Origin of the sequence: Streptomyces naganishii JCM 4654, assembly GCF_014650575.1 — a bacterium.
GTDB classification, from domain to species: Bacteria; Actinomycetota; Actinomycetes; order Streptomycetales; family Streptomycetaceae; genus Streptomyces; species Streptomyces naganishii.
Map to the genome: position 1 here is coordinate 1 of NZ_BMVF01000008.1, position 56583 is coordinate 56583.

Consider the following 56583-nt stretch of genomic DNA (forward strand, 5'->3'; position numbering starts at 1 on the left):
CGCTTCCACCGGAGGGCGGCTGCGGGCCGGGCGCCCCACTGTCCCGCTTCCACCGGAGGGTGGGTGCGGGTCCGGGCGCCCCGTCGGCGTTTCGCCTCGGGGGGAGGGTGGGTGCGGGTGCTAGTCGGCCAAGTGCCGTTCCACCGTTTCCACCTTTGCGGTCAGGGCGTCTGTGACTCCTGGGCGGATGTCCGCCTTCAGGACCAGGGAGACTCGGGGAGCCCTGGCCTCCACTGCCGCCACTGCTTGTTTGATCACCTGCATCACCTCGTCCCAGTCGCCCTCGATCGAGGTGAACATCGCGTCGGTGCGGTTGGGCAGGCCGGAGGCCCGGACCACTCGGACGGCGTCGGCCACGTACTCCCCCACGTCCTCGCCGACGCCCAGGGGGGTCACGGAGAAAGCGACGATCACGCGTTCACGACCCCCTCGCGGCGGGCGCGGGAGGCGATCACCGCGTCCTCGGCCTCGCGCTTGAGCTTGCGCTCGGCGAAGAAGCCGCCGGTGGGCAGGACCGACAGGACGAAGTAGAGGGCGGCGGTCCTGAGCGACCACTTGGCGCGGTTCCAGGCGTCGGCCCAGAAGATGACGTACAGGACGAACAGGACGCCGTGGATCGAGCCCATCACGGGTACCGCGTTGAAGTCCGTGGTCCGCTTCAGGACCGAGCAGATCAGCAGGAGGATGAAGGACACCGCCTCGGGGGCGGAGACCAGGCGGAGGCGGCGGAGGGCGGTGGCGGTCTTGATGTCCACGGGTCACCTTCGGTCGGGACGGAGGGGATGGGCGCCGGCGGTTTGTGAATGCGGGCACAAAGTTCCGGTCCATTGTGGCAAATCCTCCGGGCGGTCCGCCCCAGGGGTGTGTGCGGCGTCCCTGCGCCGCTACCTTTCGCTGCGTGGCGATGTTCCGACTTCAGGGAAGCAAGGTGCTCGCCGTCGACATGACCGGGGATGCCGTGAAGGCGAAGAACGGCTCGATGGTCGCGTACGACGGGCAGATGGCCTTCAAGAAGCTGACGGGTGGCGGTGAGGGGCTGCGGGGGATGGTGACGCGGCGGCTCACCGGTGAGCAGATGACGGTGATGGAGGTGCGGGGGCAGGGGACCTGCTGGTTCGCCGACCGGGCCGCCGAGATCAATCTGGTGCGGTTGCAGGGCGAGAAGCTGTTCGTCGAGTCGAGCAACCTGCTGGCGACGGACGCGGGGCTGCGGACGGGCACGACGTTCACGGGGCTGCGGGGGGCCTCGCAGGGCAACGGGCTGTTCACCACGACCGTGGAGGGGCACGGGCAGGCGGCGATCATGTCGGACGGGCCGGCCGTGGTGCTGCGGGTCAGCGCGCAGTACCCGCTGATCGTCGATCCGGGCGCGTACATCGCACACCAGGGGAACCTGCGGCAGACCTTCCAGTCCGGTGTGACCTTCCGCACCTTTCTCGGCGAGGGCGGCGGGGAGGCCTTCCAGATCCGGTTCGAGGGGGACGGGCTCGTGTACGTGCAGCCGAGCGAGCGGAACACCATCGCGGGGGACGTGTGATGGCCTTCCGGGAGATCAACTCGAAGATGGTCGAGGCGACCGTCGTGCCGGGGCAGCGGCTGTTCAGTCAGCGCGGGGCCATGCTCGCGTACAAGGGCGAGGTGTCCTTCACCCCCAGCCTTCAAGGGGGTCAGGGCGGGCTGATGTCCATGATCGGACGGCGGGTCGCCGGGGAGGCCACCCCGCTGATGACGGTGGAGGGCAGCGGGACCGTGTTCTTCGGGCACGGCGGCCACCACGTGCACGTGATCGGCCTGACGGGCGACACCCTGTACGTGGAGGCGGACCGGCTGCTGGCCTTCGAGGGGACGCTGCGGCAGGGGACGATGTTCATGGGTTCGCAGGGCGGGGTCATGGGCATGGTGCGCGGCCAGGTCACGGGCCAGGGGCTGTTCACGACCACGCTCCAGGGCCACGGGTCCGTGGCGGTGATGGCGCACGGCGGGGTCTTCGAGGTGCCGATCACCCCGCAGCGGCCCGTCCACGTGGATCCGCAGGCCTACGTCGCCCATCACGGTGACGTGCGCAACCGGCTGTCCGCCGCCCTGGGGTGGCGCGACATGGTGGGGCGCGGTTCCGGGGAGGCCTTCCAGCTGGAGCTCAGCGGCAGTGGCGTGGTCTACGTGCAGGCGTCGGAGGAGAAGCTGTGAACGCGTGGGGACCGCCCGGTGCCGGGCCCGTGGTCTACGACCCGATGACGCTGCCGGCGGACGACAACGTCAACAACTACACCTTCTGCGTGGAGCTGAAGGGGAGCCAGTGGTTCCTCCAGAAGGGGAAGATGATCGCCTACTACGGGGCGATCGAGTTCAACGGCGTCGGGCACGGACGGCTGGACCGTCTGGTGCGTACGTCGTTCCATTCGCCTCTGCACGCGAGCGACTGGGTCGTGGCGGAGGGCTCGGGCAAGATGCTGCTCGCCGACCGGGCCTTCGATGTCAATTCCTACGACCTGGACGACGGCAATCTGACCATTCGCTCGGGCAACCTGCTCGCTTTTCAGCCAAGTCTCGCGCTCAAGCAGTCGATCGTGCCGGGGTTCCTGACCCTCATCGGAACCGGAAAGTTCGTGGCCGCGTCAAACGGGCCGGTGGTGTTCATGGAACCCCCGGTCCGGGTGGACCCGCAGGCGCTCGTCGGATGGGCCGACTGCCCCTCCCCGTGCCATCACTACGACCACGGGTACCTGACAGGCGTAATGGGCGGTCTACGTGCGATGACGGGCCTCGGCGGGGCCTCCGGGGAGGAGCACCAGTTCGAGTTCGTGGGAGCCGGCACGGTGCTGCTTCAGTCGAGCGAATCCCTGATGGCCGAGCAGGCCATGGGGGTGGTCCCGCAGGAGCCCGGCGTGCCCGGCGGAGCGGGGGTGTCCGGAAGCCATGGACAGCAAGCCGGCGCACCGCGCCTTCCCGGACAGCTGGGAGACCTCCAGCGTCGCTTCGGGCTGTGAGCGGTAGTCTGCGGAGTGTGACGGCTCGAACGCGTGCGCACCGTCACAGCACCCCTCACTAGTTCGCCTTTCAACTTCTTAGGTAGACTTCATTCATGGAGACCGAGACGGCCACGCGCTGGCTGACCGATGCGGAGCAGTGCGCCTGGCGCACCCACCTGGAGGTCAACAGGCTGTTGACGTACCAGCTCGAGAAGGACTTGCAGCCGTTCGGCCTGACGATGAACGACTACGAGATCCTCGTGAACCTCTCCGAGTCGGAGGACGTACGGATGCGGATGAGCGACCTCGCGTCCGCCACCCTCCAGTCCAAGAGCCGCCTCTCGCACCAGATCACCCGCATGGAGAACGCGAACCTGGTGCGCCGTGAGAACTGCGAGTCCGACCGCAGAGGGCTCTACGCGGTCCTCACCGAGCACGGGATGGAGACCATGCAGAAGGTCGCGCCGCACCATGTGGCGTCCGTGCGGAGGCACTTCATCGACCTGCTGGCGCCCGAGGCGCTGACCGAGCTCGACAAGGCCCTCAAGCCCGTCGCCGAGCATCTGCGGGCACAGCGGGGACGCTCCTGAGCGCGTGCGGGAACGGCGGAAGGCGGGGCCCTGGACGGGATCCCGCCTTCCGCCGTTCACCGCCTGTTCTCAGGCCTCGGTGAGGCCCGCCACCAGTTCGTCCGCCGCGCGGTACGGGTCCAGCTCGCCCGCCACGATGCGTTCGGCCAGCGCGCTGAGGCGGCGGTCGCCGTGCAGGTCGCCGATGCGCTCGCGCAGCGCGGTCACCGCGATCGTCTCCACCTCGCGGGCCGCCCGCGCCCGCCGGCGCTCCGCGAGCACGCCCCGCTCCTCCATCCACGCCCGGTGCTTCTCCAGGGCCTCCACGACCTCGTCGACGCCCTCGGCGCGGGCCGCCACCGTCTTGACGATGGGCGGGCGCCAGTCGCCGGGGCCGCGGGCCTCGCCGAGGCCCAGCATGTGGTTCAGCTCGCGGGCCGTGGCGTCGGCGCCGTCGCGGTCGGCCTTGTTGACCACGTAGACGTCGCCGATCTCCAGGATGCCCGCCTTGGCCGCCTGGATGCCGTCGCCCATGCCCGGGGCGAGCAGGACGACGGAGGTGTCCGCCTGCGAGGCGATCTCCACCTCGGACTGGCCGACGCCCACGGTCTCCACCAGGATCACGTCGCAGCCCGCCGCGTCCAGCACGCGGATGGCCTGCGGGGCCGCCCAGGCGAGTCCGCCGAGGTGGCCGCGGGTCGCCATGGAGCGGATGTAGACGCCCGGGTCGGAGGCGTGCTCCGACATGCGCACCCGGTCGCCCAGCAGGGCGCCCCCGGAGAAGGGCGAGGACGGGTCGACGGCCAGGACGCCGACCCGCCTGCCCTGTTTGCGGTACGCCGTCACCAGGGCCGACGTGGACGTCGACTTGCCCACGCCCGGGGAGCCGGTGAGGCCGACGACGTAGGCGTTGCCCGTCAGCGGGGCCAGGGTCTCCATGACCTCCCGCAACTGCGGGGACGCCCCCTCCACCAAGGAGATCAGCCGGGCCACGGCCCGCGGCCGGCCTTCCCTGGCCTGGGCCACCAGAGAGGAGACGTCCTGCATCACAGCTCCGTTCACGTGATCCGCGTACGCGGTCGGCGTACGAAAGGGGTCGGTGGGGTGCTACCCGGCGCTCAGGCCTTGGGCACCCGGACGATCAGGGCGTCGCCCTGGCCGCCGCCACCGCACAGCGCGGCCGCGCCGACCCCGCCGCCCCGGCGCTTGAGCTCCAGGGCCAGGTGCAGCACCAGACGGGCGCCGGACATCCCGATCGGGTGACCGAGAGCGATCGCGCCGCCGTTCACGTTCACCTTTTCCGTGGATACGCCGAGGTCCTTCATTGACTGCACGGCGACGGCGGCGAACGCCTCGTTGATCTCGATGAGGTCCAGGTCGGAAACCTCCAGGCCCTCCTTCTTCAGAGCGTGCTGGATGGCGTTGGACGGCTGGGACTGCAGGGAGTTGTCCGGCCCCGCCACGTTGCCGTGGGCGCCGATCTCGGCGATCCAGTCCAGGCCCAGCTCCTCGGCCTTGGCCTTGCTCATCACGACCACGGCGGCGGCGCCGTCGGAGATCTGCGAGGCCGAGCCGGCGGTGATCGTGCCGTCCTTGGCGAAGGCCGGGCGCAGCTTGCCCAGGGACTCGGCGGTGGTGTCGCCGCGGATGCCCTCGTCCTTGCTGAACAGCACCGGGTCGCCCTTGCGCTGCGGGATCTCCACCGGGGTGATCTCGGCCTCGAAGATGCCGTTCTTCTGGGCGGCGGCCGCCCGCTGGTGGGAGAGCGCGGCGATCTCGTCCTGCTCCGGACGGGCGATGCCCAGACGGGTGTTGTGCTTCTCGGTGGACTCGCCCATGGCGATGCCCTCGAAGGAGTCGGTCAGGCCGTCGTACGCCATCGCGTCGAGCATCTCGATCGCGCCGTACTTGAAGCCCTCGCGGGACTTGGGGAGCAGGTGGGGCGCGTTGGTCATCGACTCCTGGCCGCCGGCGACGACCACGTCGAACTCGCCGGCGCGGATCAGCTGGTCGGCCAGCGCGATCGCGTCCAGGCCGGACAGGCACACCTTGTTGATGGTCAGCGCCGGGACGCTCATCGGGATGCCGGCCTTGACCGCGGCCTGACGGGCCGGGATCTGCCCCGCCCCGGCCTGCAGCACCTGCCCCATGATCACGTACTGCACCTGGTCGCCCCCGATCCCCGCACGGTCGAGGGCGGCCTTGATCGCGAAGCCGCCGAGGTCGGCTCCCGAGAAGGACTTCAGCGAGCCCAGCAGCCGCCCCATGGGCGTGCGCGCGCCCGCGACGATCACCGAGGTGTTCGTACCGGAATTTCCAGAAGACATGAGCTGCGATCCCCTTACCGGCCTGCCCAGGCCGAGGAGTGAACGAGGGTTTACTTCGAATGTACTGATGGCACTCGGTGCCGTCATCGGGCCGTCGGTGTGATCGCGCGCACGTTGCGTAACCACCCGCGGAGCGCTGCACTGAATCCATGCTGACGCGAATCGACCACATCGGGATCGCCTGCCACGACCTCGACGCGACCGTCGAGTTCTACCGGGCCACGTACGGCTTCGAGGTGTTCCACACCGAGGTCAACGAGGAGCAGGGCGTGCGCGAGGCCATGCTCAAGATCAACGAGACGTCCGACGGAGGTGCCTCCTACCTGCAGCTTCTCGAGCCGACCCGCGAGGACTCCACCGTCGCCAAGTGGCTCGCCAAGAACGGCGAGGGCGTCCACCACATCGCTTTCGGTACGGCGGATGTGGACGCCGACGCCGCGGACATCCGCGACAGGGGCGTACGCGTTCTGTACGAGGAGCCGCGACGCGGCTCCATGGGGTCACGGATCACCTTCCTGCACCCCAAGGATTGTCACGGCGTCCTGACAGAACTGGTCACTTCAGCGCCTGTTGAGTCGGCTGAGCACTGACCCTCGTACATAAGGGCCGGTAGGGTTGGGAGCGGTCGTCCCCGAAGCGGGGGCGGCCGGGTCCTGCCGTCCTTCGGCCGGACCGTGCCGGGGTCCGGGTTTCGGGGGACGAGCGTCGGGGCAGCAGCCCATGCTCCGCCGTTGATCTGACACCATTCCCCGGGGGCCCCGTTCGGCGGATGGACGGAGCTCGTTTGGACAGGCTTGCGACCAGGGGACGGATGGGACCGCGCAGTGCGGGGCTACGAACGCCAGGAGCGAGAGCCGGCGGCTGACGTCGACCACCTCTCTCGGTTCGAGGCCGAGATGGATCGGCTGAAGACCGAGCGGGAGAAGGCGATCCAGCACGCCGAGGACCTCGGCTACCAGGTCGAGGTGCTGCGCGCCAAGCTTCACGAGGCGCGCCGCACCATCATGTCCCGGCCCGCCTACGACAGCGCGGACATCGGCTACCAGGCCGAGCAGCTGCTGCGCAACGCGCAGATGCAGGCCGACCAGATCCGCGCCGACGCCGAGCGCGAGCTGAGCCAGGCCCGGGCGCAGACCCAGCGGATCCTCCAGGAGCACGCCGAGCAGGCCGCGCGCCTGCAGTCCGAGCTGCACCAGGAGGCGGTGACCCGGCGCCAGCAGCTCGACCAGGAGCTCGCCGAGCGCCGCCAGACCGTCGAGTCCCACGTCAACGAGAACGTGGCCTGGGCCGAGCAGCTGCGCGCCCGCACCGAGCAGCAGGCGCGCCGGCTGCTCGAGGAGTCCCGCGCAGAGGCCGAGCAGGCCATGGCCGCCGCCCGCGCGGAGGCCGAGCGGGTGGCCGCCGAGACACGCCAGCGCCTCCAGAGCGAGGCCGAGTCGGCCCGCGCCGAGGCCGAGCAGATCCTGCGCCGCGCCCGCACGGACGCCGAGCGCCTGCTGAACGCGGCCTCCACGCAGGCCCAGGAGGCCACCGACCACGCCGAGCAGCTGCGCTCCTCCACCGCCACCGAGTCCGACGCCGCCCGCCGCCAGGCCACCGAGCTGAGCCGGGCCGCCGAACAGCGCATGGCCGAGGCGGAGGAGGCGCTGCGCAAGGCGCAGACCGAGGCCGAGAAGCTGGTCACCGAGGCCAAGGAGGCCGCGGCCAAGGCCCTGTCGAGCGCGGAGGCGGCCAACGAAACGCGCACCCGCACCGCCAAGGAGCAGGTCGCCCGTCTGGTCGAGGAGGCCACCAAGGAGGCCGAGACCACCAAGTCCGAGGCCGAGCAGGTGGTCGCGGACGCCCGCGCCGAAGCCGAGAAGATCGTCGCCGAGGCCGCCGAGAAGGCCCGTACGATCACGGCCGAGGAGAGCGCCACCCAGCTGTCCAAGGCGGCCAAGACCGCCGAGGACGTGCTGAACAAGGCCGCCGAGGACGCCAAGAACACCACCAAGGCCGCGGCCGAGGAGGCCGAGCGGATCCGCCGGGAGGCCGAGGCCGAGGCGGACCGGCTGCGCGCCGAGGCGCACGACATCGCCGCCCAGCTCAAGGGCGCCGCCAAGGACGACACCAAGGAGTACCGCGCCAAGACGGTCGAGCTGCAGGAGGAGGCGCGCCGGCTGCGCGGCGAGGCCGAGCAGCTGCGCGCCGACGCGGTCGCCGAGGGCGAGCGGATCCGCGCCGAGGCCCGGCGCGAGGCCGTGGTGCAGATCGAGGAGGCGGCGAAGACCGCCGAGGAGCTGCTGTCCAAGGCCAAGGCCGACGCCGACGAGCTGCGCTCGACCGCGCAGGGCGACAGCGAGAAGGTCCGCACCGAGGCCATCGAGCGGGCCACCTCCCTGCGCCGGCAGGCCGAGGAGACCCTGGAGCGCACCCGCAAGGAGGCCGAGCGGCACCGCGCCGAGGCGGAGGAGCGGGCCGAGTCGGTCCGCGCCGACGCCGAGCGGGCCGCGCGCGAGCTGCGCGAGGAGACCGAGCGCGCCGTCGAGGCCCGGCGGGCCGAGGCCGCCGAGGAGCTCACCCGGCTGCACACCGATGCCGAGCAGCGCCTGGCCGCTGCCGAGCAGGCGCTGTCCGAGGCCCGTGAGGAGGCCGCGCGGATCCGCCGCGAGGCCGCCGAGGAGGCCGAGCGGCTGCGCGCCGAGGCCGCCGAGCGCATCCGTACGCTCCAGCAGCAGGCCGAGGCCGAGGCGGAGCGGCTGCGCGACGAGGCCGCGGCCGACGCGTCCGCCTCCCGCGCCGAGGGCGAGGCCCTCGCCGTGCGGCTGCGGTCCGAGGCCGCGGCCGAGGCCGAGCGGCTCAAGGCGGAGGCCCAGGACACCGCGGACCGGGTGCGCGCGGAGGCGCAGGCCGCCGCCGAGCGGCTGGGCGCCGAGGCGTCCGAGACGCTGGCCGCCGCCCAGGAGGAGGCCGCCCGGCGCCGCCGCGAGGCCGAGGAACTCCTCGGCGCCGCGCGCGCCGAGGCCGACCAGGAGCGCGAGCGGGCCCGCGAGCAGAGCGAGGAGCTGCTGGCCTCGGCGCGCAAGCGCGTCGAGGAGGCGCAGACCGAGGCGACCCGGCTGGTCGAGGAGGCCGACCGGCGCGCCACCGAGATGGTCTCGGCCGCCGAACAGCACGCCCAGCAGGTACGCGACTCCGTCGCCGGGCTGCACGAGCAGGCGCAGGAGGAGATCACCGGGCTGCGCTCGGCCGCCGAGCACGCGGCGGAGCGCACCCGCCGGGAGGCCGGCGAGGAGGCGGACCGGGTCCGCGCCGACGCCTACGCCGAGCGGGAGCGGGCCGGCGAGGACGCCGCCCGGCTGCGGCGCGAGGCCCACGAGGAGGCCGAGGCCGCGAAGTCGCTGGCGGACCGCACGGTCTCCGAGGCGATCGCGGAGGCCGAGCGGATCCGCGCGGACGTCGCCGAGCACGCCCAGCGGGTGCGCACCGAGGCCTCCGACGCGATCGCGCAGGCCGACCAGGACGCCACCCGCACCCGCGCCGAGGCCCGCGAGGACGCCAACCGCATCCGCTCGGACGCGGCGACCCAGGCGGACACGCTCATCAGCGAGGCGCGTGCGGAGGCCGAGCGGCTCCAGACGGAGACGATCAACGAGGCCGACCGGCTGCGCGCCGACTCCGTCGCGAAGGCGGAGAAGCTCATCTCGGACGCCACCGGCGACGCGGAGCGGCTGCGCGCCGAGGCCGCCGAGACGGTCGGTTCCGCGCAGGCGCACGCCGAGCGGATGCGCGCCGAGTCCGAGCGGCTGCGCGGCGACGCCGAGGCGGAGGCCGAGCGCACGCTGGCCGCCGCCCGCGAGGAGGCCGAGCGGACGCTGGACGAGGCCCGCAAGGAGGCCAACAAGCGGCGCTCGGAGGCGGCCGAGCAGGTCGACACCCTCATCACCGAGACCACGGCCGAGGCCGACAAGCTGCTCACCGAGGCGCAGCAGAGCGCGGTGAAGACCAAGGCGGACGCGGAGTCGCAGGCCGACGCGATGGTGGGCGCGGCCCGCAAGGAGGCCGACCGGATCCTGTCCGAGGCGACCATCGAGGGCAACGCCTCGGTGGAGAAGGCCCGTACGGACGCGGACGAGCTGCTCGTCGGCGCCCGCCGGGACGCCACGCAGATCCGCGAGCGCGCCGAGGAGCTGCGCGAGCGGCTGACCGCCGAGATCGAGGAACTGCACGAGCGGGCGCGGCGCGAGGCCGCGGAGACGATGAGGTCCACCGGCGACCGCTGCGACGCGCTGATCAAGGCCGCCGAGGAGCAGCTGGCGAAGGCCCAGGCCAAGGCGAAGGAGATCGTCTCGGAGGCCAACTCCGAGGCGGGCAAGGTGCGTATCGCCGCGGTGAAGAAGGCCGAGGGGCTGCTGAAGGAGGCCGAGCAGAAGAAGGCCACGCTCGTGAAGGAGGCCGAGGAGCTGAAGGCCGAGGCGATCCGCGAGGCGCGGGCCACGGTCGAGGAGGGCAAGCGCGAGCTGGAGATCCTGGTGCGCCGGCGCGAGGACATCAACGCCGAGATCTCCCGGGTCCAGGACGTCCTGGAGGCGCTGGAGTCCTTCGAGGCCCCGGCGTCCGGGAAGGACGGCGGCGTCAAGGCGGGCGCGACGGTGGGCGCACCCCGGTCGGGTGGCAAGTCGTCAGACGGCTAGGGTGAGGGGCGGATTCCGGTCTTTCGGAGGGCTTTGCCCGGCTCTTTGGCAAGCTCTCCGATGGTCAGCCACTCAAAAGAGGTGTCATTCTCCAGATCAAACACGTATCCGCTCGATGACACACCGCTTCGGCCCCTAGGATTCCACCTATCACCTCACCGGTCTCATTCGACAGGAACCCCATGAGCGACACTTCCCCCTACGGCTTCGAGCTTGTGCGGCGTGGGTACGACCGCGCTCAGGTGGACGAACGTATCTCCAAGCTCGTCTCCGACCGTGACAGCGCTCTTTCCCGCATCACCGCCCTGGAGAAGCGCATCGAGGAGCTCCACCTCGAGACGCAGAACGCCCAGGCCCAGGTCACCGACGCCGAGCCGTCGTACGCGGGTCTCGGCGCGCGCGTCGAGAAGATCCTGCGTCTCGCCGAGGAAGAGGCGAAGGATCTGCGTGAGGAGGCCCGGCGCGCGGCCGAGCAGCACCGCGAGCTCGCCGAGTCGGCGGCCCAGCAGGTGCGCAACGACGCGGAGTCGTTCGCCGCGGAGCGCAAGTCCAAGGCCGAGGACGAGGGCGTCCGGATCGTCGAGAAGGCCAAGGGCGAGGCGGCCCAGCTGCGCTCCGAGGCCCAGAAGGACGCGCAGTCCAAGCGCGAGGAGGCGGACGCCCTCTTCGAGGAGACCCGCGCCAAGGCCGCGCAGGCCGCCGCCGACTTCGAGACCAACCTCGCCAAGCGCCGCGAGCAGTCCGAGCGCGACCTGGCGTCCCGTCAGGCCAAGGCCGAGAAGCGGCTCGCGGAGATCGAGCACCGCGCCGAGCAGCTGCGCCTGGAGGCCGAGAAGCTGCGCACCGACGCCGAGCGCCGCGCCCGCCAGACGGTGGAGACCGCCCAGCGCCAGGCCGAGGACATCGTGGCCGACGCCAACGCCAAGGCGGACCGCATCCGTTCGGAGTCCGAGCGCGAGCTGGCGGCCCTGACCAACCGCCGCGACTCGATCAACGCCCAGCTCACCAACGTGCGCGAGATGCTGGCGACCCTCACCGGTGCCGCGGTGGCCGCCGCGGGCACGCCGGCCGAGGACGAGCCGATCTCCCGCGGGGTCCCGGCCCAGCAGACCCGGTAGTCACCGGACGCACGGCACGTATCGCACGTATCGCACGCGCCGCCGCACGGTCCGCCGAGCGGTTCCGGTTCGGCGTGAAGCCCCTGTCACCCGTGTGACAGGGGCTTCCGTCTTTTACCTTCTTTTGGGCGGAACCGTCAGCGCCCGGTTATCCTCCTAACCCTTACGGGGGCGTGTGCCCTGACGTGAACCTTTCGATGGGTGCGGAGCATGATCGAGGCAGTCGGCCTGACCAAGCGCTACGGCGACAAGACCGCTGTGTACAACCTCTCCTTCCAGGTGCGGCCCGGAGCCGTCACCGGCTTCCTCGGGCCGAACGGCTCGGGCAAGTCGACGACCATGCGGATGATCCTCGGCCTGGACAACCCCACCGCGGGGACGGTGACGATCGGCGGCTATCCGTACCGCAGGCTGCCGAACGCCCCCCGCCAGGTCGGCGCGTTGCTCGACGCGAAGGCCGTGCACGGCGGCCGCTCCGCCCGCAACCATCTGCTCTGCCTGGCCCAGCTCTCCGGCATCCCGGCCCGCCGGGTCGACGAGGTGCTCGGCGTCGTCGGTCTCCAGGGCGTGGCGAAGAAGCGGTCCAAGGGCTTCTCGCTCGGCATGGGCCAGCGGCTCGGCATCGCCGCCGCGCTGCTGGGCGACCCGCAGGTGCTGCTGTTCGACGAGCCGGTGAACGGTCTTGACCCCGAGGGCATCCTCTGGGTGCGCAATCTGATGAAGGCGCTGGCCGCCGAGGGGCGGACCGTGTTCGTCTCCAGTCATCTGATGAGCGAGATGGCACTGACCGCGGACCACCTGATCGTCATCGGGCGCGGGCAGCTGCTCGCCGACATGAGCGTGACGGACTTCATCTCCGCGAACTCGGCCGACTTCGCCCGGGTCCGCACCCCGGACGCCGAGCCCCAGCTGCGCGAGAAGCTCACCGCCGCGCTGACCGAGGCGGGCGGGCACGTGCTGCCCGAGCAGGACGGCGCGCTGCGGGTGACCGGCCTGCCGCTGCCCCGCATCAGCGACCTCGCGCACGAGGCGGACGTACGGCTGTGGGAGCTGTCCCCGCACCAGGCCTCGCTGGAGGAGGCGTACATGCGGATGACGCAGGGCGCCGTCGACTACCGCTCCACCACCGACCAGAAGGCGGGGCTGATGCAGCCCCTGCCGCCCGGCGCGCAGCCGCCGGTGCCGGTGCCCGGCCAGGGCCAGCCCGGCTGGTACGCGCCTCCGCCGCCGCAGCAGGGCGGTCAGCCGTTCGCGCCGCCGCAGGGGCCGCCGCAGGGCGCGCCCGGGCAGCCGGCCGCGGGTCCGTACGGCGCTCCGGGCGCCGGCGCCCCGAATCCGTACGGCGCTCCGGCCGCGGGCGGCCCCGGTGCGGGCGGCCCGAACCCGTACGCCCAGGCCGCTCCCCCGAGCGCGCCCGCCGAGCCCACCTCCGCCGCCGAGCCCACCTCCGCCGCCGACTCCACCAAGCCCGAGGACGCCCGATGAGCACGCCCCAGTCCCCCATGCCGCAGGCAGCGCCGACCTGGCAGGCGGCACCCGGTTCCGCGTTCCCCTCGTACACCTCGCCGATCCCGGTCGTGCGCACGCACCTCGGGCACGCGCTCGCCTCGGAGTGGACGAAGATCAAGTCGGTGCGCTCCACGATGTGGACGCTCGGGGTCTTCGTCCTGCTCGTGATCGGGATCGGGCTGCTGACCGGAGCCGTGGTCGTCAACTCCTCCGCGGACCTGTCCGGCAACGAGAACCCGCTCGCGCTGGGCTTCTTCGGGCTGCTGCTCGGCAGCATCTGCGTCATGACGCTCGGCGTGCTGACGACCGCCTCGGAGTACGGCACCGGCATGATCCGCACCACGATGACCGCGTGCCCGAGCCGGGGGCGGGTGCTCGCGGCGAAGGCGATCGTCTTCTTCCTCGTCGCCTTCACGGTGTCCCTGGTGTCCACGGCCCTGGTCGCCCTGGCGCAGACCGCCATGCTGGACGGCACGCACGCGCGGCAGCCCACCGGTGCGGAGTGGTTCAAGGCGACGGTCGGCGTCAGCCTCTACATGGCGCTGCTCGGCCTGCTCTCGCTCGTCATCGGCTCGGTGCTGCGGCACTCGGCGGGCGCCATCACCATCATGATCGGCGTCGTGCTCGCGCCCCTGGTCATCGCGCTGTTCATGTTCGCGCGGTCGCTGGAGAAGGTGCGCCAGGCCCTGTTCGAGTACTCCATCCCGAACCAGCTGAGCGTGTTCTACTCCAACTCCCTTTCTCAGTCCGGCCCTTCGGGCTGGGACCCGCTGTGGATCATCCTGGGCACGACGGCCGTCGCCTTCGCCGGCGCCTGGGCGCTGCTGCAGAAGCGGGACGTATGAGCCCCACGGCCCCGACGGGGGCCCAGCCGGCCTAGAACTTCGGCGCGTTACGGGACCGCTGCACCCGCGTGGTGCGGCGGTCCTTCGCGTTCCAGCAGGCCTTGTGCCAGTGCCTGCGGTCGTCCACGCCCGCGTGCTCGGGCCAGGCCACCACGTGCGGGACGCCGGAGGGGATCATCTGGTCGCAGCCCGGGCAGCGGTAGGTCTTTCCCTGCGCGCTCGCCCCCGCGACATGGCGCACGCTCCAGTCCTCGCCCCGCCAGCTCTCCGTGGCCTGCAGGCCGCCGTAGCGGCCCGCGGGGTCGTCCTCGGCGCTCCGGCCGGACGAGCCGGAACCCTTGGGGCGGTTGCGACGCGGGGACACGGGACACCTCACGGAGCTGTTCGGGGAGCAGGGACCGCGTCCAGCGTACGCGGCGCGGGGCGGGGTAGGCGCAAGGAACCGATTACCGACCAACCCCCACAAGTCCCCCTGCCCCACGAGGCATTCCGCAGACAATCCGGAAATCTCTCCGCCAGGCCGTGTCTTCGGCACGTGTCGGCCGGTTATGCCGGGTGGGGGAGCTCCGTGTCGGAGCCAAGGAAGCAGGAAAAGGCAATGCGCGTTGGAAGTTTCGTGCTGGCGGCCCAGTTCCCGGGGCAGGGCCAAGGGGAAACTCTGCACCGGGCGGTCCGTACGGCGGAGGTGGCCGAGGAGGCCGGCCTGGACGCGGTCTGGCTCGCCGAGCACCACTTCGTACCGTACGGGACGTGCCCTTCGGCGATCACCCTGGCGGCGCTGCTGCTCGGCCGCACCCGCTGGCTGCGGGTGGGCACCGCGGTCAGCGTGCTGCCCACCGTCCATCCGGTGGCGCTCGGCGAGCAGGCAGCGCTGCTCCACGTGACCAGCGGGGGGCGCTTCTCGCTGGGCGTGGGGCGCGGCGGCCCGTGGGTGGACCTCGAGGTCTTCGCAACCGGCCTCGAGGCGTACGAGAAGGGGTTCCCGGAATCACTCGACCTGCTGGTGCGCTGGCTGCGCGAGCCGGCGGTCTCCGCCTCGGGGGAACGATTCACCTTCCGTGAGGTCCCCGTGGTGCCCCGCCCCTGCGAGGCGCTGACGGACGCCCCCGGCCCGGAGGTCGTCGTCGCGTGCACCTCACCCGCCAGTGTCCGGCTGGCCGCCGAGCGCGGGCTGCCGATGCTGTTGGGGATGCACGTCGGGGACGAGGAGAAGGCCGAGATGGTCGCCCTGTGGCGGCGCTGCGCGCGGGCCGCGGGGCGCCCGCCCGAGGAGATCCGGGGCGCCGGCCATGTTTCGGCGGGCGTCTGCCAGATCGCCGACCGGCGCACGGACGCGGTGGAGACGCTGGTGAAGTCGATGCCGGGCTGGCTGAAACAGGGGCTGGACGCCCATGTCACGGTGGACGGCCGGGCCCGCTCGATGCGCGATCCGCTGGCCTACACCGAGCTGCTGTGCGGGCTGCACCCGGTGGGCACGCCACGGCTGTGCGCCGACCGGCTCGCGGCGACCTCCGAGCGGACCGGGATCACCCGCTTCGCCCTGCTCGTCGAGGGCTCGGGCGACCTCGCGGCGACGGAGGAGAACGTGCGGCGGCTGGGCGCCGAGGTCCTGCCCCACCTGGGGTGAGGGTCGCGTCGCGGGATGGCTTGCCGCCCCAGCACTGAACACCTCCCGCGGGCGGAGCGGCAAGCGGGCGAAAGACCGACTCAGCAGTCCCTGAGCTCCGGGGACTGGTTGAGCAGCTGGCCGCGCACCGAGGTGAAGCGGGTCAGCGACTCGTCGGCCGAGGCGTCCAGCGGGAACACCGCCACCCGGTGGCAGTTCTGGAAGGCCAGGCGCACACCGAAGTGCCGCTGCAGCGCACCGCGTATGGCGTCACTCGCGAGCGCACGCAGGAGCTGACCGCGTGCCTGCTCGTCCGGCGGGGGCGTCTGGTTGTCGGCGAAGTTGCCGCCGTCCACCTTCAGCTGGGCCACCAGGGAGCTGATCATCTCCCATGCGTAGGGCAGGGAGGTCCGGACGCAGTCGACGAAGTCTGCTTCGTCGACCTCGCCTCGCTCGGCCTGTTCCAGTAGGGCCGGTGAGACGTCGAGCGACATGGGTTCTCCTCTCGCACCCCCGAACAGCAGGGGTTGCCGGACAGATAAGGGAGGTTCGCGATATCGAACACGGTGCGTACACATAGCGCGACCTCCCGGTCACTACCGTAAGCATCAGAACGAGGGGCCACCAGGCGAATGCACGTAGAGGCAGGGCGGGTTGGGCACACAATCGGCCACAAGTGAACACGGGTGATCCAGGGAAAAAAGGGGCGCCCGCGAAGGGGCGTTCCGTGGTCCGCGGGGGCGGCCGGTCCGGGCGAATCGCGCGCGGTGCGGTGCGTCGAGTAGCGTTGCCGACCATGCGTCTCGTCATCGCCCGGTGCTCCGTCGACTACGCCGGCCGGCTCACCGCCCATCTGCCGTCAGCGCCCCGTCTGATCCTGGTCAAGGCGGACGGCAGCGTCTCGATCCACGCGGACGACCGGGCCTACAAGCCCCTGAACTGGATGTCGCCGCCGTGCACCCTCAAGGAGGGCACGGACGAGGACGAGGGCGTCTGGACGGTCGTCAACAAGGCGGGCGAGAAGCTCATCATCACGATGGAGGAGATCCTCCACGACTCCTCGCACGAACTCGGCGTGGACCCGGGGCTGATCAAGGACGGTGTGGAGGCGCACCTCCAGGAGCTGCTCGCCGACCGCATCGAGACGCTCGGCGAGGGCTACACGCTCATCCGGCGCGAGTACATGACGGCCATCGGGCCGGTGGACATCCTGTGCCGGGACGCGGACGGCGGTACGGTCGCGGTCGAGATCAAGCGACGCGGTGAGATCGACGGCGTCGAGCAACTCACGCGCTACCTGGAGCTGTTGAACCGCGACCCGCATCTCGCCCCGGTACGCGGCATCTTCGCGGCCCAGGAAATCAAGCCCCAGGCACGGGTCCTGGCCACCGACCGCGGAATCGGCTGCCAGGTCCTGGACTACGACGCCCTACGAGGCATCGAGGACGACAAACTCCGCCTGTTCTGACCACGGGCGACGGAACATCCGACACGGGCGCACACACCCCCGACGGACGCCCAACCGCCGCCGGACGGCCGGGTGCCGGACGGACAGCGACCGCCGCCGCACGACGGACCGGGCTGGCCGCCGTCCACCGCCGGGCGGGCGGGATGCTGCCGGGCGGGCGGCCGGCCCGGACGGGCGGGCGTCACCCAGCGGACGGGCGTCGCCCGGACGGGCTGGTGGCCCGGCTGCCGTGCGCGCCGGATGGCGAGTGCCGCAGACAGACAACGACCGCTGCCGACCGGCGAACGGCCCGGCCGCCGTCCACCGCCGTGCGGCCGGATGCCGCCAGCCAGGCAGCCGGCCCGGACGGGCGGGCGTCGCCCAGCGGGCGGACGCCGCCGGACGGGCTGGTGGCCCGGCTGCCGTGCGCGCCGGATGGCGAGTGCCGCAGACAGACAACGACCGCTGCCGAACGGCGAACGGCCCGGCCGCCGTCCACCGCCGTGCGGCCGGATGCCGCCAGCCGCCGGCCCGGACGGGCGGGCGGGCGTCGCCCAGTGGGCGGACGCCGCCGGACGGGCGGGTGGCCCGGCTGCCGTGCGCGCCGGATGGCGAGTGCCGCAGACAGACAACGACCGCCGCCGAACGGCCCGGGCGGGCAGCCGCTGCCGCGCGGGCGGCCGCCGTACGGCCGGGCCGCCGCCGGGCGGGCGGCCGGCCCGGGTGTCGGCCGGGGGCACCCCGGTTACATCACCGTGTTGCCCGAGCTGCTCGGGGAGCCCGTGCCGGCGGTTTTCGCCGGGGTGCTTGCCGGGCCGCCGGAGGCGGTGGGGGCGGCGGAAGCGCTGCGGCTGGCCGAGTTGGAGACCGAGGGGCTGGTCGTCGACTGGCTCGCGGACGGGCTGGCCGAGGAGGGCGGCGGCGCGGGGGTCGACGGAGGCGCCGGCTTCGACGGCGAGTCGGACGGCTTGGACGAGGGTGACGGCTTGGACGTCGGTGGCTTGGAGGGCTCCGGGGTCGTGCCGGTGCCTCCGCCCGTGCCCCTGGTCCCGGTCGGGTGGTCCGACGGGCGGGCCGTCGCGGCGGGCGGGGCCGAGTCGCCCGAGGTGCCCTTCGGGCCCGGGTTGGTGGGGCGGCTGGTGGCCTTTCCGGTGTCGCTCTTGGGGGCGTCGCTCTGCTTCGGGGTGTCGGCGCCGAGACTGCCGTCGTCGGGGCCCTGGCTGGCGGAGGGGTTGACGCCGACGTTGTCGGAGGGGTTGTTGGCGTCGTTGTGGGAGGTGGCGCCCAGCGTCACCACGGTGCCGAGGACCGCGGCGAGCAGCGCGCCCGCGCCGGCCGCCACCACGTTGCGCCGGGCGAGCCCCTTGAGGCCGACCCGGGGCTTGGACGGAGCCGCGGAGGAGTAGGAGGCGTACGGCGTCGCTGCCGGGCCCGCGGTGCCGGACATCTGGTAGGTGACCAGCGCGGAGGCGTCGGCGGGCGGCTGGAGCGCGGGGAAGGCGGTGGGCGTGCCACCGGGCGGCGAGGCCGACTCCTCGGTGCGGGCGTCGGGCACCTCGTCCCCGGCGATGGCGGCGAGGCCCGGCACCGTGCCGGAGCGGTCGGCGACGAGGGCGAGGGCGCGGCGCCCGGCGACGGTGCCGCGCTTGTCGGCGAGGGCGCCGCGCAGCCCGATGGAGGCCTCCAGCTCGGCGCGGGCCCGGTCCAGCAGCCCCCCGCAGAGCGCGAGGATGCCCAACTCGTGGTGGAAGTACGCCTGTTCGGTGACCTCCCCGGCGAGCCGGGAGGCCTCGGCGCCGGAGCGCAGGGCGCGTTCCCAGGCGCTCCAGTGCAGGCCGGCGGCGAAGGCGGGCGCGGCGGTGCGGGCGAGCTGCACCGCGGTGCTCTCCTCGTCTTCGCCGGCCGGTGAGGTGGCCGGCACCAGCACGGCCAGCGCGGCGAGCACGGCGTCGGCCTCCGCGCACACCCGCTCGGGCGTGACGGAGGGGTGCCCGGCCCACCAGGCGTAGTGCTGGGCGGCGGTCCGGGCCAGGGTCACGGCGTCCTCGCCGTACCCTGCGGCCTCCAGCTGGGTGAGCACGCCGGAGGCGAGCCGGTAGCGGGAGCCGACCGGGGAGACCAGGCCGCAGCCCGCCAGCTCGCCGAGGGCGGCGTCGGCGTGGGTGTCGCCGATCAGCGCGGGCAGGTGGGCCTGGTGGGGCACCTCGCCGCCGAGCGCCACGGCGAACCGCAGGGTGGCGCGCGCGGAGGCGGACAGCCGCTTGGCGAGCAGCGGGGCGGGCGCGGCGGCCTCGCCGAGGGAGGGCAGGGGTACGTCGTCGCCCTCGCCGCCTTCGGCGACGGCGTCCGCGGGGGGCGCGTCCTCGAAGACGCCGTACTCGTCGACGGCGTTGGTGGCGGCCCTGAGCTGGTCGTGCTGGCGCAGCAGGGCGCCGGCCTGGATGAAGCGCAGGGGCAGGCCCTCGGACTCGAACCAGAGGTCGCCGGCCCAGTTGGCCTCCTCCTCGGTGAGCACCCGGCCCACTCCGCGCTCGATGAGTTCCACTCCCCCGGCCCGGTCGAGCCCGCCGAGGACGACCTCCTCGACGGCGGACTCGGCGGACGGGGCGGGCACGTCCGGGGTGGCGGAGAGGAGGAAGGCGCACTCGGGGGTGGCCTCGAGGAGTTCGTCGAGGGCGCTGCCGCCGAACTCGACGTCGTCGAGGACGACGACCGCGCCGATGTCGCGGACGTACTCGAGCAGTTCGGCGCGGTCGGGCCGGTGCAGGGGCGCGCTGTGGACGGCGTGGAAGAGGTCGTACAGCACGTCGGTGGCGGTGCGGCGGAAGCCGGTGAGGCGGACCACGCCGTCGGGGGCGAGGTCGGAGCAGTCCTCGGCGACGAGGTCGAGGAGGCTGGTGCGGCCGGAGCCGCCGGGGCCGGTCAGCCGTACCGAGCGGCCGCGCGCGAGCAGCCGTACCAGTTGCTCGCGTTCGTCCTGGCGCTCCAGGAGCGGCTCGGCGGACGGCGCCGGGCCCGGCGGTACGGGCGGACGGGCGGCGCGGTCGTGCTCGGCGCGCTCGGCCTCGGTGTACTTGCGGGGCGGCTCGGGGCGCTCTCCGGGCGGGCAGGCCTCTATCTCGCTGCCGTCCACGGGGTTGACGGTGAGAAGGAAGTCGCCCGCGACGAGCTGCACGGTGCGGGCGAGCGCGGGTGCGTGCTGTCCGAAGTCGGCCGAGAGGGATTCCCTGGGCGGCCGGCGGCCCGGCGCGTGGCCGTCGCCGTCAGGGCCCATGCCCTCGGGTTCCCGGGTGTTCGGGTCCATAGGTTCCAAGCCCCCCAAAAGCGTCGTGTGCTGACACCGGCCAGCCCCTCCCGGCCTTGCCGCACTCCGCGCTGTCGCTTCTGGTCCGGGCCCGCGTGAGGGTTGCATGGCAGCGGGCGACCGAACCCTAAACCTTCGCACAGTATCTACGACAGCCCGGGGTGCCGCGCCGTCCGAGACGTCACAGTCTCATGAGGATTGCACGCGTCGTACGTTTCGACGACACCCGCCCGGGTCCCCCGCGTCGCCCGTTTCACACCTGTACGGAACGACCGGTTCCGGCGGCTGGGCCACCGGCCGTGAGGGACGGTCAGACGCGGGGCAGGGAGTCGACCCCGATGCCGCCCTCGATGGCGAGGATGCGGTGCAGCCGGGTGGCCACCAGCAGGCGCTGCAGCTGCGCCGGCACCCCGCGCAGCACCAGCCGCCGGCCGCAGCGGCCGGCGCGCCGGTGTGCGCCCATGATGACGCCGAGTCCGGTGGCGTCCCAGGAGTCGAGCGCGGACAGGTCAAGGACGAGGTCTCCGGCACCGCCGTCGACGGCCGAGTGCAGGACCGTACGGGCGTCCGCCGCGCTGCGGACGTCGAGGCGGCCCCCGACGACCAGCTCGGCGTGGTCGCCCCTGATGTACATATGCGCTCCCCGTGACTGCGGTGGCGTGCTCCATGACGGTGGCTGTGCAACGTCTGACTGCTTCTGTGGCGGTCCGGTTGCTGCTTGTAAGCGAACCGATACCGAATTCACCCAACCGGGTGACGTCGGTGGTGGGCTGTGGGGTTTCAGTGCTTGTAGAAGCCCTGCCCGCTCTTGCGCCCGATGTCACCGGCGTCAACCATCCGGCGCATCAGCTCCGGCGGGGCGAACTTCTCGTCCTGGGTCTCGGTGTAGATGTTGCCGGTGGCGTGCAGCAGGATGTCGACGCCGGTGAGGTCGGCGGTGGCGAGCGGGCCCATGGCGTGCCCGAAGCCCAGCTTGCAGGCGAGGTCGATGTCCTCGGCGCTGGCGACGCCCGACTCGTAGAGCTTGGTGGCCTCGACGACGAGCGCCGAGATGAGACGGGTCGTCACGAATCCGGCGACGTCCCGGTTGACGACGATGCACGTCTTGCCGACGGACTCGGCGAACTCCCGCGCGGTGGCGAGGGCTTCGTCGCTGGTCTTGTAGCCGCGTACGAGCTCGACGAGTTGCATCATCGGCACCGGCGAGAAGAAGTGGACGCCGACGACCCGCTCGGGGCGCTCGGTGACGGCAGCGATCTTGGTGATCGGGATGGCGGAGGTGTTGGAGGCGAGCACGGCGTCCTCGCGCACCAGCTTGTCGAGGGTGCGGAAGATGTCGTGCTTGACGTCGAGCTTCTCGAAGACGGCCTCGACGACGACGTCCGCGTCGGCGGCCGCGTCCAGGTCGGTGGTGGGGGTGATGCGGGCGAGGGCGGCCTCGGCGTCCTGCGCCGCCAGCTTGCCCTTGCTCACGAACTTGTCGTACGACGCCTTGATTCCGTCCGTGCCACGCCTCAGTGCCTCGTCGGTGACGTCCCGCAGGACGACGTCCCAGCCCGCCTGCGCGGAGACCTGGGCGATGCCGGACCCCATGAGACCGGCTCCGATGACGGCGAGCTTCCGTGCCACTCCGACTCCCCTTTGAACGAATGCTGACGACTGCTGACGAGTACTGCCGATCGCGGACGAGTGCTGAACGGTTGCCGTGCGGTGGTCCTGCGGGTGCGCGACTGCCGCGCGGCCGCGCCGGCGACGGTGATGTGAGCGCTTACACACTGCTTACGTTCGGCTCTGGAGCGGACACTAGCGCCCGCGCGGGGCTGTGTGACCAGTAAGTAATGCGCGTCACGTCTCAGATGACGGACATCACACCCGCAGGCGTCACGCCGCGCCCCGGACGGCGTAGTTGAGCACCTTTTCGCTCAACAGGTCCTCGATGTCGTCGAGCAGGTCCAGTACCTCTCGGGACACTTCGCGCGGATTGCGCCCCTTGCCCATCTCCCGCCCGATGACGGCCATGACGGTGCTGTGCGCCCAGCCGATCTGACCTGCCATCAGATGCGGCAGCGGATCCCCGTCCGCCGCACTGGTCTCCTCGCGCAGCGCCGCCTCCAGGCTGGACTGCGCCTCCTGGCCGATCGCCCACAGCCGGGAGCGCAGCGCGGGCGCCTGCTCGACGACCCGCATGAAAGCCGCGTGCCCGGAGAACAGCCCGATCCGCGGCGAGACCGCCTCGACCTCGCCGCGCAGCTCGCGCAGCACCGCGCGGGCCGCCGACTCGCCCTCGTCGCGGCCGCGCACCCAGCGGGCGAGCCGGTCGACGACGCCGCTGGAGCGGTCGAGGAAGAGGTCCTCCTTGGCCGGGAAGTAGTTGTAGACCGTGTTCACGGACACGTCGGCCGCCTCGGCGACCTCGGCGACCGTCACGGCGTCGAAGCCGCGCTCGACGAACAGCCCGGTGGCCACGTCCGAGATGTACTGCCGGGTCCGCCGCTTCTTCCGCTCCCTGAGTCCCTCCGCCATGGCCGAATCCTAGCTTCCCTGACGTCGCTGAAAACTTGGGGTCATTGCGAATTTGGTGAGTCTCTGTTTTTGTTGGCGCCATGGCAGCAGTCATCAGCGCGGCCGGACTGGCCCGCACCTTCCAGACCAAACGCGGCCCGGTGGCGGCGGTGCGCGGCATCGACCTCACCGTCGCCGAGGGCGAGATCCTCGGCCTGCTCGGCCCCAACGGCGCCGGCAAGACCACCACCCTGCGGATGCTCACCACCCTGCTCGCCCCGACCGGCGGCACGGCCTCCATCGCGGGCCACGACCTGGCCTCGGACCCGGCGGGCGTGCGCCGGGCGTGCGGGTACGTGGCGCAGTCCGGCGGCGTCGACGGGCAGATCACCGTGCGGGAGGAACTGGTCACCCAGGGCCGCCTCTACCGCCTGACGAAACATCAGGCCATGGCGCGCGCGGAGGAGTTGGCGCACGCCCTGGGCATGGACGAACTGCTCGACCGGAAGGCCGGCACCCTCTCCGGCGGCCGGCGCCGCCGCCTCGACATCGCCATGGCCCTCACCCACCGCCCCCGCGTACTCTTCCTCGACGAGCCGACCACCGGCCTCGACCCCGGCAGCCGCGCGAACCTGTGGAGCCTGGTGGGCCGCCTGCGCGAGGAGCGGGGCACCACCGTGTTCCTCACCACCCACTACCTGGACGAGGCGGACGCGCTCTGCGACCGGCTGGTCGTCGTCGACCGGGGCGTGGTCGCGGCCGAGGGCACGCCGAGCGCGCTGAAGCTGCGCCACGGCGGCTCGACCGACGCCTCGCTCCAGGACGCCTTCCTCGCCATCAGCGCGGGACAGACCCCCAAGGACGCCCAGCATGCTGCTCCATGACACGGCCCTCATCTACGGCCGCTACGCCCGCCAGTCCCTGCGCTCCCGCTTCGCGCTGCTCTTCGGCGTGCTCACACCCCTGCTCTACCTGCTGTTCTTCGGCCCGCTGCTCACCGGGCTGCCGCTGGGCGGCCGGGGCAGCTCCTGGCAGGTGCTCGTCCCCGGCCTGCTGCTCCAACTCGGGCTGTTCGGCGCGCTGTTCGCGGGCTTCGCGATCATCATGGAGAAGGGGCAGGGGGTGGTCGAGCGCATGCGCGTGACCCCGGTCAGCCGTCTGGCGCTGCTGCTCGGCAGGGTGCTGCGGGACGCCACGGTGTTCGTCTTCCAGGCGGTGCTGCTGGTGCTCGCCGCGCTGGTCATGGGCCTGCGCGCGCCGCTGGCGGGCATCGTGATCGGCTTCGCCTTCGTGGCCCTGCTCACGCTGTCGCTGGCCTCGCTGTCGTACGCGCTCGGGATGCTGGTGCGCACCCCGCAGGAGTTCGGCCCGCTGATCAACATGGTGTCGATGCCGTCCATGCTGCTGTCCGGCCTGATGCTGCCGATGAGCCTGGCGCCGCGCTGGCTGGACGTGCTGTCGCACCTCGTGCCGTTCCGCTATCTGGTGGACGCGGTGCGCGACGCCTACGTCGGCCGGTACGCGAGCGCGCACATGCTGTACGGCGTCCTCGTGGCCGTCGGTTTCGCGGCGTTCTCCGTGATCGTGGGCACACGCGTCTTCCGTACGGCCGGGGCGTAACTACGCTGGCCGCATGGTCAATCTGACGCGCATCTACACCAGGACCGGCGACAAGGGCACGACGGCCCTCGGCGACATGAGCCGGGTCGCCAAGACCGATCTGCGGATCTCCGCCTACGCCGACGCCAACGAGGCGAACGCCGTCATCGGCACGGCCATCGCGCTGGGCGGGCTCGAGGGGGAGATCGTCGAGGTCCTCACCCGGGTGCAGAACGACCTGTTCGACGTGGGCGCGGACCTCTCCACGCCGGTGGTGGAGAACCCGGCGTTCCCGCCGCTCAGGGTGGAGCAGTTCTACGTCGACCGGCTGGAGGCGGACTGCGACCGCTTCAACGAGCGGCTGGAGAAGCTGCGCTCCTTCATCCTGCCCGGCGGCACCCCCGGCGCGGCCCTGCTCCACCAGGCGTGCACGGTGGTCCGCCGGGCCGAGCGTTCGACGTGGGCCGCGCTCGAGGCGCACGGCGAGGCGATGAACCCCCTCACCGCGACCTACCTCAACCGCCTCTCCGACCTCCTGTTCATCCTGGCCCGTACGGCCAACAAGGAGACCGGGGACGTGCTGTGGGTCCCGGGCGGGGAACGCTGACCCCGCTCCCCCGGGCGGCCCGAGCCCGCGCCTGCGCGCCCCCGGCGGACCGGGGGCGCGGGGCGGGTCAGCGGTCGGCGTCGCTCGTCGCGTCCTTGTCGGCGGCGGCCGCCGCGGACTCGGCGGCGTTCACCTTCTTCTCCATGTCGGCGTAACCCGAGGCAGCCGTGCCCGGCGCGGACGCCGAGGACGCGGCGGTCCCGCCGCTCCCGGTGGACGCGCCCGTCCCACCGCTCCCGGTGGACGCGTCGGTCCCGGTGGACGACGACGCCGCCGTGGCCGGCGTTCCGGTGTGGTGGGCGCAGCCGGCGGTGAGTGCCACGAGCAGCGACACCGACGCCGCCGTGCCGGCCGCCCACCGGGCGCGCATCAGCCGGCCGCCTTGCCGTCGCCGTTCGCCGCGCACCAGGTCTTCACGGCGGCGAGGTCCTTGTGCCGCTTCTCCAGGTTGTTGCGCAGAGACTTGCGGAAGTCCAGGCGGTCCTGGAGGTAGGTGGCGATCTCGGTGTGGCCGGCCTTCTTGGCGTTGTCGACGCGCTTTTCCAGCCGGGAGATCGAGCCGCGCGTGCCGGCTCCCGCGTCCAGCCGCTTCAGGGCCCGGTCGATCCGCCGGTCCAGCTTGGGCACGCGCCTGCACAGCGCCTTCGCCCCGTCGCCGGAGTGCTTGGCGGCCGCACTGGCCGCGGGGGCGGGGGTGCTGTCGGCGGTGGCCACCCCGGTGGTGGCCGCCAGGGCCGCCGTCACGGCGAGTGCCGTCAGCAGCGTGCGCGTCCGTCGTGGTGCGTGCATCTTTCCGTCCTCCGTTTCGGGTCGCGGGACGGCCCGTCGTCCGTCCGTCGCGACCGCAGGCTACGGACGGTCCTTGGGGAAACTCTGTGACCGGTTTGCCCCGGCTGTCCGGGCGGTCCCCGCCGTGCCGATCAGCCAGTCCCGCCGCTCGGGCAGCGCGCCTCCGGCGGAGGGCAGCCGTACCTCGAAGCGCGCCCCCGTGCCGCCCGGCGCGTCGGTGACCGTGACGCTCCCCCGGTGCAGCGCGGCCTGCTGGGCGACGAGGGTGAGGCCGAGGCCGGAGCCCGCGCTGCCCGGGCCGCGCCGGAACCGTTCGAAGACCGCCTCGCGCGCCTCGGGCGGTACGCCCCCGCCGTGGTCGTCCACCGTGATCACCACCTGGTCCCCGGCACACCGCAGCCCCACGGCGATCCTGGCCCGGCCGGCCGCGTCCCGGCCGTGGGCGAGCGCGTTGGCGAGGAGGTTGTCCAGCAGCAGCCGCAGGCCGGGCTCCCAGCCGTGCACGGTGAGCCCGGGCGGGGCGTCGAGGGCGATCTCGGCGTCGGGGGCGCGGCGCCTGGCGTCGGCCACGGCCGCGTCGGCGGCCTCGCAGACGTCGACGGCGCCGAACGCCTCCGCCTCCACGAGGTCGCCGCGCCCCAGCTCGCGCAGCATGACCAGCAGGCCGAGCAGCCGGGTGTGCTCGCGGCGCAGATCGGTCAGGACCTCCGAGCGGTCGGGCTCGGGCAGCTCCGGGTGGTCGGCGAGGATGTCGAGGTTGGTGCCCATGCTCATCAGCGGGGTGCGCAGCTCGTGGGCGGCGGCCGAGGAGAAGGAGCGGGCCGTGTCGAGCGCCTCGGTGGTGCGGGCGGTCTGCTCGTCGTAGCGGGCGAGGACGGTGCGGACGGTGGCGGCGAGCTCGTCGACCTCGGTGACACCGGTGGGCCGTTGGTCGGGGCGGGCGGCGGTGGTGCGCGGGTCGAGTCCGGCGGTACGGCGGGTGAGGCGGCGCAGGGGCGCGCTCGCCCCGGCGGCCAGCCCCCAGGCCAGCAGCCCGGACACCGGGGCGGCGAGCAGCGCGGTGAAGGCCACCCGGCGGCGCACGGCGCGCAGTTGGGCGCGGTCGGCGGTGTCCGGGGAGAACACCCACAGGGTGCCGGAGACCCCGGCCGCCTGGACCGGCCGGGACAGCGCGCGCCAGCTGCGCCCGCCGCCGCGCAGCGTGACCGGCCGGCCGGCCCGAGCGGGCAGGTGGACCAGAGGGCCGGGCTGGGGGCCACCGCTGAAGGTGGCGTCCGGACCGACGACGCGTACGCCGACGTCGAGCGCGGCGGTGAACAGGCGCCGTTCCCGGGTGTCGGCAGCCTTGGGCCGGCCGTTCTCGGTGGCCCGCAGCAGGGCGCGGGCGTCGGGGGCGACGGCCGCGGCGCGCTGTGCGAGGTGGTCGTCCTCCACGCGGTGCAGGTCGCGGGCGACGAGGTGCAGCAGCAGCCACCCGGAGGCGGCCACGAGCAGCGGGACGGTGCAGCCGACGGCGATGCCTATGCGGGTAGAGAGCCTCATGGCGTGAGCCGTCCCGCCCCGGGTGTCCGCGGCGTGTCGGCCGCCCCGCTCGTCTCCCGCAGGACGAAGCCCACCCCGCGCACGGTGTGGACGAGCCGGGGCAGCCCGCCGGCCTCCAGCTTGCGGCGCAGGTAGCTGACGAAGGTGTCGACGGCGTCGGTGCGCACGTCGAAGTCGTAGCCCCAGACCCGGTCGAGCAGCTGGTCGCGGGTGAGGACCAGGCCGGCGTTGCGGGCGAGCACCTCCAGGAGTTCGAACTCGCGCCGGGTCAGCTCCAGCGGCCGGCCGGCGCGCTCGGCGGTGCGGGCGGCCGGGTCGACGACGAGGTCGGCCACGCGCAGCACCTCGCGTCCGGCGGGTGGCCGGCGGCGCAGCAGGGCGTGCAGGCGCAGGACGAGTTCCTGGAGGGCGAACGGCTTGACGAGGTAGTCGTCCCCGCCCGCCTGGAGTCCGGCGATGCGGTCGGCGGTCTCGTCGAGGGCGGAGAGCATGAGCACGGGCAGGTCCTGGCCCTCCTGGCGGAGCCTGGTGCACAGCTCGATGCCGCTCATGCCGGGCATCGACACGTCGAGGACCAGCACGTCGGGGGGCGCCTCGCCGATGGCGGCCAGCGCCTCGGATCCGCCGCCGGCGGTGCGCACCGCGAATCCGCTCAGCCGCAGTCCGCGCTCCAGTGAGCGGCGGATCGCCGCGTCGTCGTCCACGACCAGCACCGCGCCGGGGCGCGTCGCGTCCGTCATGCACCCTCCTCGCAGGTCCGTATGGCCGCACAGGGTACGGCCCCTGGTTCGGAGAAGGACGGCGAGCGGGTGCCCCGCGGGTAAGAAGGCGCGAGCTCCGGGACAAACACCGTGATCCGCAAGGGAGTTGGGGATCAAGAAAGCCCACATCAAAGTGGTCCAGACCTATTGACCTGTGGTCCAGACCTTTCTACTCTCGCAGCACTGCGGGCATGGAGGCTCAGTCATGCCCGCGTCAACCACCCTGACAACGGAGGGCGCAGCATGCGCTTCAGACACAGAGCCGCGGCAGGGTTCGCGACCCTGTTGCTCCCCCTGGCCGGACTGGTCGGCCTCGCCGCGGCCCCCGCCCAGGCCGCGAGCACCGCCACCGCCACGTTCACCAAGACCAGCGACTGGGGCACCGGCTTCGGCGGGCAGTGGACCGTCAAGAACACCGGCTCCGCCGCCATCAGCTCCTGGACCGTCGAGTGGGACTTCCCCTCCGACACGAAGGTGACCTCCGCCTGGGACGCCACCGTCACCAACTCCGGCAACCACTGGACCGCCAAGAACGCCGGCTGGAACGGCACCATCGCCCCCGGCGCGTCCGTCTCCTTCGGCTTCAACGGCTCCGGACCGGGCTCACCCAGCAACTGTGCGCTCAACGGCGGCAGTTGCGACGGCGGTCCGAGCGTCCCCGGCGACAACCCGCCCTCCGCGCCCGGCACGCCGACCGCCTCCAGCATCACCGACACCTCGGTGAAGCTGTCCTGGGGCGCGGCCACGGACGACAAGGGCGTCAAGAACTACGACGTCCTGCGTGACGGCAAGAAGGTCGCCACCGTCACCACCACCTCGTACTCGGACACCGGCCTGACCGCCGGCACCGACTACTCCTACACCGTGCAGGCCCGCGACACCGCCGACCAGACCGGTCCGGTCAGCGGCTCGGTCGCCGTGCACACCACCGGAGGCGGCACCAATCCCCCGCCCACCGGCGACAAGGTCCGGCTCGGCTACTTCACCGAGTGGGGCATCTACGGCCGCAACTACAACGTCAAGAACCTGGTGACGTCCGGCTCCGCGTCCAAGATCACGCACATCAACTACGCCTTCGGCAACGTCACCGGCGGCAAGTGCGCGATCGGCGACTCCTACGCCGACTACGACAAGGCCTTCACCGCCGACCAGTCCGTCAGCGGTGTCGCCGACACCTGGGACCAGCCGCTGCGCGGCAACTTCAACCAGCTGCGCGAGCTGAAGGCCAAGTACCCCAACATCAAGGTGCTGTGGTCCTTCGGCGGCTGGACCTGGTCCGGCGGGTTCGGCGACGCGGCCAAGAACCCGGCGGCCTTCGCCCAGTCCTGCTACGACCTGGTGCACGACCCGCGCTGGGCCGACGTCTTCGACGGCATCGACATCGACTGGGAGTACCCGAACGCCTGCGGCCTGAGCTGCGACACCAGCGGGGCGGCCGCGTTCAGGGACGTGATGGCCGCGCTGCGTGCCAAGTTCGGCTCCTCCGCCCTGGTCAGCGCCGCGGTCACCGCTGACGGCTCGGCCGGCGGCAAGATCGAGGCCGCCGACTACGCGGGCGCCGCGCAGTACCTCAACTGGTACAACGTGATGACGTACGACTTCTTCGGCGCCTGGGACGCCAAGGGCCCCACCGCCCCGCACTCCCCGCTCACCTCCTACAGCGGCATCCCGAAGGACGGGTTCACCACGGCCGACGCGATCGCCAAGTACAAGGCGATCGGCGTGCCGGCGAACAAGCTGCTCATCGGCATCGGCTTCTACGGCCGCGGCTGGACCGGCGTCACCCAGGACGCCCCCGGCGGCACGGCCACGGGCCCGGCGGCCGGCACCTACGAGCAGGGCATCGAGGACTACAAGGTCCTCAAGGGCTCCTGCCCGGTCACCGGCACGATCGCGGGCACGGCCTACGCCCACTGCGGCAGCAACTGGTGGTCGTACGACACCCCCGCCACCATCGCCTCCAAGATGAGCTGGGTGAAGTCCCAGGGTCTGGGCGGCGCGTTCTTCTGGGAGTTCAGCGGCGACACCAGCAACGGTGAACTCGTGAGCGCCATCAACAGCGGCCTCGGCTGACCCCCACCGGGGGCTGAGCCAAGCCCCCACCGCGACACACCCCCGCGCCGCGGGCGGCCCCGGAGCACGGGTCGCCCGCGGCGCTTTTCCGCGCTCTACGCGACGTTCACCCGTTGTCCGGGCGGGGCCGCCTCCAGCCAGGCCAGGAAGCCGGTCAGGGCGTCCTCGCTCATGGCGAGTTCCAGTCGGGTGCCGCGGTGCAGACAGGTGAGGATCACCGCGTCGGACAGCAGGGCGAGTTCCTCCTCGCCCTCGGGCAGCCGGCGGCCGGCCACCTCGATGGAGGCGCGCTCCAGGGTCCGGCGCGGGCGGGGGGCGTAGGAGAAGACGCGGTACCACTCGACGCGGTCGCCGTTGTAGCGGGCCACGCCGTAGCTCCAGCCCTTGCCGCTGGTGTCGGTCTTCTCCGGCACGTCCCAGCGCAGGCTGCAGTCGAAGGTGCCGCCCGAGCGCTGGATCAGCCTGCGCCGCAGACCGAACACGAAGAGTCCCACTACCACGAGCAAGACCACGAGCCCGCACACAGTCAGAGCGAGGACCATCGGCACCGACCTCCTCGTCTCCTAGGTAATGGAACGGAAAAAACACCCACATTCACCTCAGCCGCGGCCGGTACCGGATTGCTCCGGTACCGGCCGCGGCTGAGTGACGTCATCACATCGCGCGGCGCGTTCAGCGCACCGCCGTCACCGCGCGCAGTCGCACGTCCGCGCGGCGCTCGGCGGAGGCGTCGGCCGCCGCCTTGGCGCGCTCGAGCGCCCGCTCCGCGCGCTGGACGTCGATCTCGTCCGAGAGCTCGGCGATCTCGGCCAGCAGCGACAGCTTGTCGTCCGCGAACGAGATGAATCCGCCGTGCACCGCGGCGATGACCGTCGCACCTTCACTCGTACGGATGGTCACCGGGCCCGACTCCAGCACACCGAGCAGCGGCTGGTGACCGGGCATGACGCCGATGTCGCCGGACGTGGTGCGCGCGACGACCAGGGTGGCCTCGCCGGACCAGACCTTCCGGTCGGCCGCGACCAGCTCGACGTGCAGCTCAGCAGCCAAGAGTGGCTCCTCGGGTCACCACCCGGCAGGGGCGCCGGGTGTTGGGGTCAATTCTACGGGGCGTGTGTGAGGGGGCGGGACGCGCCCGCCCCCTCACACGAACTCAGGAACGAGTTCAGGAGACGCCCAGCTCCTTCGCGTTCTTCTTCAGGTCCTCGAGACCACCGCACATGAAGAACGCCTGCTCGGGGAAGTGGTCGTACTCGCCGTCGCAGATCGCGTTGAACGCGGTGATCGACTCATCGAGCGGCACGTCCGAGCCGTCCACACCGGTGAACTGCTTGGCCACGTGGGTGTTCTGGGACAGGAAGCGCTCCACACGACGGGCACGGTGGACGACGAGCTTGTCCTCCTCGCCGAGCTCGTCGATACCGAGGATCGCGATGATGTCCTGCAGGTCCTTGTACTTCTGCAGGATGTTCTTCACGCGCATGGCCGCGTTGTAGTGGTCCGCGGAGATGTACCGCGGGTCCAGGATCCGGGACGTGGAGTCCAGCGGGTCCACGGCCGGGTAGATGCCCTTCTCCGAGATCGGACGGGACAGAACCGTCGTCGCGTCGAGGTGGGCGAAGGTGGTGGCCGGGGCCGGGTCGGTCAGGTCGTCCGCGGGGACGTAGATCGCCTGCATCGAGGTGATCGAGTGACCCCGGGTCGAGGTGATGCGCTCCTGGAGGAGACCCATCTCGTCGGCCAGGTTCGGCTGGTAGCCCACCGCGGAGGGCATGCGGCCGAGCAGGGTGGAGACCTCGGAACCGGCCTGCGTGAAGCGGAAGATGTTGTCGATGAAGAACAGCACGTCCTGCTTCTGGACGTCACGGAAGTACTCGGCCATGGTCAGGCCGGCCAGCGCGACGCGCAGACGGGTGCCCGGGGGCTCGTCCATCTGACCGAAGACCAGCGCGGTCTTGTCGATGACGCCCGAGTCGGACATCTCCTCGATCAGGTCGTTGCCCTCACGGGTGCGCTCGCCGACACCGGCGAACACGGAGACACCGTCGTGGTTGTTGGCGACACGGTAGATCATCTCCTGGATGAGCACCGTCTTGCCGACGCCGGCGCCGCCGAACAGACCGATCTTGCCGCCCTTGACGTACGGGGTCAGCAGGTCGATGACCTTGACGCCGGTCTCGAACATCTCGGTCTTCGACTCGAGCTCGTCGAAGTTCGGCGCCTTGCGGTGGATCGGCCAGCGCTCGCCGTCGTAGGTCTCGTCGACGTTCAGCACCTCACCGAGGGTGTTGAACACCTTGCCCTTGGTGAAGTCGCCGACGGGGACGGAGATGGCCGCGCCCGTGTCGGTGACCGCGGCCTGGCGGACCAGACCGTCGGTGGGCTGCATGGAGATGGTGCGGACCAGGCCGTCACCCAGGTGCTGGGCGACCTCCAGGGTCAGCGTCTTCTTCTCGCCCTCGTTCGCCGGGTCGGCGACCTCGACGTGCAGGGCGTTGTAGATCTCCGGCATCGCGTCGACGGGGAACTCCACGTCGACGACCGGGCCGATGACCCGGGCGACGCGGCCCGTAGCCGTCGCGGTCTCAACAGTGGTGGTCATTATCGGTCACTCCCCGCGGTCGCGTCGGCCAGGGCGCTCGCGCCACCGACGATCTCGCTGATTTCCTGGGTGATTTCGGCCTGGCGGGCCGCGTTGGCAAGACGGGAGAGCGTGTTGATCAGCTCGCCCGCGTTGTCGGTGGCCGACTTCATCGCGCGCCGCGTGGCGGCGTGCTTCGAAGCGGCCGACTGGAGCAGCGCGTTGTAGATGCGGCTTTCCACATAGCGCGGCAGCAGGGCGTCCAGGACGTCCTCCGCCGACGGCTCGAAGTCGTACAGCGGCAGGATCTCGCCCTTGGGCGCGGCCTCCGCTGCGACCTCTTCGAGGCGCAGAGGGAGCAGCTGGGAGTCGATCGCCGTCTGCGTCATCATCGAGACGAACTCGGTGTAGACGATGTGGAGTTCGTCCACGCCGCCGTCCGCCGTCTCCCTCTCGATGGCCTCGATCAGGGGCGCCGCGACCTGCTTGGCGTCCGCGTACGAGGGCTCGTCGGTGAAGCCCGTCCAGGATTCCGCGATCTTGCGCTCACGGAAGTTGTAGTGGGCCACACCGCGCCGGCCGACGATGTACGTGTCGACCTGCCTGCCCTCGCGCTCCAGGCGCTCGGTCAGCTGCTCCGCGGCCTTGATGGAGTTGGAGTTGAAGGCGCCGGCCAGGCCGCGGTCGCTCGTGAGGAGCAGGACCGCGGCACGGGTCGGGTTGTCCGCCTCCGTGGTCAGCGGGTGCTTGGTGTTCGAACCGGTGCCGACCGCCGTGACCGCGCGGGTCAGTTCCTGCGCGTACGGCGTGGAGGCCGCCACCTTGCGCTGCGCCTTGACGACGCGCGAGGCGGCGATCATCTCCATCGCCTTGGTGATCTTCTTGGTCGCGGTGACGGATCGGATGCGACGCTTGTAGACCCGGAGCTGGGCTCCCATGAGTCAGGTCCCTTCCTTACGTCACTTGGCGGCGGCGGCCGGGGTGTCCTCGCCGAGCAGCTTGCCGTCGCTCGTCTCGAACTGCTTCTTGAACTCCGCCACCGCGTCGTCGACGGCCTGGATCGTGTCGTCCGACATCTTGGCGCCCTCCTTGATGGAGGTCATCAGGCCCTGGTGCTTCCGGTGCAGGAAGTCGATCAGTTCCCGCTCGAAGCGGCGGATGTCGGCGACCGGGACGTCGTCCATACGGCCGTTGGTGCCGGCCCAGACGGAGACGACCTGGTCCTCGGTGGCCATCGGCTGGTACTGGTCCTGCTTCAGCAGCTCGACCATGCGCGAACCGCGCTCCAGCTGCGCCTTGGAGGCCGCGTCCAGGTCGGAACCGAAGGCGGCGAACGCCTCCAGCTCACGGAACTGGGCGAGGTCCACACGGAGGCGGCCGGAGACCTGGCGCATCGCCTTGTGCTGGGCGGAACCACCGACTCGGGAGACGGAGATACCGACGTTCAGCGCGGGACGCTGACCGGCGTTGAACAGGTCCGACTCCAGGAAGCACTGGCCGTCGGTGATGGAGATGACGTTGGTCGGGATGAACGCCGAGACGTCGTTGGCCTTGGTCTCGACGATCGGCAGACCAGTCATCGAACCGGCACCCATGTCGTCGGAGAGCTTGGCGCAGCGCTCCAGCAGCCGGGAGTGCAGGTAGAAGACGTCGCCGGGGTAGGCCTCGCGGCCCGGCGGGCGGCGCAGCAGCAGCGACACGGCGCGGTAGGCGTCGGCCTGCTTCGACAGGTCGTCGAAGATGATCAGGACGTGCTTGCCCTCGTACATCCACTGCTGACCGATGGCCGAACCGGTGTACGGCGCCAGGTACTTGAAGCCGGCCGGGTCGGACGCCGGGGCGGCGACGATGGTCGTGTACTCCAGCGCGCCGTTCTCCTCCAGCGCGCGGCGGACCGACGCGATGGTGGAGCCCTTCTGGCCGATGGCGACGTAGATGCAGCGGACCTGCTTCTTCGGGTCGCCGGTGCGCCAGTTGTCACGCTGGTTGATGATCGTGTCGACGGCCAGGGCGGTCTTGCCGGTCTGCCGGTCGCCGATGATCAGCTGACGCTGACCACGGCCGATCGGGGTCATGGCGTCGACGGCCTTGTAGCCGGTCTCCATCGGCTCGTGCACCGACTTGCGCTGCATGACCGTGGGGGCCTGCAGCTCCAGCGCACGGCGGCCGGACGTCTCGATCTCGCCGAGGCCGTCGATCGGGTTGCCGAGCGGGTCGACAACGCGGCCGAGGTAGCCCTCGCCGACCGCCACGGAGAGGACCTCACCGGTGCGGGTGACCGGCTGGCCCTCCTCGATGCCGCTGAACTCACCGAGGACGATGGCACCGATCTCGCGCTCCTCGAGGTTGAGGGCGAGGCCGAGGGTGCCGTCCTCGAACTTCAGCAGCTCGTTGGCCATGGCCGAGGGCAGGCCCTCGACCTTCGCGATGCCGTCGCCGGCAAGGGTGACCGTACCGACCTCCTCGCGCGAGGCCGCGTCCGGCTTGTACGACTGGACGAAGTTCTCCAGCGCGTCCCGGATCTCCTCCGGCCGGATCGTGAGCTCCGCCATCTGGGTTCCCTGCTCTCCTTGTTGGGCCCGAAGTTTCACTTGGGGGGTATGGGGACTCCCCCCAATAAGAGGTGAATCCTCTGCACGGCCCAACCAGGGCCGTCGTGTACGTCTTGTGTTGAGTTGCTGCTAGCTCGCCATGCGGCGGGCGGCGTCCTCGAGCCGGTCCGCGATCGAGCCGTTGATGACCTCGTCGCCCACCTGCACCCGGATCCCGCCGACGACCTCGGGGTCCACGTCGAGATTGAGGTGCATCCGGCGGCCGTAGAGCTTGGCGAGAGCCGCGCCGAGGCGCTGCTTCTGCGTGTCGCTCAGCGGTACCGCCGAGGTGACGACGGCGACCATGCGGTCCCGGCGGTCGGCGGCGAGCTTGGACAGGGACTCCAGTCCCGACTCCAGGCTACGACCCCGAGGCGCGGTCACAAGGCGCGTCACCAGACGCTCCGTGGTCGCCGTGGCCCTGCCGCCGAGCAGCCGGTGCAGCAGCTCGGTCTTGGCCGCCGTGCTCGCGGACTGGTCGGTCAGCGCCGCGCGCAGCCCAGTGCTCGAGGAGACGATCCGCCCGAAGCGGAACAGCTCGTCCTCCACGTCGTCGAGCTCACCGGTCCGCTCGGCGGCGGTGAGGTCGGCGGTGTCCGCCAGTTCCTCCAGCGCGTCCACCAGGTCGCGGGGCTGCGACCAGCGCGAGCGCACCATGCCGGCCACCAGGTCCACGGCGTTGCCGCTGACCTGGCTGCCCAGCAGGCGCTGGACCAGCGTGGCCTTGGCCTCGCCGGACTGCGCCGGGTCGGTGAGAACCCGACGCAGGCCGACCTCGCGGTGGAGCAGCCCGGTGACGGCCGCCAGCTCGTCGGCGAGCCGAGCGGGGTCCACCGAGGTGGAGTCCGTCAGCGCGTCCAGACGCTCACGTGCGGCGGTCAGTGCCTCGCGGCTGGCTCCGTGCGCAGTCATCGAGCCGCCTCGGCCTTCTCCTCGAGCTCGTCGAGGAAGCGGTCGATGACACGACTCTGCCGGGCGTGGTCCTCGAGGGACTCGCCGACGAGCTTGCCGGCCAGCTCGGTCGCCAGCTTGCCGACGTCCTGCCGGAGCGCGGACGCGGCGGCCTTGCGGTCGGCCTCGATCTGGGCGTGACCGGCGGCGACGATCTCCTCGCGCTGCCGCTGGCCCTCGGCCCGCATCTCGGCGATCAGCGTGGCACCCTGCTCGTGCGCCTCCTGGCGCAGGCGCGCGGCCTCGTGCCGGGCCTCGGCGAGCTGGGCCTTGTACTGCTCGAGGACGCTCTGGGCCTCGGTCTGCGCGGCCTCGGCCTTCTCGATACCGCCCTCGATGGCCTCCCGGCGCTCTTCCAGAACCTTGTTGATGTTCGGGAGGAGCTTCTTGCCGAGGAAGCCGAAGACGATGACGAAGGCGATCAGGCCGATGACGAGCTCGGGAATCGGCGGAAAGAGGGGGTTCTCCGACTCCGCCGCGATCTGAACCAGAGGGTTCACATCAGTGCCTTTCGTCTATGGTCTGTGGTCGCTGTTCGGCTTACTTGTAGACGAACGGCATGACGAGGCCGATGAGGGCCAGCGCCTCACAGAACGCGAAGCCGAGGATCTGGTTGGCGCGGATCAGACCGGCGGCCTCGGGCTGACGGGCCAGAGCCTGGGTGCCGTTGCCGAAGATGATGCCGATGCCGACGCCGGGGCCGATGGCAGCAAGGCCGTAACCCACGGAGCTGAGGGAACCGGTGACGGCGGCGAGGGTCTGGGACATGCCAGTTCTTCCTTCTCTTTGCGGACCGGTGGGGGTTGGCCACCGGACGAATCGGGGGTGGGAGCCGGGGGTGTGCTCAGTGGTGTTCGGCGAGCGCGCCCTGGACGTAGCTGCAGGCCAGGAGGACGAAGACGTACGCCTGGACAGCCTGGATGAAGAGCTCGAAGGCGGTCATCAGCAGGACCATCACGAACGAGACGCCGGCGTAGGCGATGCCGATGCCGTTCAGCAGGTACCAGCTGGCGAGCGTGAAGAGCAGCAGCAGCGTGTGGCCCGCGAACATGTTCGCGAAGAGTCGGACCGCGTGCGTGAACGGCCGGACCAGGATGTTCGAGAAGAACTCGATCGACATGGACAGCGGCAGCACCGGACCGATCGTCGGGTCGTAGCCGGTCACGTTCTTGAAGAAGCCGACGAACCCGTGCCTCTTGAAGGTCAGGATGATCCAGGTGAACCAGACGATCACCGCCAGTACCAGCGGGTACGAAATGATCGCCGTCACCGGGAACTGGGCGACCGGGATGATCGACCAGAGGTTCATCATCCAGACGAAGAAGAACAGCGAGACCATGAAGGGCACGTACTTCTCGCCCTCGCGCTTGCCGATCGTCTCGTAGACGATGCCGCGGCGCACGAAGTCGTACGCGGCCTCGCCGACCATCTGGAACTTGCCCGGAACGACCTTCGGCTTGCGGAAGGCGACCCAGAAGAACCCGACGATGACGATCGAGCCGAGCAGCGCCAGGAGCATCGTCTTGTTGAAGTACAAGTTGCTGTCCCCGTCGCCCCACAGGGGCTTGAACAGGAACGAGTGCAGGCCCGGAGCGGGGAAGCCACAGCCGTTGAAGATGTGGCAGTCGGTCTCGAAGGCGAGCACCTGCGTCGGGTCAGCACTCACCGCGGACTCCTTCAGCGTGGCGCATGGGTACGGCAACCTCGTTGTGTCGGCGCGGCGCGCAGCCGCGGGTCGGCACCGGACTGGTGTTACGGATGTGGAGGCGGCTGGGGGGCATCGAGCCTCGCGTTCGAGCAGGCGTCAGCTCAGATGCCCGCGCCCGCGATGCCGCAGTTGGCACCGGACGATAGCAGGAGAACTCTGCCGTCTTTATCCCGGCCCTACCCCTCACGACGAGGACCCCGTCTTCTCGGACTTCTCACTCTTCTCCGAGTCCGGTTCGACGTAGAAGATCTTGGCCTTCATGTGCGCACGCGCCTGGGCGGCCATCCATACGACGGTCGCGACGACGAGTGAGAACGCGAATGCCTTGGCGTTGAAGAGGGTCGTGCCCTTGAAGAGGGCCAAGAAGATCATCAGCAGCAGGAGTTGGGCGACGTAGAGCATGAGGCCCATGGCCTGGAACAGCTGCGGGAGCGTCCTCGCGGTCCACTGCAGCACGTACAGGCCCAGTCCCATGAAGGCGATGGCCAGCAGCGCGCCCACCGCCGCTCCGAGCGCGCCCTTGCCGCCGGCCACCACACCGCTGACGGCGACCGCGACCACGCCGACGGCCGCCGTGGGGACGGCGATCGGCACGAGGTTCCGGGCGTCATTGGACGGCATGGCGGCAACTCCGCTTTCGCAGGGGGGGCAGGGTGTCGTCATGGACGAGCGTAGTCCCGGATTTCGGAGAGAAAACTCAGCACCTGGGGCCCCTTGTTCTGGGGTCCTTCGGCTCTATCCGGGGTTCTCGTGAACCGTATCACAAACTATTTGATGAGTCCTTTACCTGGTTGGTGTGCTCGCTGTCACACATGAGAGTGACTCCGCCCGTCTGTGCAGAAACCGGGCCGAGTTGTCTGGTATTGGGGGGATATGCTCCCCCACGGATTGGCAACGTCTTAGTCAGATTCTTACCTTGAGCGAGGGCCCACGGCAGTCGCTCCGTTGACTCCGGCCACTCCCGCCGCGACCCCGCAGGTGTCGTGCGCCTCACGGGCGGGAGCCGCCGACGCGGCGGCGGCCGGCGTCGAGGCGGCGGGCGTCGAGGCCGCCGGCGCCGTGGCCGCACGGCGGCGGCGGTAGCGCGGCGGGACCAGGTGCTGGGCCCAGCGCGGGGCGCGCGGCGTGAAGCGCGGCAGCAGGAGCAGCACCAGGCCGATGAAGCTCAGGAAGACGATGCCCAGCACGATCCACATCGAGGCGGAGTTGACCGAGTAGGCCAGCGCCCCGAAGCCGATCAGGGCCGCCCAGAAGTACATGATCAGCACGGCCCGGCTGTGCGAGTGGCCGATCTGGAGCAGCCGGTGGTGCAGGTGGCCGCGGTCGGCGGCGAACGGGGACTGGCCGCGCCACGTGCGCCGCACCACCGCGAAGACGAAGTCGGCGGCCGGGATGGCGATGATCGTCAGCGGCATCAGCAGCGGGATGTAGACCGGCACCATCTGGTGCACGGTGTTGCGCTCGGACCCGGAGAACAGCTTCATCACGTCCGGGTCGACCTGCCCGGTCACCGAGATCGCGCCGGCCGCCAGCACCAGGCCGATCAGCATGGAGCCCGAGTCGCCCATGAAGACCCGCGCGGGATGCATGTTGTGCGGCAGGAAGCCCAGGCACATGCCCATCAGGACGGCCGCGAAGAGCGTGGCCGGGGCGGCGGCCTCGATGCCGTACGAGTACCAGATCCGGTACGTGTACATGAAGAACGCGGCGGCCGCGATGCACACCATGCCGGCGGCCAGGCCGTCGAGGCCGTCGACGAAGTTGACCGCGTTGATCGTGATGACGACCAGGGCGACGGTGAGCAGGGTGGCCTGCCACTGGGTCAGCGCGACCGTGCCGACACCCGGGACGGGCAGCCACAGGATCGTCAGGCCCTGCATGACCATCACGCCGGCGGCGATCATCTGGCCGCCCAGCTTGATCAGGGCGTCGATCTCGAACTTGTCGTCCAGGACGCCGATCAGCCAGATCAGGGCCGCCCCGGAGAGCAGCGCGCGCGGCTCGTTGGACTTCTCGAACACCTCGTTGAGGTTGGTGAGGTGGTCCGCGGCGAGCAGGCCCGCGCACATGCCGAAGAACATCGCGATCCCGCCGAGGCGCGGAGTGGGTTCCCGGTGCACGTCACGCGCCCGGATCTCCGGCATGGCTCCGGCCACGATCGCGAACTTCCGTACCGGTCCTGTCAGCAGGTACGTCACCGCGGCCGTGATGCAGAGCGTCAGCAGGTATTCACGCACGGGCTTCCCCACATGTCTCGCTGGCCATCTCAGCCCCACACACTAGCGACGCAGGCATATGTATGGGGACTTCCGGGTAGCGACGATGGTTGCACGCGTGCCTGTGCACGGCTGTACCCGGCCGCGTCATGCCCCTGCGCCTACCCCGCTTCACCCCGGATAGGGCGGGAATCTCCCCGTGAGTTCGCGCACGTCCTCGCGGGCCCGCGCCCCGTCCACCTCGCCGCGCAGCACCTTGCCGAACAGCACGGCGATCCACTCCATCTCGCCCTGGCCCATGCCCTGCGTGGTCACCGCCGCGGTGCCCAGGCGCAGGCCCCGGTCGTCGGTGTGCGGAAGCGCACAGCAGTCCAGGACGATCCCGGCGGCGGCGAGCCGTCCGCGCGCGGTGCGGCCGTCCACGCCGAGCGGCGCCGGATCCGCGGTGATCATGTGGGTGTCGGTGCCGCCCGTGGTGACGGCCAGCCCCTCCGCGCCCAGCCGGGCGGCCAGCACGCGCGCGTTGGCGACGACCTGGTGGGCGTAGGCGCCGAACGCCGGCGTGGCCGCCTCGCCGAACCCGACGGCCTTGGCGGCGATGGTGTGCATCTGCGCGCCACCCTGCGTGAACGGGAACACCGCCCGGTCCACCCGCTCGGCGAGCTCGGCGCCGCACAGCACCATCCCGCCGCGCGGGCCGCGCAGCACCTTGTGCGTGGTGGCGCACACCACGTCGGCGTACGGCACCGGGTTCGGCGCCGCTCCCCCGGCGACCAGCCCGATGGGATGGGCGGCGTCGGCGATCAGATAGGCGCCCACCTCGTCGGCGACCGCGCGGAAGAAGGGGTAGTCCATGTGGCGCGGGTAGGCGATCGAGCCGCACACGATGGCCTTGGGGCGGTGGGAGCGGGCCAGGGTGCGCACCTGCTGATGGTCGATGAGCCCGCTCTCGGCGTCGACGCCGTAGCCGACGAAGTCGAACCAGCGCCCGGAGAAGTTCGCCGGCGAGCCGTGGGTGAGGTGCCCGCCGTAGGGCAGGCCGAGGGCGAGCACGGTGTCTCCGGGGCGCAGCAGGGCGGCGTAGGCGGCCAGCACGGCCGAGGAGCCGGAGTGCGGCTGCACGTTGGCGTGCTCGGCGCCGAAGAGTGTCTTGGCGCGCTCCACGGCGAGGCGTTCGGCCGCGTCGACGATCTCGCAGCCGCCGTGGTGGCGCGCGCTCGGGTAGCCCTCGGCGTACTTGTTGGCCAGGGGCGAGCCGAGCGCGGCGAGCACCGCGGGCGAGGTGAAGTTCTCCGCCGCGATCAGCTGAAGTGTCGTCGCCTGCCGGTCCAGCTCGCCCAGCAGCAGATCGGCCACTTCACGGTCCTGCCGCCGCAGGACGTCGCCCTCTGGAGCGGGGATGACCGACATGGTGGTCTCCGGACGGTCGACGGTGACGTACGTCCAATGTAGGGCCGCCCCCGGCCGCCCGCGCGGCTGTTACGCCGTCACGGTCAGCCCTCCCCGGCCGCTCAGGCGCGTGCCCGCACTCCCGTCAGGGCCGTCACCACCGGGTCCAGGGCCTGGTGTATCTCCTCGCCGATGGAGCGGAAGAACGGCAGCGGGGCGCCGTAGGGGTCGTGGACCTCGTCGGCCTCGGGAGTGGGCGCCAGGAGCCACCCGCGTAGAGCGGCGGCGGCGCGCACCAGTGCGCGGGCGCGCTCGACGACGCCGTCCTCCAGGGGAGGCAGCGTCGCCGGGTCGATCGCCCGCACCAGGCGGGTGAACTCCTTGAGCGTGAAGGTGCGCAGGCCCGCGGAGTGGCCCATGGAGATCACCTGGGCGCGGTGGTCGCGGGTGGCGGTCAGCACGAGGTCGGCCATGATGACGTGCTCGTCGAGGAGTTCGCGACCGGTGAAGCCGGAGGCGTCCGCGCCGAAGTCGGCGAGGACGGCCTCGGCGTTGGCCTCCATGGGCGCGCCCTCGTGGCCCCAGGTGCCGGCGCTCTCCACGATCAGGCCGCCGCCCCGGGCGTCGCCGAGCCGGTCCGTCAGGAAGTGCCGGGTCAGCCGCTCCGTGATGGGCGAGCGGCACACGTTGCCGGTGCTGACGTGGAGGATGCGGAAGGTCTCGCCGGGCGGGCCCGGCTGGGCCGGGATCGCCCGGTCGCCCCCCTCGCCTATGCCACGCCCCGTGTCAGGGGCCGTCAATTCGCCACCTCGAGGTCGGGTACGACCTTGCGCAGCTCCTCGGGCGACAGCGCGCCCTCGCGCAGCAGGACGGGCACCCGGCCGCTGACGTCCACGATGGAGGACGGAACGTTCCCGGGGGTCGGGCCGCCGTCGAGGTAGACGGAGACGGAGTCGCCGAGCATGTCCTGCGCGGCGTCGCAGGTCTCCGGCGCCGGGTGGCCGCTGAGGTTGGCCGAGGAGACGGCCATCGGGCCGACCTCGGTGAGCAGTTCGATGGCGACCGGGTGCAGGGGCATGCGCACCGCGACCGTCCCCCGGGTGTCCCCGAGGTCCCACTGGAGGGACGGCTGGTGGCGGGCGATCAGCGTCAGCGCGCCCGGCCAGAAGGCGTCGACGAGCTCCCAGGCGAGCTCGGAGAAGTCGGTGACCAGGCCGTGCAGCGTGTTCGGGGAGCCGATGAGCACGGGCGTGGGCATGTTGCGGCCCCGGCCCTTGGCGGCCAGCAGGTCGGCGACGGCCTCCGAGGAGAACGCGTCGGCGCCGATGCCGTACACCGTGTCGGTCGGCAGCACCACGAGTTCGCCCCGGCGGACGGCGGACGCGGCCTCGCGCAGACCCGTCACGCGGTCGGTCGCGTCGTTGGTGTCGTATCGCCGTGCCATTGTCAGCGGGCCTCCTCGTACACGTACTGCTGGCTTGAAGTCCTGGTGCGTGGCTGGGTGCGGGTCACGGCAGCGCCTTGCGGGCGGTGGCGAACCGCGGCCGGTTGTTCAGGTCGGGGTGGTCCGCCGCGTCCGCCCAGCCGCGCTCCTCGGTGAAGATCCACGGCACCTGTCCGCCCTGGGTGTCGGCGTGCTCGACGACGACGACCCCGCCGGGGCGCAGCAGCCGGTGCGCGGTGCGTTCCAGGCCGCGGATCAGGTCGAGGCCGTCCTCGCCCGAGAACAGGGCGAGTTCGGGGTCGTAGTCGCGGGCCTCGGGCGCCACGTACTCCCACTCGGTGAGCGGGATGTACGGCGGGTTGGAGATCACGAGGTCGACCTGTCCGTCGAGGTCGGGGAACGCGGTCAGCGCGTCGCCCTGGCGCAGGTCGACCCTGGACCCCTCGACGTTCTTGCGGGTCCAGGTCAGCGCCTCCTCGCTCAGCTCCACGGCGTGCACCCGCGAGCGCGGCACCTCCTGGGCGAGGGCGAGCGCGATGGCGCCGGAGCCGGTGCACAGGTCGACGATGCAGGGCTCGACCACGTCCATGGCCCGCACCGCGTCTATGGCCCAGCCGACCACGGACTCGGTCTCGGGCCGCGGCACGAAGACGCCGGGCCCGACCTGGAGCTCCAGGTAGCGGAAGTAGGCGCGGCCGGTGATGTGCTGGAGCGGCTCGCGCTGCTCGCGGCGGGCGATGACCTCCCAGTAACGGGCGTCGAAGTCGGCGTCCTTGACCGAGTGCAGCTCGCCCCGCTTGACGCCGTGCACGAACGCGGCGAGCTCCTCTGCGTCGGTGCGCGGCGAGGGCACGCCGGCGTCGGCGAGCCGCTGGGTGGCCTGCGCCACCTCGGCGAGCAGCACGCTGCGGGGGCCTGGCGGGCGCCTCCCAAAATCTTGCTGCACGCTGGTCCTCCGGGGCTGGGCTGTGATGCGTGGTACGGGTCTTCGGTGCCGCGGGCGGCGGGCGGCCGCCGCGGCGCCCTAGGCGGCCGCGAGCTTGGCCGCCGAGTCGGCGTCGACGCAGGCCTGGATGACGGAGTCGAGGTCGCCGTCCAGGACCTGGTCCAGGTTGTACGCCTTGAAGCCGACGCGGTGGTCGGAGATGCGGTTCTCCGGGAAGTTGTACGTGCGGATCTTCTCGGAGCGGTCGACGGTGCGGACCTGGCTGCGGCGGGCGTCCGCGGCCTCCCTCTCCGCCTCCTCCTGCGCCATGGCGAGGAGCCTGGAGCGCAGGATACGCATCGCCTGCTCCTTGTTCTGCAGCTGGCTCTTCTCGTTCTGGCAGGAGGCGACGACGCCGGTGGGCAGGTGCGTGATGCGCACCGCGGAGTCGGTGGTGTTCACGGACTGGCCGCCGGGGCCGGAGGAACGGTAGACGTCGATGCGCAGGTCGCCCGGGTTGATCTCCACGTCGACCTCCTCCGCCTCGGGGGTGACCAGCACGCCGGCCGCGGAGGTGTGGATACGGCCCTGGGACTCGGTGGCGGGCACGCGCTGCACGCGGTGCACCCCGCCCTCGTACTTCAGCCGCGCCCACACGCCCTGGCCGGGCTCGGTCTGCCCGCGGGTCTTCACCGCGACCTGGACGTCCTTGTAGCCGCCGAGCTCGGACTCGGTGGCGTCGATGATCTCGGTCTTCCAGCCGACGCGCTCGGCGTAGCGCAGGTACATGCGCAGCAGGTCGCCCGCGAAGAGCGCGGACTCGTCGCCGCCGGCGCCGGCCTTGATCTCGAGGATGACGTCCTTGTCGTCGCTGGGGTCGCGCGGGACGAGCAGCAGGCGCAGCCTCTCGGTGAGCTCCTCGCGCTGCTTGTCCAGCTCCTTGACCTCGGCGGCGAAGTCCGGGTCGTCGGCGGCCAGTTCGCGCGCGGTCTCGATGTCGTCGCCGGTCTGCTTCCAGGAGCGGTACGTGGCGACGATCGGGGTGAGCTCGGCGTAGCGCTTGTTGAGCTTGCGCGCGTTCGCCTGGTCGGCGTGGACCGACGGGTCGGCGAGCTTCTTCTCCAGATCGGCGTGCTCGGCGACGAGCTCCTCGACGGCCTCGAACATCTTGCGGCTCCTGTACTGCCGGTACTGCTTGGGTAGGGGAAGGCGGGCGACCAAAAACGCCGGTCCCGGCCCGCCCCCGGGTGGGGACGCGACCGTGGACCGGCGAAAGGGGCTCGCTACTTCTTGGAGCCGGCGGCAGCCTTGCCGAAGCGGGCCTCGAAGCGGGCCACACGGCCACCGGTGTCGAGGATCTTCTGCTTGCCCGTGTAGAACGGGTGGCACTCGGAGCAGACCTCGGCCCGGATGGTGCCGGAGTCGATGGTGCTGCGGGTCGTGAACGACGCGCCGCAGGTGCAGCTGACCTGCGTCTCGACGTACGCGGGGTGGATGTCGCGCTTCAAGGTGTCTCCTAGGTTTCGGGAGGGCGCCGGGTCGCCGCCGCGGGGTGCGGGGGCGTGAACCGGGGCCGACGTACCAGTCTGCCAGGACTGGCGCCATCCCCCAAAACCGGGGGCGGGGGCCGTGTATTCCCGGGGGGTTCCCCCTCGGGGCCGCGGACCCTACGGGGCGCTCACCACGTCCTTCGCCTCGCCCGTGGCCGTGCCTTCGGTGGCCGCCTTCGGGACGGGGCGGTCGTTCCTCAGGGCGTCCCAGACCAGCTGGGCCTTGGAGTGCACGACGACGACGCGGTTGGGGTCGGCCGGGTCGTACCTGACCGGCATCGTGACCATGGTCATGTGTGAGGAGCTGATGCCCTTGAGGCCGTCGGCGAAGGACATCAGGGAGTTCACCGAGCCGAGGTCGGAGTCGGCGGTGACGGCCTTGGTCGCGGTGTCGGCGAGGTTGTAGAGCTTCTTGGGGCTGGTGAACAGCCCGATGTGCTTGACCTGCTCGGCCAGCGCCTTCACGAAGGCCTGCTGGAGCTGGATGCGGCCGAGGTCGGAGCCGTCGCCGACGCCGTGGCGGGTGCGGACCAGGCCGAGGGCCTGCTGCCCGTTCAGCGTGTGCGGGCCGGTCGTGAGGTTCAGGTGGCTGTGCGGGTCGTGTATCGCCTTGGTCGTGGTGACCTGGACGCCCCCGAGCTCGTCGATGAGCTTCTCGAAGCCGCTGAAGTCGACCTCGAGGTAGTGGTCCATGCGCAGGCCGGTGAGCGACTCGACCGTCTTGACCGTGCAGGCGGCGCCGCCGGTGGAGTACGACTCGTTGAACATCGCGCCGTGCACGGCGGGGTGCTTGGCGCCCTTGCTGTCGGTGCACTCGGGGCGGTCGACGAGGGTGTCGCGCGGCATGGAGACGACGGTGGCCTTCTTGTGGCCCTCGTACACGTGCACGATCATCGCGGTGTCGGAGCGGGCGCTGCCGTCGTCGGTGCCGCCGCCGAGCTTCTTGTTGGTGCCGGAGCGCGAGTCGGAGCCGAGGACCAGGATGTTCTCGGAGCCGTTGTCGGCCTTGCCGGGCCGGTCGGTGCCGAGGGCCTGGTTGATGTCGACCGTCTTGAGGTTGTTGTTGAGCTTGAAGTACAGGTAGCCGGCGCCGGTGCCGCCGAGCACCACGATCCCCGCGGCGGTCCAGGCCGTCACCGTCAGCGCCCTGCGCCTCCCGGTGGGGGGCTTGCGCCGGCGGCCCTTGATGCGGCCTGCGGGGCTCGTGGGGCCGGTTTCCCCCGGTATGGCGGGGTCCGGCGTGCTCTGGGCGGACATGCGCTCCTCGAATCCGATTTAAGGTCGGTTACCCACAATCGTCGCTCGCATGGTCAGACGGGGGAACCCGGGAAAGGGTTGCACAGGCGCCGGGCACCGCCGTGATCCTGTGGCAAAGGTCTCGCCGGTACGGCGAAGGGCCGCCCCGTGCGGGAGCGGCCCCTCAGTGCCTGTGCGCGTGACCTCAGTCGCCGTTGCCCGGCGCCGGGGTCGTCTTCTGGATCTGCATCAGGAACTCGATGTTCGACTTGGTCTGCTTCATCTTGTCCAGGAGCAGCTCGATCGCCTGCTGCTGGTCGAGCGCGTGCAGCACCCGGCGGAGCTTCCAGACGACGGACAGCTCCTCGTTGCCGAGCAGGATCTCCTCCTTGCGGGTGCCGGACGCGTCGACGTCCACCGCCGGGAAGATGCGCTTGTCGGCGAGCTTCCGGTCGAGCTTGAGCTCCATGTTGCCGGTGCCCTTGAACTCCTCGAAGATCACCTCGTCCATGCGGGACCCGGTGTCCACCAGGGCGGTGGCGAGGATGGTCAGCGAGCCGCCGTCCTCGATGTTGCGGGCCGCGCCGAAGAAGCGCTTCGGCGGGTAGAGGGCCGTGGAGTCGACACCACCGGACAGGATGCGGCCGGAGGCCGGGGCGGCCAGGTTGTAGGCGCGGCCCAGACGGGTGATCGAGTCCAGCAGGACGACCACGTCGTGGCCCAGCTCGACGAGGCGCTTGGCGCGCTCGATGGCGAGCTCGGCGACCGTGGTGTGGTCCTCGGCCGGGCGGTCGAAGGTCGAGGAGATGACCTCGCCCTTGACCGACCGCTGCATGTCGGTGACCTCTTCCGGACGCTCGTCGACGAGGACGACCATCAGGTGGCACTCGGGGTTGTTGTGCGTGATCGCGTTGGCGACCGCCTGCATGATCATGGTCTTGCCGGTCTTCGGCGGGGCCACGATCAGACCGCGCTGGCCCTTGCCGATCGGCGAGACGAGGTCGATGATCCGCGTCGTCAGCACGCCCGGGTCGGTCTCCAGGCGGAGCCGGTCCTGCGGGTACAGCGGCGTCAGCTTGTTGAACTCCGGCCGCCCGCGGCCGTGTTCGGGCGCCATGCCGTTGACGGAGTCCAGGCGCACCAGCGCGTTGAACTTCTCGCGGCGCTCGCCCTCCTTGGGCTGGCGCACGGCGCCGGTGACGTGGTCGCCCTTGCGCAGGCCGTTCTTGCGGACCTGGGCGAGGGAGACGTACACGTCGTTGGGACCGGGCAGGTAGCCGGACGTACGGATGAAGGCGTAGTTGTCGAGGATGTCGAGGATGCCCGCGACGGGGATCAGGACGTCGTCCTCGGTGAGCTGCGGCTCCTGCACGTCGTCGCGGCCTCGGCGGCCACGGCGGTCCCGGTAGCGGCCGCGGCGGCCACGGCGGCCGCCCTCGAAGTCGTCGTCGTCCTGCGGGCCGTTGTTCCGGTCCTGGCGGCCGCCGCCCTGCTGCTGGTTCTGCTGCTGGCGCTGGCCGCCCTGGCCCTGCTGGTCGTCGCCCTTGCGGCGGTCACGGTCGCGGTCCCGGTCACGGTCACGGTCGCGGCCGCGCTCACGGCGGTCGCGGCGGCGGCCCTCGCCGCCGTCACCGGCGTCGCCCTGGCCCTGCTGCTGCGGCTGCTGGGCGGCCTGCTGCTGGGCGGGGGTCTCGGCCCTGGGCTCGCTCTTGGCCTCGGCGGCGCCGGTCTCGGCACCGGCCGCCGGGGCGCCGGCCTCGGCGGTCGCACGGCGCCGGCGGCGCTCGACGGGAGCGTCGTCGCTGGCGGGCTGGCCGGGGATCTCGATCTGCTGCTGGGCCACGGCCTTCTCGGCGCCGGCGTCGGCCGCCTTCTTCTCGGCGGCCTCCTCGCCCGTGCGGGCGCGGGAGGTGGAGCGGCGCTTCGGCTTGGTCTCGGCGGCGGCGTCGGCCTTCGCCGGGGCGGCGCCCCCGGCCTGCGCCTCCTTGATGACCTCGATCAGCTGGCTCTTGCGCATCCGCGCGGTGCCCCTGATGCCGAGGCCGGATGCGACCTGCTGCAGCTCGGCCAGCACCATGCCCTCGAGGCCGGTACCGCGGCGCCGCCGGGAGCCGGCACCGGTGGCAGGCGCGGAGGCGTCCGTGGCGGGCGCGGCAGCGGTCTCCTCGACACGTGCGCCCATCAGATCGGTGGTGTCGCTCACGAAGGGTCCTTCCCTGGAGCGGACGTCGGCCTGTCTGGCTCGGCGACCGGTTGTGCTGTCCGGCATTGGCCCTTGCTGTGTGGACCTGCCGGGGCGGTGGTCCGCCAAAGCGGCGGAAGAGATTTCTGGTGACTGGCGCTTCCCCGACGATCCGTGGCACCGAGTGTCACAGTGTCACGTGGTCTGGTAGCACCGATTCCGGAGCGTGCCCGGTGGACCGCTCAGTGTCCGCGTACGACGTACTGCCCAGGTACGACGTTCACCACACAGTGCGGTTTGGGGGGCTCCCGGAAGAATGTCTGTCCCGGACGGGGACACGAAGCACCTCGCCATGGTGGGGTCGGGTGCAGACTTGAGATTAACACTACCGGATCCAACAAACATTCCCCCTCTCGAAATCCGGTAATCGCGTGTCAGCCCGCGAGAGGCAGCACGCTTGCTCCCTGCAGATCGAGGCTCAGCCGGTTGGCGGCCCAGCCGGTGCCCGCCAGTTGTTCGACCTTGTCGGCGGTGCCCGCGTCGGCCAGGGCCATGACGGTGGGACCGGCGCCGGAGATGACCGCGGGGATCCCGTCGGCCCGCAGCCGCTCCACCAGCGCCGCGCTCTCCGGCATGGCCGGGGCCCGGTACTCCTGGTGCAGGCGGTCCTCGGTGGCGGGCAGCAGCAGCTCGGGGCGCCGGGTGAGGGCCTCTACGAGCAGGGCGGCGCGGCCCGCGTTGACGGCGGCGTCGACGTGCGGAACGGTGCGCGGGAGCAGGCCGCGGGCGATCTCGGTGAGGACCGGCTTTCCGGGCACGAAAACCACCGGAACGATGGAATCGCGGGGCTCCATCCTGATGGCGCGGGCGGCGCCGGCCTCCATCCAGGACAGGGTGAAACCGCCCAGCAGACAGGCCGCCACGTTGTCCGGGTGGCCCTCGATCTCGGTGGCCAGCTCCAGCAGCGCGGTGTCGTCGAGGCGGGCCTCGCCGCCTATGGTCACGGCGCGCGCGGCGACGATGCCGGCGCAGATGGCGGCGGAGGAGGAGCCGAGGCCGCGGCCGTGCGGGATGCGGTTCGCGCAGACGATCTCCAGGCCGCGGGGCTGGCCGCCCAGCACGTCGAAGGCGGTGCGCAGCGAGCGTACGAGGAGGTGCTTCTCGTCGCGCGGCAGCGTCTCGCTGCCCTCTCCGGCGATGTCGATGTGCAGACCGGAGTCGGCCACCCGGACGACGACGTCGTCGTAGAGCCCCAGCGCGAGGCCGAGGGCGTCGAAGCCCGGGCCGAGGTTGGCGCTGGTGGCGGGGACGCGCACCCGGACGGCGGCGGCGCGGAACGCTGGACCGGCCATCGCTCGTTGACTCTCCTTGAGCTGCGTGACGGTCGAATGGGATTCGACTGACGTTCGAGTGGGGGTTTTCGACAGGGAGTTTTCGACAAGGGGTTTTCGACAGGGTCGGGGATTCCCGGGCCGCGCCACACGGACGACGGCACCACGCCACGTGCGAGGGCATATGCGGCGGGCGGGTTCCCTACAGCCTATCGAAGGAAGGTTCTGTCGCGACATAGGGCGCACAGGAGGCGCACGATGCGTGTCGAAAGCCCCCTGTGCCCCCTCCTCGGGGGTGACGCCGACGGCGTGGCCGGGGTTGCTCCGGGACCGGCGACCACCGCCGCGAATCGCCGCCGCGCATCGCCGCCACGCGACCTTGCCCCCGCGGAACCGCGGAGTCACTCCACGTACCGCACCCAGCGGGTGAGCCCACGCGGCGGGCGCGCGGACGGCACAGCCGCGGGGCGGGTCCGCGCGCACACCGCGAGGTGCGTCCCGAGCCGCCGCCCCGCAGGGTGCCTCACGTGCCCGGCCCCGCGAGGGGTGCCTCACGCATCCGGCCCCGCGGGGCCCCGCGTATCCGGCCCCGCGAAAGCCCGCCCCACGCGACCGGTCCCACAAGACCCCGCAGGCCACAGCCCACAGCCCACCCAGCAAGGGACAGCACCCCGCGGGGAGCTCGCGCGCCCCGCGAGGGGCACCGCAACGCCCGTTGCGGTGGCCCCAGCCGCTGTCCGGCTACGCCAGACCCAGCCGCTCCGCGGCCGTCGCCGCGTCGACCGGGACCGTAACCGGCTGGGGTGCGCCGGCGACGGCCCAGTCGGGGTCCTTGAGGCCGTTGCCGGTGACGGTGCACACGATCCGCTGCCCCGGGTCGACCTTGCCCTGTTCGGCGGCCTGCAGCAGGCCGGCCACGGACGCGGCGGACGCCGGCTCGACGAAGACACCCTCCTGAGCCGCCAACAGCCGGTAGGCGCGCAGGATCTCACGGTCCGTCACCTCGTCGATGGCACCGCCGGACTCGTCACGCGCGGCCAGCGCGTACGTCCAGGAGGCCGGGTTGCCGATCCGTATCGCGGTGGCGATGGTCGACGGGTCCTTGACCACCTCACCCCGCACGATCGGCGCGCTGCCGGAGGCCTGGAAGCCCCACATCCGCGGAGTCCGCGCGGCCACACCGTCGGCGGCGTACTCCTTGTAACCCTTCCAGTAGGCAGTGATGTTGCCCGCGTTGCCGACCGGCAGCACGTGGATGTCGGGCGCGTCCCCGAGCATGTCGACGATCTCGAACGCGGCCGTCTTCTGCCCCTCGATACGCACCGGGTTGACCGAATTGACCAGCGCCACGGGGTAGTTGTCGCTGAGCGAGCGGGCGAGCGTGAGGCAGTCGTCGAAGTTGCCGTCGACCTGGAGGATCTTGGCGCCGTGCACCAGCGCCTGCCCCATCTTGCCCAGCGCGATCTTCCCCTGCGGCACGAGCACCGCGGACACCATGCCGGCCCGCACGCCGTACGCGGCCGCCGAGGCGGAGGTGTTGCCGGTGGAGGCGCAGATGACCGCCTTCGCCCCCTCCTCCTTGGCCTTGCTGATCGCCATGGTCATGCCCCGGTCCTTGAAGGACCCGGTCGGGTTCGCGCCCTCGACCTTGAGGTGGACCTCGCAGCCGGTGCGCTCGGAGAGCACCTGCGCGGGCACCAGGGGCGTACCGCCCTCACGGAGCGTCACGACCGGCGTGCTCTCGGACACCGGCAGCCGGTCCCGGTACTCCTCGATGATTCCGCGCCACTGGTGGGTCATTGCTGCTTACTCTCCTTCAACCCGCATGATGCTGGCGACACCCCGCACGGTGTCGAGGCTGCGCAGCGCCTCGACGGTGCCGTTCAGGGCGGCGTCGGACGCTCGGTGGGTGACGACGACGAGGGAGGCCTCGCCGTCCTTGCCCTGCTGGCGAACAGTGTCGATGGACACCCCGTGCTCGGCGAACACGGTGGCGACCTGGGCGAGGACGCCCGGTTTGTCGGCGACGTCCAGGCTGATGTGGTAGCGCGTGACGACGTCGCCCATGGGTGACACGGGCAGTGCCGCGTACGCCGACTCGCCGGGCCCGGTGGCCCCGCTGAGCCGGTTGCGGCACACGGCGACGAGGTCGCCGAGCACGGCCGAGGCGGTGGGCGAGCCGCCCGCGCCGGGACCGTAGAACATGAGCTGCCCGGCCGCGTCCGACTCGACGAACACGGCGTTGTACGCGCCGCGCACTGAGGCCAGCGGATGGCTGAGCGGGATCATCGCGGGGTGCACGCGCGCGGTCACGGAGGCGCCGTCGGCCGCCCGCTCGCAGATGGCGAGCAGCTTGATGGTGCAGCCCATCTCCTTGGCGGAGGCGAAGTCGGCGGCGGTGACCTCGGTCATGCCCTCGCGGTAGACGTCGTCGAGGCGCACCCGCGTGTGGAAGGCGATCCCGGCGAGGATGGCGGCCTTGGCGGCGGCGTCGAAGCCCTCCACGTCGGCGGTCGGGTCGGCCTCGGCGTATCCGAGCGCGGTGGCCTCGTCGAGGGCCTCCTGGTAGCCGGCGCCGGTGGAGTCCATCTTGTCGAGGATGAAGTTCGTCGTCCCGTTGACGATGCCGAGGACGCGGTTGACCTTGTCGCCGGCGAGGGACTCGCGCAGCGGGCGGATCAGCGGGATCGCGCCGGCGACGGCGGCCTCGTAGTACAGGTCCTTGCCGTTCTCCTCCGCCGCGGCGTGCAGGGCGGCCCCGTCCTGGGCGAGCAGGGCCTTGTTGGCGGAGACGACGGAGGCGCCGTGCTCGAAGGCGGCGGTGATGAGGGTCCGGGCGGGCTCGATACCGCCGATCACCTCGACCACTACGTCGATGTCGCCCCGTTTGACGAGGGCGGTCGCGTCGGTGGTGACGAGGGCCGGGTCGATGCCCTCGCGCACCTTGCCGGGCCGCCGCACGGCGACCCCGGCGAGCTCCACCGGGGCCCCGATCCTGGCCGCGAGATCGTCGGCGTGCGTCGTCATGATGCGCGCCACCTCTGAGCCGACGACCCCACAGCCCAGCAGCGCCACCTTCAGCGGACGCGTACGCATCATCCGACCTCGTTTCCTCATACCGTCTACGGTTGGACCAGTCTCACTCACCACACCGGAGTTTCTGCCTTTTGTCCGGATCGTGAGACGTTTATTTCATTTTCGCCGACCCGAAAGCCGAAGATCTTCCGGCATCCCCGGGCGGCTTTCCCAGCCCCCGGCTTTCTCCGCCACCAGCCTTCTCCGTCACCGCCACCAGCCTTCTCCGCCACCGCCACCAGCCTTCTCCGCCACCGGCTTGCTCCGCCACCGGCCTTCTCACCCGACATCGAGACGGAGAAGGTCCTCCTCCGTCTCCCGCCGCACGATCACCCGCGCCTGACCGTCCGCGACCGCGACGACCGGCGGACGCAGCGCGTGGTTGTAGTTGCTGGCCATGGACCGGCAGTACGCACCGGTCGCGGGCACGGCGATCAGATCGCCGGGCGCCAGGTCGGCCGGCAGGAACGCGTCCTTCACCACGATGTCCCCGCTCTCGCAGTGCTTGCCGACGACACGCACGAGCATGGGCGCCGCGTCGGAGGTGCGGGAGACGAGCGCCACGCTGTACTCGGCGTCGTAGAGCGCGGTGCGGATGTTGTCGGACATCCCGCCGTCGACGGAGACGTACGTCCGCAGCCCCTCGAGCGGCTTGACCGTCCCGACCTCGTAGAGCGTGAAGGCGGTCGGACCGACGATGGCGCGCCCGGGCTCGACGGAGACGCGCGGGGTGCGCAGCCGCGCGGCCTCGCACTCCCTGGTCACGATCTCGGTCAGCGCCTTGGCGATCTCGTGCGGCTCGCGGGGGTCGTCGTCGCTGGTGTACGCGATGCCGAGACCGCCTCCGAGGTCGATCTCGGGCAGTTCGACGCCGTGCTCGTCGCGGATGTCCCGCAGCAGCCCGACCACCCGGTGCGCGGCGACCTCGAAGCCCGACATGTCGAAGATCTGCGACCCGATGTGGCTGTGGATCCCGATGAGCTCGAGCCCGTCGAGCCGCAGCGCCCGCCGTACCGCCTCCGCGGCCTGTCCCCCGGCCAGCGGGATGCCGAACTTCTGGTCCTCGTGGGCGGTGGCGATGAACTCGTGGGTGTGCGCCTCGACGCCGACGGTGATACGGATCTGCACCGGCTGCCGCTTCCCGAGCGACTCGGCGATGTGCGCGACCCGGACGATCTCCTGGAAGGAGTCGAGCACGATCCGCCCGACCCCGGCCTCGACGGCCCGGCGGATCTCGGCCTCGGACTTGTTGTTCCCGTGGAAGGCGATCCGCTCGGCGGGCATCCCGGCGGAGAGCGCGGTGGCGAGCTCGGTGCCGGAGCAGACGTCGAGGTTCAGCCCCTCCTCGTCGAGCCACCGCACGACGGCGCGGGAGAGGAAGGCCTTGCCGGCGTAGAAGACGTCGGCGTCGGCCCCGAACGCGTCCCGCCAGGAGCGTGCACGCGCCCGGAAGTCCGCCTCGTCGAGTACGTACGCCGGAGTCCCGAACTCCTCGGCGAGCCGGGTGACGGGAATCCCCCCGACGGTGACGACCCCGTCCCCGTCCCGGCCGACGGTCTGGGCCCACACCTTGGGGTCGAGGGAGTTGAGGTCGGCGGGCGGGGCCTGGTAGTGCCCCTCGGGCAGTACATCGGCGTGACGGGGCCCGGCGGGGTGTGCGGAACGGCTCATGTTCGTCTGTCTCTCTGGTGTCTCAGAGGTGGTCAGGGGCGTCGATGCCGAGCAGGTACAGGCCACCGGCCAGCACCGTCCCGGCGGCTTCGGCGAGGGCCAGCCGGGCGCGGTGGGCGGCCGAGGGTTTCTCCTCCCCGACCGGAAGCACACCGGCGAGGAAGGGCAGCACGGCATCGGCGACGGTGACGAGGTGCCGGGCGAGAACGTCGGGGGCGCGGAGCTCGGCCGCGCGGGCGAGGATGCGGGGATGATCGGCGAGCAGCCCGAGCAGCGTTTCGGCCCCGGCTTCTCCCTCCGCCCCGCCGACGGCCCCAGGCTCGGCCTGGAAGCCGAGATCAGCGGCGTTACGGCTCAGAGCCCGGGTCCGGGCGTGGGCGTACCGAACACGGAAGAGGGGATTGCTCTCCCGCTGGACGAGATGCGGATCGGCGGAGACACGGGGCCGATCATGCCCGGCGGGCAGCAGCAGCGCCCACCGCCCGGCATCGCGCCCGAGGGGAAGGGGATCGGCGGGGGCGGGCACGGGCCGCACGGTGACGTAGGACTCGACAGGCGGCGTCCGTCGGCAATCGGAACGAGCGCCGAGCACGTCACCCCAGGCGGCCGGAGCCTCCCCGTCACAACTGGTACTCACGGCCGCGCCCTGGGCCCGGAGCAACCGCGCGACGACATCGGCGACGACGACGGCCCGGACCTCGCAGACGGGGCGAAGGTGGACGACGCACGACTGGAACGGCGAGCCGTCGGTCTGCGCCTGAACGCTCCCGTAGGCCACCCCACCCCGCAGAACCCGATCAACGAGGACGCCGGCCCGTGTACCACTGCCGTGGCGACGCAGAGTGATGTTGATGAACCCGGGCCCGGTGACGGAGATGTCATCGATGGCCTCGTCCTGGAGAAGATGACCACGCAGCACCTGGGCGACCCGCAGGGCGGGCTGCCCGGCCGGCCTCGCCAGCTGAAGGGCGACGTTGCTGGCGTAGTCACCGCACCCCCCGGGCCGCGGCGGAGTGACCACGACCCGCTCAGGCACGGCGACGCTCAGCTCCCCCGAGTCGACAGCCCGACGCACCGCGCGCCGCACGGTACGGGAGAGCTCGACGGGGGTCACGGGACAAGCGTAGGGGAGGAGGGGGGTGGATAAGCGAATGGGTTAAACGATGCTCTCAGCATGCGGACAGGACGTGAGACGCCAAGGCGCGGCGCGACGAGGCCGTGAGGACGACATCGAAGCCGCAGGGACGACGTCGAGGCCGTAAGAACGGCTGAGAACGACTGAGAACGGCATCGAAGCCGCGGCCTACTGCAACCCGGCCCGCTCGGCCTCCCCGGCAGCCCCGAGGGAACGCGGCCGGCCCCCCTGAGCGGCGTCACGGGCCGCGGCCCGGCGCACGGCACCACCGGCGATCAACTGCCGGACGACGCGGACGAGTTCGGCCGGCTCGAAGGGCTTGGCGAGGAAGGCGTCGACACCGGCGTCGAGCCCGGCC

54 protein-coding genes (1 of these 54 only partly in view) are annotated in these 56583 nt (G+C 71.5%); 15 read left to right on the forward strand and 39 right to left on the reverse strand.

Features of this window, described 5'->3' with window-relative positions:
- Nucleotides 1-120: 120 nt before the first annotated feature.
- Nucleotides 121-414 carry an MTH1187 family thiamine-binding protein gene (locus IE217_RS16220; RefSeq protein WP_190178586.1) on the reverse strand — a complete coding sequence of 98 codons (294 nt, stop codon included), beginning with the start codon at nt 412-414 and terminating at the stop codon, nt 121-123.
- Entirely contained in the window at nt 411-755 is a 345-nt protein-coding gene (locus IE217_RS16225) for a DUF3817 domain-containing protein (protein WP_190178587.1), read from the reverse strand. The genes IE217_RS16220 and IE217_RS16225 overlap by 4 nt, the downstream gene beginning before the upstream one ends.
- 149 nt (nt 756-904) lie before the next feature.
- On the opposite strand from IE217_RS16225, the gene IE217_RS16230 reads away from it, so the two are divergent.
- The 4 genes from IE217_RS16230 (at nt 905) to IE217_RS16245 (ending at nt 3559) form a co-directional block, all read left to right on the forward strand.
- A complete protein-coding gene (locus tag IE217_RS16230) occupies nt 905-1537 on the forward strand; it encodes an AIM24 family protein (protein WP_190178839.1) in 633 nt (210 codons plus the stop codon).
- Entirely contained in the window at nt 1537-2187 is a 651-nt protein-coding gene (locus tag IE217_RS16235; RefSeq protein WP_189705455.1) for an AIM24 family protein, read from the forward strand. Before IE217_RS16230 ends, IE217_RS16235 begins: the two co-directional genes overlap by 1 nt.
- A 44-nt stretch (nt 2188-2231) precedes the next feature.
- On the forward strand, nt 2232-2987 hold the full coding sequence (locus tag IE217_RS16240; RefSeq protein ID WP_190178840.1) for an AIM24 family protein: 756 nt from the start codon (nt 2232-2234) through the stop codon (nt 2985-2987).
- A 95-nt stretch (nt 2988-3082) separates the two neighbouring features.
- Nucleotides 3083-3559 carry a MarR family winged helix-turn-helix transcriptional regulator gene (locus IE217_RS16245; RefSeq protein WP_190178588.1) on the forward strand — a complete coding sequence of 159 codons (477 nt, stop codon included), beginning with the start codon at nt 3083-3085 and terminating at the stop codon, nt 3557-3559.
- A gap of 69 nt (nt 3560-3628) precedes the next feature.
- Here IE217_RS16245 and meaB read toward each other — a convergent pair whose 3' ends face one another.
- Together meaB and IE217_RS16255 are read right to left on the reverse strand one after the other, a co-directional pair.
- A complete protein-coding gene (gene meaB, locus IE217_RS16250) occupies nt 3629-4585 on the reverse strand; it encodes a methylmalonyl Co-A mutase-associated GTPase MeaB (RefSeq protein ID WP_190178841.1) in 957 nt (318 codons plus the stop codon).
- Nucleotides 4586-4656: 71 nt separating this feature from the next.
- A complete protein-coding gene (locus IE217_RS16255) occupies nt 4657-5865 on the reverse strand; it encodes an acetyl-CoA C-acetyltransferase (protein ID WP_190178589.1) in 1209 nt (402 codons plus the stop codon).
- Between the two features lie 149 nt (nt 5866-6014).
- Here IE217_RS16255 and mce point away from each other — a divergent pair, with 149 nt between their 5' ends.
- From mce to IE217_RS16280, 5 genes are all read left to right on the forward strand, one after another.
- Nucleotides 6015-6455, forward strand: coding sequence for a methylmalonyl-CoA epimerase (gene mce, locus IE217_RS16260; RefSeq protein ID WP_190178590.1), 441 nt, complete (start codon nt 6015-6017; stop codon nt 6453-6455).
- 234 nt (nt 6456-6689) lie between these two features.
- Complete coding sequence (gene scy / locus IE217_RS16265) at nt 6690-10538, forward strand: polarized growth protein Scy (protein WP_190178591.1); 3849 nt, start codon at nt 6690-6692, stop codon at nt 10536-10538.
- Nucleotides 10539-10720: 182 nt separating this feature from the next.
- Nucleotides 10721-11656, forward strand: coding sequence for a coiled-coil domain-containing protein (locus tag IE217_RS16270; RefSeq protein WP_190178592.1), 936 nt, complete (start codon nt 10721-10723; stop codon nt 11654-11656).
- Between the two features lie 210 nt (nt 11657-11866).
- Entirely contained in the window at nt 11867-13141 is a 1275-nt protein-coding gene (locus tag IE217_RS16275) for an ABC transporter ATP-binding protein (protein WP_190178593.1), read from the forward strand.
- Nucleotides 13138-14010: an ABC transporter permease gene (locus IE217_RS16280; RefSeq protein WP_190178594.1), complete on the forward strand. Its 873-nt coding sequence runs from the start codon at nt 13138-13140 to the stop codon at nt 14008-14010. Before IE217_RS16275 ends, IE217_RS16280 begins: the two co-directional genes overlap by 4 nt.
- Nucleotides 14011-14041: 31 nt before the next feature.
- On the opposite strand, the gene IE217_RS16285 is transcribed toward IE217_RS16280, so the two are convergent.
- Complete coding sequence (locus tag IE217_RS16285; protein ID WP_190178595.1) at nt 14042-14374, reverse strand: Rv1322 family protein; 333 nt, start codon at nt 14372-14374, stop codon at nt 14042-14044.
- Nucleotides 14375-14608: 234 nt separating this feature from the next.
- On the opposite strand from IE217_RS16285, the gene IE217_RS16290 reads away from it, so the two are divergent.
- Nucleotides 14609-15637: an LLM class flavin-dependent oxidoreductase gene (locus tag IE217_RS16290; protein WP_190178596.1), complete on the forward strand. Its 1029-nt coding sequence runs from the start codon at nt 14609-14611 to the stop codon at nt 15635-15637.
- A gap of 80 nt (nt 15638-15717) precedes the next feature.
- Here the strand turns inward: IE217_RS16290 and IE217_RS16295 are convergent, their stop codons facing one another.
- Nucleotides 15718-16110: an SCO5389 family protein gene (locus IE217_RS16295; RefSeq protein WP_190178597.1), complete on the reverse strand. Its 393-nt coding sequence runs from the start codon at nt 16108-16110 to the stop codon at nt 15718-15720.
- A 302-nt stretch (nt 16111-16412) separates the two neighbouring features.
- Between IE217_RS16295 and nucS the strand changes: the two genes are divergently transcribed.
- Nucleotides 16413-17084 (forward strand): endonuclease NucS, encoded by a 672-nt coding sequence (gene nucS / locus IE217_RS16300; RefSeq protein ID WP_190178598.1) that lies wholly within the window; start codon nt 16413-16415, stop codon nt 17082-17084.
- 724 nt (nt 17085-17808) lie between these two features.
- On the opposite strand, the gene IE217_RS16305 is transcribed toward nucS, so the two are convergent.
- The 4 genes from IE217_RS16305 to IE217_RS16320 form a co-directional block, all read right to left on the reverse strand.
- A complete protein-coding gene (locus IE217_RS16305; protein WP_190178599.1) occupies nt 17809-20367 on the reverse strand; it encodes a P-loop NTPase family protein in 2559 nt (852 codons plus the stop codon).
- A gap of 310 nt (nt 20368-20677) precedes the next feature.
- On the reverse strand, nt 20678-21001 hold the full coding sequence (locus tag IE217_RS16310; protein ID WP_190178600.1) for an STAS domain-containing protein: 324 nt from the start codon (nt 20999-21001) through the stop codon (nt 20678-20680).
- A gap of 146 nt (nt 21002-21147) precedes the next feature.
- The gene (locus IE217_RS16315; RefSeq protein WP_190178601.1) at nt 21148-21996 is read right to left on the reverse strand and encodes a 3-hydroxyacyl-CoA dehydrogenase family protein; all 849 of its coding nucleotides are present in this window, start codon (nt 21994-21996) and stop codon (nt 21148-21150) included.
- Between the two features lie 252 nt (nt 21997-22248).
- The gene (locus IE217_RS16320) at nt 22249-22890 is read right to left on the reverse strand and encodes a TetR/AcrR family transcriptional regulator (protein ID WP_190178602.1); all 642 of its coding nucleotides are present in this window, start codon (nt 22888-22890) and stop codon (nt 22249-22251) included.
- 80 nt (nt 22891-22970) lie between these two features.
- On the opposite strand from IE217_RS16320, the gene IE217_RS16325 reads away from it, so the two are divergent.
- From IE217_RS16325 to IE217_RS16335, 3 genes are read left to right on the forward strand one after another with little or no spacing between them, the layout of a single operon-like run.
- The gene (locus tag IE217_RS16325; protein WP_190178603.1) at nt 22971-23753 is read left to right on the forward strand and encodes an ABC transporter ATP-binding protein; all 783 of its coding nucleotides are present in this window, start codon (nt 22971-22973) and stop codon (nt 23751-23753) included.
- A complete protein-coding gene (locus IE217_RS16330; protein ID WP_190178604.1) occupies nt 23740-24489 on the forward strand; it encodes an ABC transporter permease in 750 nt (249 codons plus the stop codon). The genes IE217_RS16325 and IE217_RS16330 overlap by 14 nt, the downstream gene beginning before the upstream one ends.
- A 13-nt stretch (nt 24490-24502) precedes the next feature.
- Nucleotides 24503-25075: a cob(I)yrinic acid a,c-diamide adenosyltransferase gene (locus IE217_RS16335; protein ID WP_190178605.1), complete on the forward strand. Its 573-nt coding sequence runs from the start codon at nt 24503-24505 to the stop codon at nt 25073-25075.
- 67 nt (nt 25076-25142) lie between these two features.
- Here the strand turns inward: IE217_RS16335 and IE217_RS16340 are convergent, their stop codons facing one another.
- The 4 genes from IE217_RS16340 to IE217_RS16355 are packed head-to-tail and all read right to left on the reverse strand — an operon-like array spanning nt 25143 to nt 28146.
- A complete protein-coding gene (locus IE217_RS16340; RefSeq protein ID WP_190178606.1) occupies nt 25143-25445 on the reverse strand; it encodes a hypothetical protein in 303 nt (100 codons plus the stop codon).
- Nucleotides 25445-25864, reverse strand: a complete 420-nt coding sequence (locus IE217_RS16345; RefSeq protein ID WP_190178607.1) for a hypothetical protein — start codon at nt 25862-25864, stop codon at nt 25445-25447. Before IE217_RS16345 ends, IE217_RS16340 begins: the two co-directional genes overlap by 1 nt.
- Before the next feature lie 60 nt (nt 25865-25924).
- A complete protein-coding gene (locus tag IE217_RS16350; RefSeq protein ID WP_190178608.1) occupies nt 25925-27406 on the reverse strand; it encodes a sensor histidine kinase in 1482 nt (493 codons plus the stop codon).
- Nucleotides 27403-28146, reverse strand: a complete 744-nt coding sequence (locus IE217_RS16355; protein ID WP_190178609.1) for a response regulator transcription factor — start codon at nt 28144-28146, stop codon at nt 27403-27405. Before IE217_RS16355 ends, IE217_RS16350 begins: the two co-directional genes overlap by 4 nt.
- A gap of 264 nt (nt 28147-28410) precedes the next feature.
- On the opposite strand from IE217_RS16355, the gene IE217_RS16360 reads away from it, so the two are divergent.
- Entirely contained in the window at nt 28411-30240 is a 1830-nt protein-coding gene (locus tag IE217_RS16360; protein WP_190178610.1) for a glycoside hydrolase family 18 chitinase, read from the forward strand.
- A gap of 95 nt (nt 30241-30335) precedes the next feature.
- Here the strand turns inward: IE217_RS16360 and IE217_RS16365 are convergent, their stop codons facing one another.
- From IE217_RS16365 to IE217_RS16485, 25 genes are all read right to left on the reverse strand, one after another.
- Nucleotides 30336-30782, reverse strand: coding sequence for a DUF2550 domain-containing protein (locus tag IE217_RS16365; protein WP_190178611.1), 447 nt, complete (start codon nt 30780-30782; stop codon nt 30336-30338).
- Nucleotides 30783-30912: 130 nt separating this feature from the next.
- On the reverse strand, nt 30913-31290 hold the full coding sequence (locus tag IE217_RS16370) for a F0F1 ATP synthase subunit epsilon (RefSeq protein WP_189705429.1): 378 nt from the start codon (nt 31288-31290) through the stop codon (nt 30913-30915).
- 115 nt (nt 31291-31405) lie between these two features.
- A complete protein-coding gene (atpD, locus tag IE217_RS16375; protein WP_190178612.1) occupies nt 31406-32842 on the reverse strand; it encodes a F0F1 ATP synthase subunit beta in 1437 nt (478 codons plus the stop codon).
- On the reverse strand, nt 32842-33759 hold the full coding sequence (locus tag IE217_RS16380; protein WP_190178613.1) for a F0F1 ATP synthase subunit gamma: 918 nt from the start codon (nt 33757-33759) through the stop codon (nt 32842-32844). Before IE217_RS16380 ends, atpD begins: the two co-directional genes overlap by 1 nt.
- Nucleotides 33760-33780: 21 nt before the next feature.
- On the reverse strand, nt 33781-35373 hold the full coding sequence (atpA, locus tag IE217_RS16385; RefSeq protein ID WP_190178614.1) for a F0F1 ATP synthase subunit alpha: 1593 nt from the start codon (nt 35371-35373) through the stop codon (nt 33781-33783).
- Nucleotides 35374-35502: 129 nt separating this feature from the next.
- On the reverse strand, nt 35503-36324 hold the full coding sequence (locus tag IE217_RS16390) for a F0F1 ATP synthase subunit delta (protein ID WP_190178615.1): 822 nt from the start codon (nt 36322-36324) through the stop codon (nt 35503-35505).
- On the reverse strand, nt 36321-36863 hold the full coding sequence (locus tag IE217_RS16395; RefSeq protein ID WP_190178616.1) for a F0F1 ATP synthase subunit B: 543 nt from the start codon (nt 36861-36863) through the stop codon (nt 36321-36323). Before IE217_RS16395 ends, IE217_RS16390 begins: the two co-directional genes overlap by 4 nt.
- Before the next feature lie 40 nt (nt 36864-36903).
- Nucleotides 36904-37131, reverse strand: coding sequence for an ATP synthase F0 subunit C (atpE, locus tag IE217_RS16400; protein WP_189705424.1), 228 nt, complete (start codon nt 37129-37131; stop codon nt 36904-36906).
- 76 nt (nt 37132-37207) lie between these two features.
- Nucleotides 37208-38029 (reverse strand): F0F1 ATP synthase subunit A, encoded by an 822-nt coding sequence (atpB, locus tag IE217_RS16405; protein ID WP_190178617.1) that lies wholly within the window; start codon nt 38027-38029, stop codon nt 37208-37210.
- Nucleotides 38030-38254: 225 nt separating this feature from the next.
- Nucleotides 38255-38692, reverse strand: coding sequence for a Cg1360 family ATP-synthase-associated protein (locus tag IE217_RS16410; protein WP_190178618.1), 438 nt, complete (start codon nt 38690-38692; stop codon nt 38255-38257).
- A gap of 290 nt (nt 38693-38982) precedes the next feature.
- Nucleotides 38983-40308 (reverse strand): MraY family glycosyltransferase, encoded by a 1326-nt coding sequence (locus tag IE217_RS16415; RefSeq protein ID WP_190178619.1) that lies wholly within the window; start codon nt 40306-40308, stop codon nt 38983-38985.
- 150 nt (nt 40309-40458) lie between these two features.
- Nucleotides 40459-41697, reverse strand: coding sequence for a serine hydroxymethyltransferase (glyA, locus tag IE217_RS16420; protein ID WP_190178620.1), 1239 nt, complete (start codon nt 41695-41697; stop codon nt 40459-40461).
- A 101-nt stretch (nt 41698-41798) separates the two neighbouring features.
- Nucleotides 41799-42476: an arsenate reductase/protein-tyrosine-phosphatase family protein gene (locus tag IE217_RS16425; RefSeq protein ID WP_190178621.1), complete on the reverse strand. Its 678-nt coding sequence runs from the start codon at nt 42474-42476 to the stop codon at nt 41799-41801.
- Nucleotides 42473-43120 (reverse strand): L-threonylcarbamoyladenylate synthase, encoded by a 648-nt coding sequence (locus tag IE217_RS16430; RefSeq protein WP_190178622.1) that lies wholly within the window; start codon nt 43118-43120, stop codon nt 42473-42475. Before IE217_RS16430 ends, IE217_RS16425 begins: the two co-directional genes overlap by 4 nt.
- A 64-nt stretch (nt 43121-43184) precedes the next feature.
- Nucleotides 43185-44024: a peptide chain release factor N(5)-glutamine methyltransferase gene (gene prmC, locus IE217_RS16435; protein ID WP_190178623.1), complete on the reverse strand. Its 840-nt coding sequence runs from the start codon at nt 44022-44024 to the stop codon at nt 43185-43187.
- Between the two features lie 120 nt (nt 44025-44144).
- Entirely contained in the window at nt 44145-45212 is a 1068-nt protein-coding gene (prfA, locus tag IE217_RS16440; RefSeq protein ID WP_190178624.1) for a peptide chain release factor 1, read from the reverse strand.
- 116 nt (nt 45213-45328) lie between these two features.
- Nucleotides 45329-45553: a 50S ribosomal protein L31 gene (rpmE, locus tag IE217_RS16445; RefSeq protein ID WP_073948783.1), complete on the reverse strand. Its 225-nt coding sequence runs from the start codon at nt 45551-45553 to the stop codon at nt 45329-45331.
- A 159-nt stretch (nt 45554-45712) separates the two neighbouring features.
- Nucleotides 45713-46852 (reverse strand): LCP family protein, encoded by a 1140-nt coding sequence (locus IE217_RS16450; protein ID WP_190178625.1) that lies wholly within the window; start codon nt 46850-46852, stop codon nt 45713-45715.
- Between the two features lie 184 nt (nt 46853-47036).
- A complete protein-coding gene (rho, locus tag IE217_RS16455) occupies nt 47037-49034 on the reverse strand; it encodes a transcription termination factor Rho (RefSeq protein WP_190178626.1) in 1998 nt (665 codons plus the stop codon).
- 413 nt (nt 49035-49447) lie between these two features.
- A complete protein-coding gene (gene thrB, locus IE217_RS16460) occupies nt 49448-50365 on the reverse strand; it encodes a homoserine kinase (protein WP_190178627.1) in 918 nt (305 codons plus the stop codon).
- 720 nt (nt 50366-51085) lie between these two features.
- Nucleotides 51086-52144, reverse strand: a complete 1059-nt coding sequence (thrC, locus tag IE217_RS16465; RefSeq protein WP_190178628.1) for a threonine synthase — start codon at nt 52142-52144, stop codon at nt 51086-51088.
- A 6-nt stretch (nt 52145-52150) separates the two neighbouring features.
- Complete coding sequence (locus IE217_RS16470) at nt 52151-53440, reverse strand: homoserine dehydrogenase (protein WP_190178842.1); 1290 nt, start codon at nt 53438-53440, stop codon at nt 52151-52153.
- Between the two features lie 258 nt (nt 53441-53698).
- Nucleotides 53699-55090: a diaminopimelate decarboxylase gene (gene lysA / locus IE217_RS16475; RefSeq protein WP_190178629.1), complete on the reverse strand. Its 1392-nt coding sequence runs from the start codon at nt 55088-55090 to the stop codon at nt 53699-53701.
- A 22-nt stretch (nt 55091-55112) separates the two neighbouring features.
- Nucleotides 55113-56204 carry an ArgS-related anticodon-binding protein NrtL gene (gene nrtL / locus IE217_RS16480; protein WP_190178630.1) on the reverse strand — a complete coding sequence of 364 codons (1092 nt, stop codon included), beginning with the start codon at nt 56202-56204 and terminating at the stop codon, nt 55113-55115.
- A gap of 189 nt (nt 56205-56393) precedes the next feature.
- Nucleotides 56394-56583, reverse strand: partial view of a response regulator gene (locus IE217_RS16485; RefSeq protein WP_229865358.1) — the 3' portion only. It continues 329 nt past the right edge of the window; the window shows 190 of its 519 coding nt (coding positions 330-519); its start codon lies off the right edge, out of view; the stop codon is at nt 56394-56396.

Bases quoted from the DNA above. Each gene is read 5' to 3' on its own strand.
- IE217_RS16235 (WP_189705455.1), top strand. From the start codon at position 1,537: ATGGCCTTCCGGGAGATCAACTCGAAGATGGTCGAGGCGACCGTCGTG.
- IE217_RS16390 (WP_190178615.1), bottom strand. From the start codon at position 36,324: ATGACTGCGCACGGAGCCAGCCGCGAGGCACTGACCGCCGCACGTGAG.
- thrC (WP_190178628.1), bottom strand. From the start codon at position 52,144: ATGACCCACCAGTGGCGCGGAATCATCGAGGAGTACCGGGACCGGCTG.
- IE217_RS16305 (WP_190178599.1), bottom strand. From the start codon at position 20,367: ATGGACCCGAACACCCGGGAACCCGAGGGCATGGGCCCTGACGGCGAC.
- thrB (WP_190178627.1), bottom strand. From the start codon at position 50,365: ATGGCCGGTCCAGCGTTCCGCGCCGCCGCCGTCCGGGTGCGCGTCCCC.
- IE217_RS16410 (WP_190178618.1), bottom strand. From the start codon at position 38,692: ATGCCGTCCAATGACGCCCGGAACCTCGTGCCGATCGCCGTCCCCACG.
- IE217_RS16230 (WP_190178839.1), top strand. From the start codon at position 905: ATGTTCCGACTTCAGGGAAGCAAGGTGCTCGCCGTCGACATGACCGGG.
- IE217_RS16335 (WP_190178605.1), top strand. From the start codon at position 24,503: ATGGTCAATCTGACGCGCATCTACACCAGGACCGGCGACAAGGGCACG.
- IE217_RS16310 (WP_190178600.1), bottom strand. From the start codon at position 21,001: ATGTACATCAGGGGCGACCACGCCGAGCTGGTCGTCGGGGGCCGCCTC.
- IE217_RS16380 (WP_190178613.1), bottom strand. From the start codon at position 33,759: ATGGGAGCCCAGCTCCGGGTCTACAAGCGTCGCATCCGATCCGTCACC.
- IE217_RS16430 (WP_190178622.1), bottom strand. From the start codon at position 43,120: ATGGCACGGCGATACGACACCAACGACGCGACCGACCGCGTGACGGGT.
- IE217_RS16330 (WP_190178604.1), top strand. From the start codon at position 23,740: ATGCTGCTCCATGACACGGCCCTCATCTACGGCCGCTACGCCCGCCAG.
- IE217_RS16360 (WP_190178610.1), top strand. From the start codon at position 28,411: ATGCGCTTCAGACACAGAGCCGCGGCAGGGTTCGCGACCCTGTTGCTC.
- atpD (WP_190178612.1), bottom strand. From the start codon at position 32,842: ATGACCACCACTGTTGAGACCGCGACGGCTACGGGCCGCGTCGCCCGG.
- IE217_RS16325 (WP_190178603.1), top strand. From the start codon at position 22,971: ATGGCAGCAGTCATCAGCGCGGCCGGACTGGCCCGCACCTTCCAGACC.
- IE217_RS16240 (WP_190178840.1), top strand. From the start codon at position 2,232: ATGACGCTGCCGGCGGACGACAACGTCAACAACTACACCTTCTGCGTG.
- IE217_RS16470 (WP_190178842.1), bottom strand. From the start codon at position 53,440: ATGCGTACGCGTCCGCTGAAGGTGGCGCTGCTGGGCTGTGGGGTCGTC.
- nucS (WP_190178598.1), top strand. From the start codon at position 16,413: ATGCGTCTCGTCATCGCCCGGTGCTCCGTCGACTACGCCGGCCGGCTC.
- atpE (WP_189705424.1), bottom strand. From the start codon at position 37,131: ATGTCCCAGACCCTCGCCGCCGTCACCGGTTCCCTCAGCTCCGTGGGT.
- IE217_RS16290 (WP_190178596.1), top strand. From the start codon at position 14,609: ATGCGCGTTGGAAGTTTCGTGCTGGCGGCCCAGTTCCCGGGGCAGGGC.
- glyA (WP_190178620.1), bottom strand. From the start codon at position 41,697: ATGTCGGTCATCCCCGCTCCAGAGGGCGACGTCCTGCGGCGGCAGGAC.
- IE217_RS16280 (WP_190178594.1), top strand. From the start codon at position 13,138: ATGAGCACGCCCCAGTCCCCCATGCCGCAGGCAGCGCCGACCTGGCAG.
- IE217_RS16365 (WP_190178611.1), bottom strand. From the start codon at position 30,782: ATGGTCCTCGCTCTGACTGTGTGCGGGCTCGTGGTCTTGCTCGTGGTA.
- IE217_RS16255 (WP_190178589.1), bottom strand. From the start codon at position 5,865: ATGTCTTCTGGAAATTCCGGTACGAACACCTCGGTGATCGTCGCGGGC.
- mce (WP_190178590.1), top strand. From the start codon at position 6,015: ATGCTGACGCGAATCGACCACATCGGGATCGCCTGCCACGACCTCGAC.
- IE217_RS16295 (WP_190178597.1), bottom strand. From the start codon at position 16,110: ATGTCGCTCGACGTCTCACCGGCCCTACTGGAACAGGCCGAGCGAGGC.
- IE217_RS16275 (WP_190178593.1), top strand. From the start codon at position 11,867: ATGATCGAGGCAGTCGGCCTGACCAAGCGCTACGGCGACAAGACCGCT.
- IE217_RS16245 (WP_190178588.1), top strand. From the start codon at position 3,083: ATGGAGACCGAGACGGCCACGCGCTGGCTGACCGATGCGGAGCAGTGC.
- atpA (WP_190178614.1), bottom strand. From the start codon at position 35,373: ATGGCGGAGCTCACGATCCGGCCGGAGGAGATCCGGGACGCGCTGGAG.
- lysA (WP_190178629.1), bottom strand. From the start codon at position 55,090: ATGAGCCGTTCCGCACACCCCGCCGGGCCCCGTCACGCCGATGTACTG.
- IE217_RS16350 (WP_190178608.1), bottom strand. From the start codon at position 27,406: ATGAGGCTCTCTACCCGCATAGGCATCGCCGTCGGCTGCACCGTCCCG.
- prfA (WP_190178624.1), bottom strand. From the start codon at position 45,212: ATGTTCGAGGCCGTCGAGGAGCTCGTCGCCGAGCACGCCGATCTGGAG.
- IE217_RS16340 (WP_190178606.1), bottom strand. From the start codon at position 25,445: ATGCGCGCCCGGTGGGCGGCCGGCACGGCGGCGTCGGTGTCGCTGCTC.
- meaB (WP_190178841.1), bottom strand. From the start codon at position 4,585: ATGCAGGACGTCTCCTCTCTGGTGGCCCAGGCCAGGGAAGGCCGGCCG.
- IE217_RS16355 (WP_190178609.1), bottom strand. From the start codon at position 28,146: ATGACGGACGCGACGCGCCCCGGCGCGGTGCTGGTCGTGGACGACGAC.
- IE217_RS16345 (WP_190178607.1), bottom strand. From the start codon at position 25,864: ATGCACGCACCACGACGGACGCGCACGCTGCTGACGGCACTCGCCGTG.
- IE217_RS16320 (WP_190178602.1), bottom strand. From the start codon at position 22,890: ATGGCGGAGGGACTCAGGGAGCGGAAGAAGCGGCGGACCCGGCAGTAC.
- IE217_RS16450 (WP_190178625.1), bottom strand. From the start codon at position 46,852: ATGTCCGCCCAGAGCACGCCGGACCCCGCCATACCGGGGGAAACCGGC.
- IE217_RS16270 (WP_190178592.1), top strand. From the start codon at position 10,721: ATGAGCGACACTTCCCCCTACGGCTTCGAGCTTGTGCGGCGTGGGTAC.